Below are 53,644 nucleotides of genomic sequence, written 5' to 3' on the forward strand. Positions count from 1 at the left end.
ATTCGTGAGGTTCAGCCGCTCGGCCGCAGCGGTGAAACCGCCCGCGTCGGCGACACACACGAATGGAACGATGCCCTTCAGATGTTCGGTCGGGAAGCTGGCCATTGTTGAATCCAATTCCATTAAACCCCGAAATACTACCCAAGATGCGAATCCAGGTCTGAAGTACGCTTGTATCACTAACGAACGTGGAGTCACGATGAATCACCGAGCACTGATCGTCGGTGCCAGCGGCATTGTCGGGCGAGCCCTACGACCGACGCGTTCTTCGATCTTTTCGAGCGGCTGAAGGCAGAACGACTCATTCCGAGATAAGGCAAATTGAACAACTGCGGTTCGGGTCGATGGGACAGACCGACAGGTTCGAGACTTGCGCCCCTATGGTTTTCGACAGGAGGCGACGTGGAGACGATTCTGCTGGTTGACGACGATGCACGCATTCTCGAACTCCTGCGGACAGTGCTGGAAGCGAGGGGATATCGTGTCCTCGTCGCGTCTGACGGAGAGGCTGCTGTCAGCGTCACATCGGCAGAACATCCAGATCTCATTGTTACGGACTGGATGATGCCAGTGCTCGACGGCGTCGCCTTATGCCGACGTCTTAAGTCACATGCGGCCACCGCACACATTCCAATTGTGATGCTTACGGCCGGGACGCCCGGTCCGCAAATAGAGCCCCTTTGGAATGCGCTGCTTAGTAAGCCTGTACCCATCGCACGCCTGCTCGGCGTGATCGGTGATCTTTTGAACCTCTCACGAGACAGCCAGCGGTGATCCGTTTGCATGTGCTGACCGCTTCTGACCGACAGCGGCGCGGGTGATCACTGCGACTGGCGAACTCCGAGCGGCCCCCTGCACCCCGCTCGACAACCAGAGTCGCCAAAGCGACTGTTCGCCACGTGAGCATGCATCAAGCGACGACCGCAAATCCTCGTGAATCCCACGCCAACAAATTGGACTCCGAGTCCGCGTCTTGACGTGTACAGCAGCGCTGAGCCGCCGGGATCGGATCTGGCCCTGGCGCGCCCTTGGCAGTCGCATAAGTCAAAAATGCTCACAGCGCACGAATTGCCTACGAAACGACTGCAACGGCGGCGCTTATAGACGAATTCCACTTGCGGTTGGCGGGCATACTGGAAGCTCCATCGAACAAATCGGAAGCGGCCATGGCTACTTTAAGTATGCAAGCGGTCCGTGGGTCGTAAGACCATCCACGTTGTCTTGATGGGTGATATCGCGACGGTCAATATTTTCGTCACGGATAACGACGATGGCTCTCACCAATCACAGATCATGAAGGTTCGTCAGTACCTCAATGCTGGCATGACTAATGAGAGTGTTGCCCGTCATGTACTCAATGTTGTCGTGGCTGCGATTGAACGGCGCAATCAGCACTGGGCACACTGAATTTCGGCTTGTCCGTCCCGTCGGACCCGATAAGACCGCCCGCACATTGACGTCAGAGGGTCGCCAGCAATCGCAATTGGTGCTCGGTTTCAGTTCCCTTAACCAGCGCATAGCACCGTGTCTGCCGTCGCTCGACGACTGAAAGCCCTTCGGCATCGGAGAAGGCGTTCCATACGGTGCCGTCAATACTCGCAAATTCTCCGTGAGTTCGCGCAAAGGCACGCAACAGCGGACTTGCTGCACGGCGAAGAACTATACGGTCCGCATTTAGCACATAGGTTGACCAGCGACCGCAGAGGATCAGGTAATAGGGTATCGAGAGGTGATCAACTTTCATGAGCAGAGCTGTTTCGTCCATTGTTATCGCTCTGAGGTCTACCAGACCTCTTGGCCGCTGCCGCTATTGAGTCGTCGAGTGGTGCGCGACCACGACGCGATGGTGAAGCTAGCCGGATCGTGGCACTTCTCAATGGCGGACACTTCTGCTCGCCGCACCCACACGGCAGCCCCACTCTCGACAACCAAACAGGGGGAGCAAGTGCTCTTCGATACGACACAATTCCGAATCGACCCGACGCCCCGCAGGGCTGATGGAGAGTACATCGCACATGCGAGGATTACCATGAGGCTTCTGGACGGAGGTGAGAGAGAGGTGCATGCCAGTGGCGATCTGACCGGTTTCGATAGGCGCGATGACGCGATTGCGTACGCGACGCAATGGGCGGAGAGATGGCTGGCCGCTCAGGGTTGCTCGCCTGTGGTCTAAACTCCAAGCATCGTGGATGCGCTACCACCTAGGGTGCTTCATTTCTTCGGCTTCCATTGCTGCGAGCCGTTCTTCAGTTGCGGATACAGATTCCATGGCTTCGTCGATCGACGACAATGCATATTCACAGGCCAGTTTCGTCTCTTCAACGGTAGACTCTGGCCCCTCTTCGTCGCTCGGCGGAGGGGAAAGCATGTCTTTCAACATCATCCTCAGTTCTGACGTGTCCCATGGCTCGCCCCTTTTCTCCTTCTTCGCTATATAGTGACGGATTTCCGCGTCTTGCTCGGGCGAGAGTGGAAGGTGTCGAAAGGGGTTACTTGGGTTAGCGTCAATCATGATGTTGCTCCAAAGTTCGGATGCGCCCCCCTTGGACTGCTCCCTGCGGCGCAAGTACACCCGGAAAAATGAGGGCGAAGGAGCAGGCTCCTGTTTTCGGAAGCGCGAATCGCGAATCGTGAATGCGTTCAAGCCGGGCCAAAAGCTCGTCCACTTCGAGTGCGCGAACTTTACTTCGCCCGGATTGTGCGCACAGCAAGCGACGAAATGCGCGACGCAACACGACGGTAGGTGAAGGGCGAGCAGTCAAAACAGCAAACGGGCGCTCGAACGAACCCATAATACGCGCATCGCTGATCGGGTGTCGATCTTATTTCGACCGCCACCAAACAGATGACAAAGCGCCTCGTCACACCGCCCCTACAGCACACAATATGCCATCGTGCCCGCGTTAACCGAGATGCTTTCGACGTGGATGGTTGACCAGATAAAGCCCACGCCGACTGCAGCCCGCGCGCTGAACATGCCGATCACTGTCGCCAACAAATTCCGAGCACACACTGCTTGACCTTTGGCAACTGACAATCCATCCGGTCAAGTCAAGTGTCGGATCGAGGCCGCCAACAGTCTCTCGCAGTCCCCTACAGGTGGCCAAGGCGAACTTCAAGCAATCCCTTTCGGGCCGCTGGTAAACTCGGGCAGCCAGTGCAACTTTTACCGCAACGCTTCTGGACGGAGGCGAGAGAGAGGTGCACGCTAGCGGCGATCTGGCCGTTCGGAGCGAACGCGTCGCAGATCAGGCAGCAGAGCTATCGTCGTTTGGCGGACCAAGCAGCACGTCGATCGCTGCCTGCCCCGCCACCTCCGCGATGAGGTATGCCCAGCGTCGGGTAAAAGGGCCGTTGCGCAAACGGATACGGCTACCTCGTTCGCCAATGAGGACGAGGTTCTGGCTACCTTTTATCTGAAAACTTACGTCGTATAGGTCCTCTGCCGAGGACGTCAGTTCAACATGAATCTCGAAACCCCGATATGGGATTGTCCGGTACATGATGCGCTCCGTCTATTGACGAACCAACGCGCCTCTTGTCGGGGCTGTGCGAAGGGTGATGTCGATTCATTGTACACGTGATGCCGGCGATATCACCGACTTGTACGTCAGCGGCACAGCGCGAGGCCATGGCTGGGACGCAAATCAGCAAGTCTCGCTAATTGAATTCTGGAGGGCGCATTGAGCCTACTTATCCCCGAACTTTTGCTCGTCGATGAGCATGTGACAGTAGGCGTCAGAGGCAGCGAGGAACAAGCCCTCGGAGATGAACGTGCCCGGCACGTCCATATTCGAAATCACAGCTTCGGTTGTGCCGTTCCAATGACGTCGTCGAATATCAATCGTGCCGCGCCACTCTCCTGCCGGACAGGAATTTGCAGAGACGCGATAGAAATAGCTGCGATACAGCTTGAATCCGTCTAGGTCCATTGCCTACTCCCGATCATTCGGTAATCAATCGTAGCACGTCGCGAAGACTTGGATTGCAGGAAGCGAGAAGTCACACATCGAAGAAGGTCTTCGACGACAAGCCGGGCGTCGGCTGCATAATCTACTTGCCGAAGGTAATCTCGCAGCATCAGGTTCCGGAGGCACGTGAGATTGTTCCTGCTCCGGAGACCAGCAAGGATCAGACCGGCACGATCATCGTCAGTACCACCGATGCTCCCTTCTCGATGAAAAAAGCCCGAACACATCGGGACAGCGAATCGCATCGAGATTCGGCTCGTAGATCAAGACCTCCTTCCCACGTTCGCGAATTTGTAAGCGCAATGCCGGTGCGATGCCATGCGACGGCATCATCGGTTAGAACAGTTCTGCGAGCTGCACTGCGTCGTCCCAACTGAAAGTGATCAGCTCGTTTCGCTCGAGGCCCCTCCCGCCGCCGACCGTGTATTGAATCGGCACGGTCTCGATGTGAAAACCGTCGAACACTCGCCGAATATCGGGATGGTCATTAAGGCTCACGATCGCGCCCCTTTGATCGACCGCAGGCGTTGCGCCATCCGCTCGCACCCGCCGAATGGAAACGCCACGCCATACCCTTACGTCTCGTAATACGGCGGGTCCAAGCAGAACAGCGTATGTGGGCGGTCGTATCGATCGATGCACGCAGCCCAATCCAGCCGCTCGATGAACGCGTTCGCAAGGCGCAGATGCGCCGCTGACAGTTTCCCCTCGATGCGCAGGAGATTCCGGTCGGGCGGCGTTGTCGTCGCCGTGCCGAACGTCTGCCCTTCGAGCTTCGCTCCAAAGCAACTTTTCTGCAGGTAGTAGAACCGCGCGGCACGCTGGATATCGGTGAGCGTTTCGGGAACGGTCTGCTTCAGCCACTCGAAGACCTGCCGGCTCGTCAACGCCCATTTGAACTGCCGCACGAATTCCTCGAGGTGGTGCTGGACGACGCGGTAGAGGTTGATCAGCTCACCATTGATGTCGTTGATCACCTCGACTTTGGCTGGCGGCCGGAGGAAATACAGCGCTGCCCCGCCGGCGAACACCTCGACGTAACAGTCGTGCGCCGGGAAGCGCGGGATGAGATGGTCCGCAAGGCGACGCTTGCCGCCGATCCACGGAATAATCGGATTTGCCATTGTGAAAGCCGTTTTTAAACTTGGTGTAGAATCCGGCCCGCCTACCGGTAGGTAGCAGGGCCTTGGCCGATTCACTGGCATGCTCAGTGGAAAGGCGACCGGGGCGCGTGTTGCCGCACGCACCTCGGTCGCCCTGTTTCTTTCGAGACCCTTCGGCCTCAGGCCGCTCTATCGCGGCTGGTCGGATTGCGCGTTGCCCGTCAACGCGTCGTAACTGCGCTCGCACTGCTGGCCGGCGATACCGCGCTCGTCAGCGATTCGCGCCAGCTCTCCCGCTGCTTCGTCAGCCCGGCCGAACAGGTCGGCAAGCAGATCAAGGGCGCCGTCGGTTGCCGGGCTTCCTGCCGCAGCGCCGGCACGCCGGGCGTCGGCGACGAGCGAGGCGACTTGCCTGCGCAGGCCGTCAGCAGCGCCATCGGCAGCAGCAGCATCGCGGCGTGCATGATCACGTTCTTTCGCAGCATGGGTTGCGATCTCCTGTTGAGCCGCCAGCTGGCGGCGAACCTCGTTACGTTCGTTCGTCAGGGATTCGATCTGATGCGCCTGATCCGCGACCTTCGCGGACTGGTCGGCATCACGATGCCCCTTGAAATATCCGCACGCCGCACCGGCGACGACGCCGGCAACGACAAGCAGCCAGATGCGCGGGTCGATCCACGTCATGCGGCCACCTCCCCGCCGGCCGCGCGATACGCGGCCAGCAAATGCTCGATCTTGTTTTCATGCTGGCCGTATCCGGCCCCCGGCAGACTGGCCCATACGTTCGAGACCTTCGCGACGGCCTCGCGGAACCGGCCGGCGTCGATCAGCGGCAATGCGCCGTGCTCGCGCAGCTGCTGCAGTGCGTACCGGTCCTGCGAGACCGGCCCGAAGTCCGGTAGCTTCATCTGCGCCTGATAGATCCGCCACCAGCGCGCGAGAATCTGATAGCGGCCGGCGGCTGTCGACGGCACTGGAATCTGCCGGTTGAGCACATTCGGATGCGCCGCGTAGCTTGCGAACAGCAGCGGCCGCGACGGCGTCGAGCCGACGAGCACGTTGTAGCCATCGTCCGACTTCCCCAACAGATCCGAGCCGATCTCGCTCACGGCGATCATGTCGAGAAACGCGACGCGGTTGCGGCCGCCGGCAGCGGTAACGGTGATACGCGCCATCGTCACTTCTCCCCGAACAGTCGCTTCGCGTTCCGACGCAGCAGCACTTCGAGGTACTGCGATCCGATGATGCCGAGTGCGCTGCCGAGACCGAGCAGCGCGATCGGTGGCAGATCCGGGATCTGCAACAGCGCCAAGCCGGCGACCATCGACGTCGCCGAGCCCAACACCGCCCTGCCAGCAACAAGCCGGAACGTGAGCTGATCGCTGCCGACCAGCACCTTCGCGATACCAATCAGTCCGCCCATGATGATCAGCTCCAGAATGGTTTTCTCGTGGTCCTGCATTCCACCCCCGCAATAAAAGAAAAAGCCGCCCGAGTTGCCTCGAGGCGGCTGCCAGAAATCGACGCACGCGTGTGTTACTTCGGCGGCGACGGTACAACCAGATCGATCTTCTTCGTCGGCTTCTTGCGATGGCCGACCTTCGCCTTGCCCTTGTTGCCGGCGTTCAGCTCCACCGACGTCTCCCAACCATTGCCGGCATACCGGTGTCGTACGGAATCGACCAGAAAGTCGCCGTCCGCCTCCTGCTTGAAACCCGACAGCTTTACGGTCTTCTCGGCCGATATGTCCGTACGCCCCTTCATTCGCAGGACGCTGCGCGCGGTGTGCCGGTTCAGCTTCTCAAGGCGCGACTTCGCGGCGGTCTTCGCGGCCTCCGGACTGGCGAACGCATGGCGCTCGGTATGAACCGCGGCGGCGCCGGGCGGAGCGTCGGGATTCGGGATCGTCAGGTCGATCTTCTTCCCCGTTTTCTTGTCGTGCACCTTCGTCCGTACAGCAACGAAGCTCGCACGATCAGGAAACGAGATCTCGTAGTCCGTCAGATCGTCCGGTGTCAGGGTGATAGACGGCAACGGCTTGCCGCTGGCGCTCTTGCCGCCGCCGATCGGCGCGACGATCAGCTTGCCCGCCTTCACCGTCGCCGTCGCGCCGTACTGCCGCGCCATACGCGTAATGAAATGCAGGTCGCTCTCGCCGAACTGATCGGCACGCGGCACGGCCGCGTCGACCGAACATGCCGCGGCCCATTTGTTGCGCCGCGCGACGTCGCCGACGATGTCGGCCAGCTTCACGTTCGTCCAGCTGCCGTTGCGCTGCGTCTTCGACGTCGCGCGCAGGTTAGCCGGTCTACCGCGGATGATCAGCGTCGCCGGCGGCCCACGCAGCACGATCTCGTCCACTGCATACTCGCCGAGCATCGTCAGCCCTTGCCCTTCCCATCCGAGCGAGATCTTCAACGTCGCGCCCTTCGGCGGGAACCGCACCTTGCCGTCACGGTCGTCCAGCTCGATCTCGCACTCATCCGCCTCAAGGCCCGGCTTGTCGGTCGTCTGAATCTGCAGTACGCGGTCCTGAATCACGCGCGTGATGTCGTCGCCGTTCGCGACGACCTGAAAAATTGCCCGCATCGTCCCTCCGTCACGACCAAAGCTGGATCGGTTCGTCGCGCGGCGTGTCGAGATCCGGCATCGTGATCAACACGCCGGACCGAAACGGCTGTGGCTCGCGCGCGAGACCGGGATTGGCTTCGTACACGGCCTCGACGGTGCCCTTCAACGTCCCGTAGTGGGCGTAGCAGAGCGTGTCGAGGATGTCCCCGTCAGAGGTTCGCAAAATCTTCGCCATAGCGGCCGAACTCCAGACTGTAGGTTTGCTTGCGCGGCGCACCGTCGGACATCAGCGCCTCCTGCTCTTCATCGACGCTGTGCAGATACCAGCGCCCGAGCACGTCGCCCGTGCCGGCCGTCAGCTGCACCGGCTTCAACTTCGCGCCGATCGCGCGCAGCGCCTCCAGCTGGCGGAAGCCGGCACCGAGCGACGGGAACACGACGCCCGACAGCGTGATCGTGTCGCCGCCCTGACTCACCGGCTGCTGCGCTTCCTCGCGATTCAAGCGCTCCTGCGACGCAATCTTGAAGCGCGTCGAGCGCCGCAGCTTGTCGTATGCCGCCGTCGACAGACCGAAGTGGAACGCGTCCCCGTCATCGGTCGACAACGTCAGCAGATGAGGGGTAGACGACGTCGCGCTGTCGAACAGGCCGGAGAAGATGGAACTGAGCCCCGTCGTCTGCGCGAACGACTGCAACGCGCCCATCGTCTGCTCGCCGACCAGCGCGGTGAACTGCGTTTTCGCTTCACCCAACGCGCCCATGACGGACTGCGCAGCCGACTGGATCAACGGATGATTGACGCCGCCGACCATCTTCAGCACGCCACTGACGGCCGCACCGGTTGCCGAGAAACTGCGCATCACCGTACCGATCTGCGGACTGAGGTCGCCGGCGACGGACAGCAGACTCGTCGCACCGCGCAGCAGGTCCGCGGCCGACGTGAGGTTGCCAGTCGCGAGCTTCGTCAACGTGTCGACGGTGTTCTGGCTCGCACTGCGATTCCGATCGAACACGCGCACCACGTGCCGAACGCGTTCCGACGCAATGCTGGCCTGCGTCGCGGCCTGCGTCACACTGGAAATGAAGTCCATCTACCACCCCTTACAAATGCGGTGCATCGAACATCGCCGACCGATTGCTCTTGTCGAGCGTCTCGGTCATCGTCCGCTGAATCAGCGGGTTGATGCGGGCCAGCAGCTTGTCCGCGATCTCTGCATCCGAACTGCCCTCGACCTTGATGTGGAACACCGGAGCGAATGAGTTTTGTTGCTCGACCTTGAAGGGACGCGACTGCGGCGAATCCGCGGCCGCAGCGACCTTTGCAGCGGCCTTCACTGCGTCACTGTCGTCCGCCTTCGGCCCAGTCGCCCATCGCGCTATCGCGCCAAGTAACTTTCCGCCGGCGAACGTACCGACTGCACCGCCAAGCACACCGCCGATCGCGGCACCGATCGGGCCGCCGAGCATGCCGATACCCGCACCGAGCTTCGCTCCAACGACGCCACCGGCGAGCGAGCCGCCGATGCTGGCGTACCCTTCCGCCTTCCTCGCGATCGGCTGGTCGCTGCGTGCGACCGCGTATGCGTCCTTCGCCGCAAACGCGATCTTCAGGACGCTGCCGGCGATCGCGAGCTTCCCCGCGTACGGTGCAATGCGGCCGGCGACCGTACGAAACGCGCCGATGACGCGCCCGAGTCGACCGCTCGACGCGCGACCAGCTGTCGAGCCGCCGCCGGCAAGGTCGCCGAGCAGATCGCCCGCTGCGCCGGCGATGCCGCCACCGAGACCGCCGCCCGGCAGGTTCACGACGAATACGCGTTGCACGCCCCCGGCGGCACCGCTCAACGCGTCGAGCGCCTTGCCGAGCCGCCCGCCGGCAGTGCCGCCACCAGGTGCACCACCACCGCCACGTCGAGCCATCCAGCCGCCGCGCAGAATGTCGAACACGCCGCGCCCCATGTTCCACGCAGCACGTGCGCCACGAACGGCAATCGCCGTGCCGATGACGCCGACGACCGCTGCGGTCGCTCCGGGGGACGCGTCGGACGCGTGCTGCACCGTTTCGCCCGCGCGCTTCGCGACCTTGCCGGCGAGATCCGTCACCGGCCGCAGCGCATCGCCGATACTGCGCATCGCGTCGTCCCACTGCTGGACGACCTCGCTCCAGATCTGCTTCGACGTTGCCCGCCGATCGGCCAGATCCTTGTCGATCTCGCCGCTCGCGTCCGCCGCGTTGCGCTTGAGCTTCTGATACAGATCGGCGTTCTGCATGTACGCGGTGAGCGCCGCCTTGACCTGCATGTCGTTGAACAGGTCGCCGGTCTTCATCGTGTCCTCGAAGGCCCGCATCTGCGCCTGACGCTTGGCGGGATCCAGCTCGCTGTTGAGCTGCTTCGCCACCGCTGCCAGCTGCGCCGCCTTCTTCGGATCGACACGCTCGATGTAGGCCCGTGCGAGAACGAACGACGCCTCCAGCGGCGACCATCCCTTGTTGATCGCCTCCTTCATCTTCGCTTCGTAGTCGACGCCGGCCTTCTTGTAGTTGCGCTCGGTCTCGCCCGATCCGATCTTCGAAAACCAGTTCTTCAGGTTGTTCGCTGCCTCGTCTGCGTTGCCGGCCGTCTTCATCTGGACCTGCAGCATTGCGCCGAGCTGCGTCACCGAATCCTGCCCCGTGATGCCGAGCTTCTTCATTTCGGCCAACAGCACCGGGAACCACCGCGCCATGTCGACGGATTCGAACGAGCCCTCCTTGCCGAGATACGCGATCGCCTCCAGCGCCTTCATCATCGCCTTGGGATCCTTGATGTCAGCGTTCTGCTGCAGCGCCTGAATCATCTGCGCAGTCTCGATGCTGGACGCCCCCTGACCTACCGAGAATTTCGCGACGGCCGGGCCGAAGTTCAGCGCCCGGTCGACGTCCATCCCGGCCGCAACCATCTGGTTGACCGCATCAGCCAGCTCGTTGCGCCCCATACCGTTCGACAATGCGTCACGGCGGATGCGCTCGGACATCGCTCGCTCCTGCTCCGTGCGGGCGATGCCGGCCTTGATCGCGATGTCGCGGATAATTGCCTGATACTGCGCCGACACCGTGGTCGGCACCGCGACAGCCGCACCGAGCTTCACGGCGTCGCGGGCCGCGTCACGCATGCCGTCGCGACCGGCAGCCAGACGTTCATGCCCGGCCGCTTTGAGTTCAAGCCCGCGCACCGTACGCCCGAGTCTCGCGTACGCCCGATCGAGGCGATCGACCTCGAAGCCGGCGTCACGCAGCGCACGAACGTTGCTGTCCAGCTTGCGCCGGATTCCGTCCGCGGCGCTATCGCCCGCCAAATGCAGCCGGCGAAACTCCTCCTGCAGCTTGATCGTCTCGCCAATCTGCCGCTGCCACATGCCGCGCTCGCTCGCAGCTTTGCGCAGCCCGACGATCTTCGAGTTCGTGTCGGCGAACGCCTTGCCGAGCGTTGCCGACACGGCACCGCCGATGACGATGCCAAGTGCAATATCACGTGCCATGTCAGTCCTCGCTCAATCAGTCAGCCACCACAACACGTCGTCGATCGTCATGTCGTCAACCGACTGCGGCTGCACCCCGTACTCCTTCATCAGCCGGCGAGCCAGCGCCTTCACTGTTTCGATTGGCAGCCGGACGAACGGATCGAAAGGATTCATACGCACGCTGCATTGCGTCGTAATCGACCATGTCCATTCCTTCGATGTCGTCGGGTGCGACGTCGGCCAGCGTCGCGAACAGCACGATCTCGCGCAGCTCGTCGTCGCCCTGCGCCTGCTTGCTCGCCGCGCGCATGTCGCGAACCTTCGGGCGGCGCATCACCAGCTCGTCACGCACGACGCCGTCGAACGCCACGGGATACTTCAGTTTGATCTTCACGGTTTCCACTCAGCACCTCGGAAATGACAAAGGGGCGGTCAACGGACCGCCCCTCGGGTTATCGAAAAGTTGCTTTGGCCGGCCGCGGCGCTCACATGCCGAGCGCCTTGCGCACGTCGGCGAGCTGATCGACGCCGTCGATGATGCGGATCATGTTGAGCACGTCGATCTCGCAGATCACTGCGCCGTCGATCTCGGCCTTGTAGTACGACAGGTCGACCGTGTACTTCAGCTCCGACGTCGAGCCCGGCTTCCAGCTGCCGGGATCGTATTCGGACAGCATGCCGCGCATGATGAGCGCGACCGACTTCACCTTGCCCCGCGTGTCGCGAAACGCACCGCGAAAGGTGGCGTTGAACGCGCTGTTGTCGGCCAGCCCGAAGAACTTCAGCACGTCACGCTCGACGCTACCCATGGTGAACGCCGCCTGCAGCCCCTCCATGCCTTGGTCGACCTTGACCGGCGCGTCCATGCCGCCTGCGCGGTAGTCCTCCGTCTTGATCTTCAGCTTCGGCGGGCTGAGTTCGGGCGCGCGCCCGGCGAAGCCGCGCCCATCGACGTACAACGCCATGTTGTTCAGAGTTTCCGGGACCATGCGTCACCTCTTACGATTGCGTGTCGAGAACTTCCGTCAGCCACTCGTTCGTGACCTCGAAGCGGAAGATCGGGTTTTCTGCCGGCGGAACGTCCGTGAACCGGATGTTCCAGTACACCTTGCCCTGCTCGAGCTGCGACGCGGAATTGAGCTTCGGATCCGGGTACACCTCGAAGTTGATCACCGCGCCCTGATTGCGCAGATCGCGCATGAACGCCCGCAGCCCTTCGGTGACGTCCTGCACGTACGTTGCCGTAATGCCGCGATCGACCGCCCACTTATGGCCGGCCTGCACGGCGTCCATCACGATGTCGAGCGTGCGCACGCGAGTCACGAACGACCACTTCGGATCGGCCGACAACGTCCGGTTGCCCCACAGGCGATACCCGCCGTCGCGGATGATCGTCGTGATGAACGCGTTGTTCAGCAGATTCGCGCGGCAGGTCTCGTCGCCGTCGAGAAATTCGATCGGCCGCTTCGTGCCGCTGATGCCGACGATTTCCTTGTTCGAGGGCGATGCCCAGAAGCCGATCGCCGCGTCGGTCTGGCAGAACAGGCCCGCCGCATACGCCGATGCCGGCGCGTCGACGTCCGCGTTCTTCGCCGTGTCCCAGTACCGCACGCCGGGATCGACCAGATACAGACGCTTGCTGCCGAAGTTCTTCGCGTACTGGATCGCATCCTCGTCGGTCTTGTTCGGCCCGTCGATGATCGCGATCGCGCGCAGCTTGGCGGCAAGCTCATCGGCCGCTGTCGCGACCGGCTGCTTGGCGGTATGGCCGGGCGCGATCAGCAGCCGCGGCTTCAGGTCGAACAGCGATTTGCCATCGAGCAGCGCCTGCATGCCGGTGCGCGCACCGCCCGCGGACACGCCACCGATAATCGCGGACGTCAGTTCAGCATCGGTCTGATCGGCCGGAACGCCGACAGCCACCATGACCGTCTTGCTCTGCTTGTAGATGCCCTGAATCGCGCGCGTGATCGGGCTGGTCTCACCGAACGCAGCGACGGCGTCGTACTCGCTGGTGATGCGCACGGGCACGTTGGGCGCGACGAGGTCCGGGCCAGGCGTGTAGGTGTCCACGATGCCGACGACCGACGTCGACGGGACTGCGATCGTGCGCGGCCCGGTATCGACCAGCACGGTCGTGACGCCGTGATAGAAAGAAGTAGCAGCCATTCAGGTCTCCGAGAAAGCTACAAATAGAAAAGCCGCTCATGTGAGCGGCCTGCAATTCGAACGTGCGTCATCGCACTCTTAAATGCGGATCCAGCGTCAGTCGGTCAGCTCGGCGTTCCGGCTGTCGACCGGCACTTGCTTCGGCGGCTGCGCGGCTGCAAGGCGTGCAGCGGCGTCCGCCTCCAGTCGCTTTCTCGCGGCGTCAGCTTCCGCCTCGGCCTGCGCAACGACTTGCGCCTCGTCCGGCTCATCGGGCCAAACGACACCGTCCGGAAACGTCGGCGAATCGACAAGCCGCACCAACGCCATTTGATAAGCCGCCCACGCCTTGAAGACAGCTTCTTCAGCGAGCGTCATCATGCCGGCGGCAAACGCGTCGGCCTTGCCGAAGTTCTTCCGCACAGCAATTGCGCGTCGTCTCTCGAATTCCGCCATCGCCACGTCGCGAGCGCGAGCTGCGACGATCGACGGGTCCACCTCCCATGATTTTGTCGCCTCGCTCCAAACGTGCTCATCGGATGGCCGCGGTACATCAGTCAAGCCGGCATCGTCCGGCGTAATTCCAATGACCAGTATCTCGGCCACCTCGCCGTTGTCCTTTCGATAGAGACGCAATGTTCGATAGTCAGGCACCAGTGACCACGAACCATCGCGAAAGACCGGCCACGTGAGGCGCGGCCGCTCAGGCAATTGCATGGACGTGGTAAATGCTGGCTCCAGCCACCGACCGGGATTGAGAGGATCAGGATCAGCCAAAAAACTGTTCAGATATTGACCGGTTTGGCTGTCATATTGATGCAAGAGCATTTCGTACTCCGTTTAATACGCGCGAATCATTGCAAGCAGCGCGATGTTGCGCGGACGTGCTTCGTTTCCGCCGTCACCGTTGATCGTGATGGAATGGACGTGGTCGCCGACTGCACCGATTCCGACGTTGTGCGCGTGATTGCCCGCCCCGTCGGTGTCAAATACGTGCACGTGGTCACCAACGACAGTTGTCCACGGCTGGACCGGCGCATCGACTGAAAACGTGCTGCCGACGCCGCCCCGGTCGGTATCCGCTGTCCACTCGGGAGTCCTGTAGTCCAGCTGGTGACTGTGCGCGCCTCCGCCCGCGGTCGTGCCGTGGTGACCATGCCATCCTTGCGTATCGGTCCACGCAGAATGACCGTGTGCTCCCGCCGCACCGGACGATGCGCCGTGCGCGTGATAGGCGTTCTGCCCGCCTTGCCATGTCCCGATCGCGCGCGACGCGTCCGCCCCGCGGCCATCGTCCCAGCAACGCAAGAATTCCCCACGCAATTCGGGCAAACGGAATGTCGTCGCGCCATCCCCATGGGAAAAGCAGCCGTTGTTGCCGGCGCCCCATGCAGCATCAGTAACGAGCGCGCCGCTTGCCTGCGCGTACGCCCAAAGCTTGGGATAGTCGGCCCGTTTGATCAGCGCCCCGTTGCACTTCAGGTACCCTGCCCGCGCCTGCGTACGAGGTTCGAATACGATCTGTCCGATGACTGCGCTATCGAACACGAAGTTCCCGAGGTCGGTCGCGTCCACCATGCACCTCAGCCCGGAACCATCAAGATTCCAGCCGATCTTGACCTTATTCGCGCCTTGATTCGTGCCGCCTCCCTGCTGAACCGGCGTAAAGCCGAGCGCTGGCTGATAGTTCTGCCCTCTGACCCATGCCGCGTTCACCACGACCGAACCGCTATCGCCCATAGGTGGTGTCGGCGTCGTCGGCGTGCCGACGAACGGCGGTGAGTCCAGCGCCGCTTTCGATGCCAGCGCACTCGCGACCTTCGATGCGAAATTCGGATCGTTGTCTAGCGCCTTCGCGAGCTTGCTCAACGTATCGAGCGTGCCCGGCGCCTGCGCTACCAAAGCGGCGACCTTTTCTGCCAATTCGCCGTGTGTCGCATATTGCGGATGCGGATCGGTCGCTTCAACATGCTCGTCAAAGCTGCTTTGGCTGGCCTCGATCGCTTTTTTCAGATATCGAGTGCGGTTCGCAAGTTGCTTTGCCTGCAAGTTGTCGATACCGTCCGGTCCACCCATTACAGGATCCGACGTTTCGAGTTGGTAGATTCCATTCTCCCATCGCTCGATCTCAACCAGATCTGTCATGTCGTGATACTCCCTCTAGTGTATTGCCCGTCCCGGACTGCAATGCCGTTATGACGGATCGCAACGGCTGCATAATCGAGCGCGGCAAGCTTGCTGCGGGCAGGCGCGTAACGCTCAATCGCCCGCCACAACTTGTCGGCCTGATCGCGGGTGACTGGCCTCCCCAACTTCACGATGTACTCTGCCCACGCGCTCGTCCTACCGCGCAATTGCTCACCGTTACGTACGAACGCCCCATCGCGACGCCCGCCTCTGCGCCCTTCGATGATCGTGACCTCGCCGAACCCAAGGCGGCGAATTACCTCACGCACCGCCCAAGGTGTGCCCTTCTTTCGATGCAACGCCAACGAGCCCTTCACCAGCGCTCGCCGGGCATCCTCCGATTCGGCGAGTTCCCAACCATCGACAGCCAGTGCCCATGCGAGCCACGGTAACCACGCTACTGGACAGCGATCAGCGTCCCATAGCGTGCGCAGCACTTCCGGCTGGACGGTCGGGCGCATCACGCGCGCGAGTGCCGCCTCGAGCGGCGTTTGATTCGACGGCAGCAGCGGCTCAGGCGTCATCGATCTTCACCTCCAAATTGATGGCCGTGCAATGCGCAAACTCTCGCGAACCACATAAGACATCGTCGGCCGGCGAACGCAGTTCTATGCGGGTGACGCCACTGTCGGGCGCGTGGAGCGCCCCTTCGATAGCAGACCGGGGCATACCAACCCGAAGCTTTCTCGAATTCGCCACCACGCTCTCCAACATCTTTCGGCGGGCATCCAGCACAATGTTCGGATCCGGCCCGCCGCCGACATATACGATCGCATCGATGGCGTATTCGATCTTCGCCGCCGCACTGATCAGAACCGTATCGTTGAGCGGGCGAACGGTCTCGGGCGCTACTTTGTCGCGCACCAGATCAAGCAATGCCTGATCCGGTACGCCATCGCCTCGTGCGGACATGATCGTGAGCCGCACGGTACCCGGTTCCGGTCGGTCTACAGTCACATCCAGCACGTCGGCAGACGCGTCCATCGCGAATGCCCGGTACGCGCCGAATGGCCCTGCAACCGTCGCACGCTCCATCGACATCTGAGCGCGCAACTTCAACCGATCGTCCGATTCCATGCGCCGCTCGACTGGCGGATTAGCTTCCGGATCACCGGGATCGATCACCGCTCGCTCCGTGTCCAACAGAACCGCCAGATGCTCCAGATCGGCGCCCGTAGAAAACGCGAGCATGACTGCGCGCGCAGCGTCATTGACTCGCGCCGCAGCACGGATCTCGTCATACGCTGCCAGCTCGATCAGCTTGACGACCGGATCCGACTTCAGCGCCGCAGTCCAGTCGGGATAGATCGATTTGAAATACTCCAGCTTCATTCGGAACGCGGCCTCGAAGTCGAGTACCTCGACAAGATCCGGCGGGTCCAATGAAGCGAGATCGATAATCGTCATGTTGGCACCTCGATTTCCACAGCCGTGCCGTCGTATTCACCACGAATCGCGAATGTTGGTTTGCCGTCGATGACCGACAGCACCTTGACCTGAGCGAGTTTGATTCGTGGTTCCCATCGGCCGATCGCCCGTGCCGCTTCGGCCTGTGCGGCAGATATCCATCCGCGTGTGATCGGAAGATCGACCATCAGCGGGATGTCCGACCCGTACTCGGGCAATTCCCGTCGCGTTCCCTTGCGCGTGCCGAGGATGTCGCCGAGACTCTGCTTCAAGTGCGCGATGCCGGTGATCGGCGCACCGGTCCATCGGTCCATGCCGACGAGTGCACCGGACCGGCTCATCCGCGCTCCTCGACCCGCTTGAAGTCGGGATGCGCATCGAGGTATTCGATCTGGGCGGCGGATCTTGCGATCGCCTCGCCAGACAGGACACGCAGCACGTCGCCGTTCGGGAAGACGATCACGCGGCTACGGAACCGCGTATCGAGAAACTTTGCGACGGCCGGCGTAGCAGCCGGCGGGTTGTCTTTTGCCATGATCGGCCTCTCAAAAACAAAACCCCGCCGAAGCGGGGCAAAGTTGCTTTTCACATGTGTTCGCCAAGAAATTCGGCGCATTCCGCTCATTTGGACAACTGCTCTACCGTCTCCAAATGCACGCCATCAAGCGGCAGTTGCATCGTACGGCCTTGGTAGTACAAGGCAATGCGCGTGGCGGACTGCGCAACCTCGTAACCTCGACCGATCTCTTTTCCATCTCGCGTTGCCACGTAGCATTTCGCCCTCGACCGAAGGCAACCTTTATCGAAGTCCGCTTTGTGTTGCTTCGCGATGTGCTCACCGATTGCAGCGCCTATACCAGAAGGGATCGAAATAAACGGCGGCAGAAAGATGCAAAACCAGACGAAGCCGATCGCCAGAAGAAGGACCACAATGATTGTGCTTAGACACTTTCTGAGTGTCGGTGCACGGCGGACGACTTCAAGTGCGGCTCCCGATTTCTCCGTGATACGCGGCATCAGAATCGATATTAATTTCCGGGCGCCATACACTAATCCGATGTACACAATTACTGCGACGGCGCACAACAGTAGTCGTTTCCATGTACTGGCCAGCCATTCTTGCAACGCAATAGAAGCATTCAATGCGCCCCACACTGCGAGCACCAAGTGCTTTGCGCGGTCTATTTGGAAGCCGCTATCGTCAACTGAAAACACTTCGAGGTACGCGCCGTAATAGGCATCCCCAAGCGAGTAGGCGATTCCTAACCACATCAGGCCGATCACCGACACGATGACAGCCCACGACCAGTCGAATATGTGCTTCTTCTCAGGTTGCTGCTGTACCACTCCGCTCATTCACTATCTCCAGACAGAATTAAGCACGTTCCTGCGGACCGAGATTCCGCGGCAACCGAACATACACAATGCGGCTAGCCACCAATACCTGTCAGGAACGACAGGAGCACGGTATCAGACCGGCACGGACACCAGTTCGCCGTCCCCCTGCTCTCTATGCTTATGCGCAAGGAAGGACTTGCCCGCGATCTCGACGTCGCCGGAATAATGCGCCTCGCCCTCCACGCGAACTGCCGGACCACCATCGCCGCCGCCCTTGCCCTGCATGCCACCGTTGAAAGTGAGCAGTTTCTCGGTCGTCGTGTTGCCAGTGAAGGTCGAGTCCGGCACGTCACCGAGGAATTGCTTCGTGCGCAACGTGACGCCATCCGCGCGCAGCTCCAGCTCGGTGCCACCGATGCGAAACACGATGCGCCCGCCTGCCGGCACGTCGACGCGGTATTCGTGCTTCTCATGGTCGTAGACTTCCGACGCGCCATCCGGGTAGTCCCATGCCGTCTCGGACGGACTGGACCGTGCCGAACCGCCATGCTGATCGGAGTAATAGCCCGGAGCGGCGTACGCGCCGGCCAGCTCCCCGGACGGTGCAAACATCGACGCCTGCTCGCCGACGGACGGCGGACGCCAGAAGCGAACGATGCCGGCCGCGGCGGTCTTCCACGGCATCCAGTCGCTCACCCAATCGCCGATACGTACGCGGCACAGCGGGGGCTGATACGAGACCTGCTCGACCGTCCCGTGCTGCACCATGCAAGCCATGCGGCGGTCGATCTCGCCCAGCTCGTAATCGCTCATGGCGCACCACCTCCATCGTCGGCCGGATTCCAGTACTGGCCTTCGTTGCCGCTGCCCGTGTCCGGATCGACGCCCCACAGAATCGCGGGGCCGTCCGGAATGTCGCCCATATCCATGCCAAGGCCGAATTCGTGCGTCCATTCGACCAGCCACACGCAATACGTGTCGAGCTGCGGCCGGAACGGATCCTCGGCGACCTGCACGACCTTGCCCGGCGTAATGGGCAGCTCCCACGTGTTCCCATGCACGACCATCGCAACGCGCGCTGCCACCTCGCGCACGTCGAGCTCCGCGCCTTCGGCGATTGGATCGAACACGACGCGGGCCTGCATGCGCGCGATCAGCGGCACGTCGCCCGTCCCGTCGTCGTGGCCGGGCTCGAATTCGCTCAGTTCGATGGCAATCAGCGGCGTGTCGATCTTCTGACCGAGACGCGGGTACGCCTCGATTCGTTTCATCGCGGGCAGCTTCTCGCGCATGCCGCGCTCGATCGCATCGTGTAGCACTTTCAGGTTCTCAAGCACGGCGCATCACCTTCTGCAGTTCGTAGTTCACTTCCTGACGGAGAATCACCATCAGCCGGGCCTCGCATGCCTTGGCCGCACGTCGGAACGCGGGGTCGCCCGACTGCTGCCACGAAACCGTGATCAGCCGGTACGGCATCCGCTCCTTGCCGACACGCTCGTATATCGGGCCATCCGGCTTTCGCTTCGTTTGCCGCCACGCACCTACGAACGACTGGCGGCCGACACGCATGCCCTTGCGCGTTTTCGTTGCCTTTCCGAGCCGATGCGCTTCGATCGGGTTCAAACCGAGCCACACCTTGCCGGTATCGGCCGAGCGGAGAAAGAAGTAGAGGCGGCTACGGATCACCTTCTGCGGGATCTTCGTCGCCGCCCCGACTTCCTTGGCGGTCTGGCTCTTGATCCAGCCCGCCGTCTTGCGCAACGTCCGTCGCCACGCACCCTGCATCGCGGACGGCGACAACCCTTGCAGCACGGCCATCGCCTCTTTGATATCGATTTCGATCTTCAGATCGTCCATATCGCCTACTGGAGAATGAGGACCGTCCAGCCGGTGCCGTCCGGATGCGCCTCAAGCACGCGGTAACGCTCGCCGCTTGCGATCAGGATGCTGCCCTGACGGACCGTAGTGGCATCGCGGTCGCGCAGATGAAACACCGGTGCGACGAGCTGCGTGCGCTGGCTGCCGAGATCCGGCCCGAGCCACGGCGACGCAAACATCCCTTCGACGGGCCGGCCATCGATCGTGATATCCGCATCGCCGAGATCGCGCAGCACCGCAGCGTCGACGTCCGAGATCAGATCCCGGAATGCCACGTCACGCCTTCAGCTTGATCAGCGCCTTCGGGCGCGTGCACAGATGGATCGGGTTCGATTGCGCCTCGATCTCGACGCCCTTGCCGAAGTCCATCAGCTCCTGCTTCGCGTAGTACGGAAGACCCGTCGTGTTCACCGCTTCGACATAGTCGGCCGGCGCGAAGCGCGTGATGAACAACTCGGGCACGCCTTCCGGCACTGCGTACGCTTCGTCGTCCGCAACGTAGCCGACGTCGCCGACGCGGCCGCGATACCGCTCGAAGGTGCAGCCGCCGAAGTCGAACGCGTCGCGCGCATCGCCACGCAGCTGCGCGGCCATCACCGACGCGAGATACGTTTCCTTCACCGACTTCGCGACGATCAGCTTGTTCCAGAACTCGCGCCCGCACAGCACCCGCACACCCGTGTACGTCATCGCACCGAGCGCGTCCTCGATCGCGTCCTGCACCTCGACGCACTTCTGACGAATCTCGGTCGTCGCAGTGGACAGCTCGAACGGAATCACCGTTTGCTCGATGCCGAAGTACTTCAGCAGGTCGATCAGGACCGTCTTGCCGTCAGCGTCCAGCACCGCGCCCTTGATTGCGCCGATGCGGTGGAATTCGTGCGTCGCATCGAGCTGCCGACGCATCTTGGCGAGTCGGCGATTCACGACGGTTTGCAGTGCCTCCAGCTCCGTTTCGGAACCGAACGCACGCAGGTTCGCGATTTCGTCGGCCATGATCACTGCACGCTGCGGCAGGTGCACCGTATTGAACGGGATCATGCTGCGCTTGCTACCCGCGACAACAGCAGCCGGTGCACCGCGCTGGCCGGCCGCGACGAGCGACAGCGTGTCGCCGTCGCGCTCGATCTGCACCGTCGTCGTCGTGATGCCGTCCTCTTCGAACAGGCGGAGCGTACCGATACGGCCCGGCACATACGGTTGCTCGTTGATCGCAGCACTCAGGGACGACAGCGAGAAGGCGTCGTCTTGAAACAGGGCGATGTCCGCCATACAACCTCCAACATGAAGTGGATACAAAAAAGGCCACGCGTAGTGCGTGGCCCTGAATGGCGCTTACGACGGTCAGCGGACGATCACGTGCCGCTCGGCGAGATCGCTGCGGCCGGCAACGTCGAGCCCCGTCAGCAGCGCACCGGCGACCTCGGCGAGCCGCACGATGCCCGTCGCCGGGCGCGGCGCGTCGGAGGCCGGCAGCGGCGCATAGAGCACTGCCGCCGCGACTTCCGAGCCGTCGTTCGCCGCGTTGTCATACGGCGCATACTCACCGGTGCTCGTCACGCCGAGCACCTGTCCGGCCGGCAGCGCCGGCCCTGCCTTGACCACGATGCGCTCGCGCGAAATTTGCCCGTTGCCTTCCGACACGAGAAATTCGGCCGTCAGCACGCCTTGTTGCTTCACGTTCGACATGAGTTTTCCCTCCTCGGGTAACGTCAAAATTACTTGCCGCTCTTGCGAGCCGCGTAGATGGACGCCGCTCGCGGCGCGTTCGCGACCACGGTCGACTCGGCCGGTGCGACCGGTTGAGCGCGATGATTGATCCGCGTCTGCGACGCGGTCACACGCTCGAACAGCCGTGCGCGAACCTGATCGGGCGACAGGCCGTCCGCCACGAAGCCCGCTGTCAGCTCGGTCAGATTCGCCGCGAGACAGATGCCTGCAATGTCCTGCGCGTTGCGGATCGCCGCATCGACCGTCGCGCGATCGCGCAGTCCGGTCGCCAGTACGATGCCTTCGGCGCAGTGCTCGATGCGCGCGTCACGGCACGCGGCATACACGTGCGACGCAAGCGCCGTTACGTCCGGCGCCGCCTGCGGTGCCGGCGCCAGGGTCGGCTGCGGCTCAGGAACGGGCGGCGCTTCAGCATCATCGGTAAGCAGCGCACGGATCGGATCCGGCACGGCCGCGAACCGCGCGACGTGTCGCGCAGCGCCCGCATACGCCGCGATACGGATCGGCTCGGCGATCGTGTCGCAGAACCCCTGCTCCTGCGCCTGCGCGGCGGTGAGCCACGTTTCCGCGTCCATGATGGCCCGCACTTCGTCCTCGGTCCGGCCGCTGCGCTCGACGTAAGCCGCGAGCATGTTGTCCGACGTGCTGTCGAGCAGGTCCGCGAGCTTGCGCAGGTCCGCGGCCTCGCCGGCTGCGACCGTGTGCGGGTTGTGAATCATCAGCATCGCGTTCGACGGCATCACGATCTCGTCGCACGCCATCAGAATCAGCGATGCCGCCGATGCAGCGACGCCGTCGACGCGGCCCGTCACCTTGCCGGCGTGCCGACGCAGCGCGTTGTAGATCGTGAATGCGTCGAACACGTCGCCGCCCATCGAATTCACGGCCACGACGATCGACGTCGCCGTTGCGGCGACCTCATCGAGCTTCGACGCGAACAGTTCTGCGTCCGTACCCCAGAAGCCGATATCGCCGTAGATCCGGATCTCGGCCACCTGCTCGCCGGCCGCGTTCGCCTGCGCCCGGATGTCCCACCAACGCTTCTTTCCCTTCATTCGCCATCCCCATTTGAAAAACCGCCTCCACCGTCGACCGGTTCGAGCGTGTCGTACCGAAGGCCGAGCCGCAGCTCGCGCGCAAGATCGGCCGCGTTCTCGTCGTCCACCTGCTCGGGGTCGTCGCCGCGCGCGAGCACCGCGCCCGAACGGCTCGCCAGTCCGGCCCGGATCTCCATTCGCTTCGCCGTGACGTCCTGCACGGGATGGATGTACGGCCAGCCCTGCGGCACCCATCGAACCCGCAGGTAGTCGCGCCGGTTTCGGTAGTAGTCCGGCATCGGCATCGCACCCGACAACGCGCAAGCATCGACCCACCAGCGCCAGACCTTCCGGCAGAACTGGTGAATGAACACGTTCCATTGCAGCTGCTCGATCGAGCGGCGGAACTCGTTCAGGATCACGCGCAGCACGCGGTCGCTCACGTCGCGCAGGTCGCCGGTCAGCACTTCGTACGGCATGCCGACCGACGCCGCTGCGGCCATCAGTTGCTGGCGCATGAACGGGCCGTAGTCGGCACCCGCACCCGGCGGCGCAGCGAACTTCACGTCCTCGCCGGGCGCAAGCTCCTGCATGCTGCCCGGCTCGAGCGAAACGACGGGCGAGAACCCGTCGACGTCGTACTGCATGGCGCCGCCGGTCACCGGATCGCCCGGCATGCCCGGCTCGGTCGGCGGCTTCGTGATGAAGCCGGCAAAGAGGTTGCTGACCTCCTGTCGAAACAGCACCGCGTCATCGAAGTTGTCGAGTGACTTCAGCCGAAGCAGCACGGTCGACAGCTCCGGAACGCCGCGCACCTGACCGGGCCGAAGCGCGAGAAAGACGTGCGCAATCTCATCGGCCGGCACGCGCACGGTCTGCATGTTCGCGATCGATGCGCGCCCGTACTCGCCGGGATGACGCCGCAGCAGGTGATACGCGACACGTCGGCCGTCTGCGTCGAACTCGACGCCGTTGATGATCTCGCCACCGGGAACCAGCTCGTTTTTCTCCATCGGCAGCAGATCGCCTTCGAGTAGCTGGATCTGTATCGGCACCGCGAGCCCGTCGCGCGGGCTGCGCATCCGGCGACGTACCAGCACCTCGCCGTCGCTGAAAAACGACCGTGCGGCCAGCGTCTGGATGCCCGCGATGTCGAACACGTCGTCGGCGTCGATCTCGTGCCCGCTGTCCTCCCAAAGTTGCTTTTGCATCTTGCGCACTGCATCGTTCGGATGCTGCGGATGCGCTTGAATGCCCGTGCCGATCGTGTTCGAAACGAGTCGCGCGATCGCCGTCTTGGCCCACGGGTCGTTTCGGATCGCGTCGCGCGCGCGAGAACGCATGAGCGACAGGTTTTGCACGGCAGCCGTGTTCGGCCCCGCCCCTGATACTCGCCACGACTTCGCCCGCGCCCCTACGGTGCTCGCCGATTCGTATGCCGCCGCCTTCAACCGCGTCGGCACCACGAAGCCACGCCGGGCGAGCGTGGGATACGTGCGACTCATCGCACCCCCTTGCCCGCGTGCCGCAGCCGGAAGATCGTTGAGCGCCCTGCAGCGCCGCTCAGATCGCGAATGATCTCGGTGCGCGCTTCGCGCAGCTCGGCGATCGAGCGATATTTCACTCGTCGATCCGCGTACTGGACTTCCAGCTCGCCTTTAGCGATCGCCGACTGGATACGCTCCAGATCCTGCTTTGTGTATGCCATGAACACCTCCTAGCGTCGCGACAGGTAGCTCGACCGCCCGACTCGACGCCCCTGAATGCGCGAAACCCCGCTCGGTGGCGGGGTTTCGGTGGGTTTTGCAGCTTGCGGCGCGAGCCGCGGGTTCTCGACGGCAACCGGTTCGGCCGGCGGATCGGGCAACGGCTCAACCGGTAGCACCGAAGGCAACGTTTCCAACACGGGAACCGCGTCGAACAACGAAACCTGAGAGACACGGTGCTGTTCCAGTTGCCAGTGCTCCTCCTTCATCAGATGAACCTTGACGCTGCGAGCCGCATGGAGCGCGTAGCCTTCGCAGTCCAGCGCCTCGTTTCTCGCACCGGCCTTCTTTTGCCACACGCGCTTGCCGCCGCGCGGCCCCGGCACCTTCACCTCGGCCGTGAGCTGCGACAGGTAGTCGCCGCGTACGTCGCGATACCAGTGCATGCGGCCCGGCCCGTCGCCTTCGAGCTTCAGCCGGTTTTCCAGAATCAGATCCTTCGCGCGGCTCACGCCGACCATGTACGGGCGCAGACCGTACTTCGCGGCCTTGCTGTTGTTCCGGGTCGAATCGATCGATGCCTTCGGCACGCTGAAGATCTCCGCGTCCGGGTTGCTGCTGCCCTTGACCGCCATCACGTGATGCCCGGCCTGTTGCGCCGCGCGCACGTACTTGTAGACGGCGTCCGACGTGGAGCCGTCCGACGAGTCGATCGACGTCGCGCGCACGCGCAGCAGCCAGCCGTTTTCATGCCGGTAGCCGTGCGTCAGAAGCGTCGTGAGCGCACCCCATACGCCGCCGACGAGCGGATCCTGCTGTTGCTCGAGCACGTTGCCGTGGATCTCGCCCCACGCGACGAGCCAGCTTTCCTCGCCGCGCCCCCATGCGCGAAGGATGATCGCCAGACGGTCGTGCTGCACGTCGACGCCGAGCGTCAGCAGCAGGCCGCCGGCCGGCACTGTCAGTTCGTCGTACGGCAGCGCCCGTTCGGCGAGCACATCGAGCTCGGGCAGGTCGCTCTTGTACTTGTACGGCCGGCCCTGCGAGTTGTTCACGAACGAGCGCATTTTCGTGTCGTCGCCCTCGCGCAGCGCCTTCTCGGCCGTCAGCCACTTCTTGACCAGTTCGGCCATGTTGGAGCCGGGAAACGGCGACACCAGCTCGTTGATACGAAAGCCGGCGACACCGTGAAACGGCGCAGTGGCGACCCACCGCCCGCGGCGTACCGCACGAATGCGTGCCGCGTCGTCCCACAACGAACCACAATGCGGACAGGTATAGCGGGCCGACTCCGGCCGAGCGCGGCCGTACACCTCGTGCACGACATCCGCGTCCTCGCTCCACGTGACGTTTTCCCATGCAAGTTCGTGCTCTTCGTCGCAGTCGGGACACGGCACCAGATACACGCGCTGATCGGACGCCGCGTATGCCTGCTGGATCCGCGACAGGCCGTCGACAGTCGGCGTACCGCCCAAGATCATCTTGCGGCGCCGGGCCGAATAGCTCTTGTTCCGCTCCTCGAGCAGCGTGATCGAGTCGCCCTGCTCGCGCACGTTCGTGTTCGCGTCGTCCGGCTCTTCGACGGCCACGACCGGGGCCGGCGTCGACTTCACTTCGTCCGGCGCATTCGACGTGATGAACTTCAGGAAGCCACGGGCGAACGTCTTGTGATCCCACAGGTTGTTTTTATCCCGCGCCGAATGCACCGGCAGTTTGGCCGAAAGCCGAGGCGTCACCTCGACCATCGGTTCGAACTTTTCGAGGTTGAACTTCTTCGCCGTCTTCTCTTTCGGGAACATCACGATCATCGGACACGGATCGACGTCGATCCGCTTGCCGATGTAGTTCAGCAGGACGCCGTCCGTCCACGCGACCTGCGCCGATTTCATGCACACAACCTTCCGCACGTTCGGATCGTCCAGCGCGTCGTGCATGCCAAACACCCACGGCGTGATGGCCGGGTTATAGCGCCCCGGCGTAGCGGTCGCTTTCGCGCTCATCCTCCGATGCTTGCGCGCCCATTCGGTCGTCCCGATCCGCTCCGGTGGACGCAGCATCTTCGCGATCCGGCGAATCACTGCGTGCACCGTCTGGGTCGTATTCAGAAAGCTGCTCAAGGCATCCATAGATATGCTCGTTCAACCATTCGACGTCGACGTGGACGCCGTATAGCGCGTGCAGCTCCTGCACCAGCTTGTCGGCGAGCGACAGCAGTTCCGTTTGAAAAGCGCCGACCATCAGGCCGTATGCCTGTTCCAGCTGCGCCGCGTTGACGAGCTGCCCTTTCTTCTCGGCCAGCGTCAGCAATTTGATCTCGCGGTCGACGCGCTCCGTCATCGCGCGCTCGGCGACGAGATCGATGCCGGTCTCGCTCGCGCGGCCGGCAGCGACTTCGCGCAAGTGCCGGATATACGCGACGCGAATCTCGTCCATCGACGCGGTCTTGTAATCGAGCCGAGCCTTGTCGACAAACCGTGAAACGGCCGACTGATCAAGATCAAGATGCTCGGCGATCTGCTGTTGAGTCGGCATGAATATGACCCCCTAGGGAGACTCGCCAGTAGAGAAAAAACGCGGGTGCGAGCCCCCGCGTATGGCGATGCCCAGCGGGTCCCCGCCTGCTCAAAAAGTAGGCAGACCCGCACCGATCGCGACATCGGCGGTCCCACCGTCGCCTGCTCGGTCCATCGCCCACACGATACGGTCGAGCGCGTCGTCGAACACGAAGCACCGCGCGGTAACGCGCCCCATGCTTCGATCTTCATCCCACGTCGACCAGACCTCGCTCGGCCCGGCGCTCGTCGACTCGATTCGCATTTCAGCGCCCCAATACAAAAAGCCCTGAGAGCGTTCGCACTCAGGGCTTCATATCTCTGTACAGCCGGTCACTGAGTACGCTGGCCGCGGCGTGTCACAATTGCACGCTCGGGGCCAAACAAACCAACACCGGAGCAATAATGGATAAGCCGGAAATTGAACAACTTCAGGCCGAGGTACAGCGACTTCGTGCCGAGGTACAGCTATTGATCAAAGGCACGCAGCTTCGCGACGCAACTGCAGCTGCCAACACCTCGATCCTGCAAGCCCTCGCTAATTTGACGATGTTGTCGCCGAATACTTGGGAGCCGCTGGCCGCAGCGCTCCGCTCAGCGTACGAGATACGACGCGACCAGCCCGGCGTCACCGCCCTCTATCGAGAGCAGTTCCAAGCAGCATTTAAGGCAACGCTGCCCGATCATTTAAAGCCGCTCGTGCTGAAAGACTAACCATTTCGGTCACCGCCACTTCGTTCAATGCGTCTGCTACCAGCCCCGAGCAGACGCGTGTCTGGATCGCGCAGGAAATTCGATCAGCGAATCCACTGCATGTGCTCAGCGCTGCGGATAACGCCTGTAGCGTATCCCCTCCGGCAGCGCCACTCGCCTTCGATCGTGGTACGCGGTCACGGCTCTCGATAAGCTCGTCGCCGATCCCATACAAGCGTCGCGCAAGATCCGCGTCGTGGACAGCAACAACCAAGCCTTCCGAGCGCAGCCACGACTCGAAGTCGCACCATTCACGCCACTTGCCGTACAGCCGGCCGTTATAAGCAACAACCACGCCCTCTGGCGCTTCAGTCAACAGAACCGGTCGAGCGACAAATCTCTGGCGCGCATCGCCCTGCCGCTCGTCATCCGCATCCATATGCCACGCAATCACGTCACCACAATAGTGCGCGTGACGCCGGCCGTCAGCCTGAATAATTCCCCACGCCATATAGCCTCGTTGCGCGGCGACAAATCGATCGTTTCTCATCAGACACCTCAACAGGCACGCATGCCCCAAAAGCAAAAGCCCTGAGGGCTTTCGCACTCAGGGCTTTGGAATTCGTTTCGTGAGGGCGAACGCCCCCACACGACCTAACGGGCTCCGCTATGTGTTCTTATGTCCCGAGAGGTTTGCACGACTAACGCGCGGTGCCAGCGAACATCCAGTGATGCGGTAAAGGATGTGCGAAGTTTACGCGATCCGCTCTTGGAATGGAAGACGTTTCATTCTCGCAATTGCCGGCGCATTGTGTCGTACACCGATCCATTCACGCTATCGAGCAGCGCGAGCATGTCGTGAAAGCGACGCGTCCAGTGTCGTCGGTAGTCGACAAGCGGGATACCGAGCGCGTGCGCGCGTGCCGCCTCATCGATCGGACGCTTGCCTGACCCGGAGCAATCGGGGCAGATATACCGACCGCCCCGGCGCACCACGCCGCGCCCCTCGCACTGCACGCACTGATCATTGACCCATTCATCGAGCAACCGCAGCGCAAATCGCTCGACGATGTCGGCCCTCGCACGCTCTACCTCGTGTCCCGAGCGCTGCTCGCGACGATCGTCTCGATTCAAACCGGTGAAGCGGTTGCGCTTGAACCGGCCAGACGTGCGAATCATTTGCGCCAACAGCAGCGTTGCTCGACGCACGGTCTCGCGCCTGACCTCCTGCCCCGCCTTGATCCGAACGAGCAGCCGACCGAGATCGTTCGCAAAGGCGAGTGCGCCCAAAGTAACTTTCGGATCGGCAATCGGGTCGGTGAACTGACCACGAACGCTCATCGCGACACCCGCTCGCTCCATCAAATCGATCATTCTCTTCTCCTTACCGTCCTAACGTCCCAATGTCCCAATGAAAAAGCCTTGCAGGGGCGCGCGCCCGCGCGACATGCGTCGCCTACGTCGCGCACGTCGCATGCACACACGCGCGCACGGAGCGGGCTTTGGGACGTCGGGACATTGGGACGTCCACAGCGCGCCAAGGCTGGCGCAGCAGCGCGCCGAACACACCGACTCCGCGCGCCACAACATCAAAGCGGACTGTCGTCATCGCCTGCGGCCACTGTTTCAGGGATGCGCTCCGGTTCGTGCTCGTCGCGCACATAGAACCACCCACGCGACCCGGTCGATTCGCGCTTGCGAACCCAACCGAGCGACTTCAATGCCTTGCCGATGCGTCGCTGCTCGGGCAACGTCCACTTAGACGAATCGAGCTTCAGCACGTCGCGCAGAATCTCCTCCATCGTCGTGCGATGCGCGAACTCCAGCTGCTTGCCAATCACATCCTCGTACACGTCACCTTCGTAGCGCTCGGCCTGCTCGACTTCGAACAGCGGTCGCTCGGCCTCAGTGACGTGCCATACGACGCCCGAGCGATACAGGTGTACGGCTTCAGCCCACAGCTGATCGCGCACACGCGCGATCCCGTCGATGTCGACCAGCCCGCCGCATCGCAGCGGCCAGTAACGCCGGTTGCCCGACTCATCCTTCAGGTACGCATCGAAGTTGACCGAGCCGGCGAACACACACTGACGATGGACGTCCGTCGCGCGCTTGCCGTAGAAGTTTCGGAAGCGGTCCGTTTCGGTCGCGAAGAAGCTCTTTGCGGCCGACGAGTCGGTCTTGTTCAGCGAATCGAGTTCAGCCAGCTCGATGATCCATTTGCCAGCCATGACGGCGTACGTGTCTTTGTTGCCGATCTGGATCGGCGTATCGGTGAACCACTGCTTGCCGGCGAGAACCTTCAGGGCCGTCGATTTGCGCCAACCCTGCCGGCCTTCGAGGATCAGCACGTTGTCGACCTTGCAGCCCGGCTCCATGACACGCGCGACGGCCGCGATCATCCATTTCATGAACGCCAGCTGGACGTACTCGCTATCCTCGACGTGGAGGTACGTCGCGGGCATCTGACGCACGCGCTCCACACCATCCCACACGAGACCATTCAGGTACTCGCGCACGTCATGGAAATGCGTCGAATCGGCGACCAACAGCACTGCGCTCATGACGATGTCCGGTCGCACCGATATGCCGTATTTCTGCGACAACCAGAGCGTGCAGCGGTAGTCGTCCATGTCCGTCCACTCGCCGGTGGCCCCCTGCGGAAACGGCGGCGCTTTACGCTTTACGACGCGGCCCGCGAAGTCGTCGTGCGCAATGACGCCCTGCCATGCCTTGTGGTTCGACAGAATGAGGTGCACGTTCCCCAATGTAGGCAGCAGCGTGCCCTTTTCCGAGCGGGCAAGATCCCGCTCCCACGTATATGCGCCGTTCTCCGTTTCACGACCGTCCCATTCGCTCTGTTCGGCGGCAGCGGACGTCGCGGCCGACGCAGGCGCTGCGGGCGCATCCATAACGACCGGCCGGATCTCATCGCTCGCTGGCGCGAGAACGGACAGGATCGCGGACTGGATCTGTCGAGCAACGGCGCCGGTGCCCTCCTCGACGTGCAGGTCGTTGAAGTCGGTCAGCTTACGCTCGCCTCGATTCGCAAACACGGGATGGACTACGGTGACACCGTCGACGGCCGCTGCCGCTTCATGCGCACGTTTCAGGCCCGTGTTCTCGAACCGTTTGCGACGCTGCGGCAGGACGTCGTTGCCATACGTCACCTCGACGTACTCGATGCCATTCTCGTCAGCCCGCTTGTGCGCGGCGATCATGTACCACGTGTTCTTCGCTTCGATCCGAATAGGCGGCGCATCGAACGTCAACATGCCCTCGAACCCGAATTCTTCGGCGAGCCATTCGCGCATGCGCTGCTCGACCTTCCAGTCGTCATCTGCGCAAACGAGAATGTGAACGTCCGGATACGCCGCGCGCAGATGCTGCACGGCGGGCAGAATGCCGCCAGCATCGAAGCATACGGACAGCGCGAAAGCTTCACGCGTCGCCATGCGGATTGAGCGGCCAGTCGCGTAGCCTTCGGCGACCAACACCATCTTGTCGTCCGGACCGACGTCGCCTAACAGATAGGCTGCACCCTTCTTTTGCATGCCTTTGTTGAACCGCTTCGCGCCGTCCGGCGTGATCTTCTGCAGACCAACGAGACGCGCGCCATCGGCGTACTGGTACATCGGCACCAGCATCGTGCCGTCATCATCGAAGCGAACGCCTTCTGCCGTGATCTGCTTGCGCTCGAGGTATGCGGACGTACCACTCTCGGCCGCACGCTCCCACTGATCACGCGCCCGATTGGCAGCGAGCTTCGCCTGCCGCGCCTCCCGCTCGGCCTGCGCGCGCTCGGCGGCTTCCTGACGTCGACGCGTTTCCGCCAGCACCTCGCCGCTCAAAGGCGCACCGTCCCATCGGAAGCGTTCCGTACCGGGATCGTCACCCGAGAAGTGACCGTAAGTGCCGGCGTATCCGATCACGGCGCCCTTGCTGATTACCTCGCGCAGCTGGTACCAGTACTTTTTTCGCGGACCATAGCGATGATGCTTGCCATCCGCGATCGGGTGGCCAGCCGGCAATTCCGGATGCCCCGCTGCCGCGAGCTGCGCCCGGATCTGGTCTAGCGACGACATTCAGCGATTCTCCTTTCCAGTTCACGTTGATGGAGGGTCGAGCGCCATGCCTTACGGCCGGCGCTATACACATCGGTCCCGATCGTCTTGCGTTGCGGCATTGAATGCCGGCGGCGCAGGCCGCTGCTGACGCTCTGCAAAGTCACTTTGCTCCCCCGCTGCATCGGGCTCCGCAACTGCGCCTCAGCGCGTCACGACGCTTAGCTTTGATATCGAGAAGAAATTCGGCAACGCCCACCGCGACTTCGGAACTGGAGTGTCCAGCGAGATACGCTTCCGCAGCCGATCGCGCCTCGTTCTGGCCGATCTCGCCGGTAAACAGAGCCGTGCTGATATCAACGAGTGACATGCCATCACACCGCCCGAGCTCGCGGACGACGCTCTGAACCTCAGCACTACACGAATGGTGAGGACACTCCATCCTCAACGCGTCCTCGCCCCAGACGTGGACGAGGCCGAACACGTCGCGGAAAGCAGCGAGCGCTTCTGTGCGGTCCATTGTTGCGAATTGGCGACCGACACCGTTGGCCTCTAACGCCCCAAACCAACCTTTCCAGTATCCTTCTGCGACGAAAAGGAAGGTCTTTCGACTAAACCCATGATTGGAGTCGCTCATCGTGTCCTCGAACATTGAAAAATTTGACCTGCTGGTGGCCAAGCTACTGGCGAATCTCTACGAACAATTTCCCGTGGCGACAGGCGTTGTCGCCGCCGACTACGGGATCAACGCAGAGCGTTCCTTTCGTTTCGACGGCACCCCCGATCCCGACATCGAGCGTGAACTTGACTTCTTCTGCAACACACTTCGATGGCTCCAACGCGCCGGCTACATCGACTACGCGCAAGAGACAAACGGCGGTACGTTCGGTGGTGTCGTGCTCACCGCGAAGGCGCTGGAGATTCTCAAGGCCATCCCGGAATCCCTGCGGGCGGTCACGCCCCTTGGCGACTACCTCGTCGAAAGCGCGCGGAGCGGCGCAACTGACGCGCTTAAACAAGGAGTGACAGCCGCACTTTCCGCCGGTGCTGTAATGGCATGGAATGCGCTGATCAAATGACAGGGCGATTCGGTACGTCATCCGCACTTTCCTCTATTTGCCGCGAAGTCGACGCCATTCAGCGGACATACGCTCATCGAATGCGGACAGATCGGCCGCGCAAATCTGGCCGACGATCTGATCGCGGAACGCGTGGCGTTCCGGCTTGGTGGGAAGTGCGCCGCAGAAACGGGCCGCCGCCGCGATGAACACGTCAACGCGACTGACTCGCTCCGCCTCCGCAAGAAACACGGCGACGCGATCGGGAAATGTCGCCATCAGATCGCCAAGAAATCGGCCAGCGTCGTCAGGCGCAATGGCAAAGCGATGAGCAAGGCTTGCGGTCGCGCACGCGAGCTGCTGCGAGTAGCTGCAGCACAGTTCGACCTGCTCGCGCGCGACACGGCAGCACCCCATGCCGGGTTTGAATCGCTCCATGTCAGCGGCGGCGGCGCTTCGCAAGGTTGCGGGCGGCATGGATGAGGCGCTGGAACAGGCGCTGTCCCTTTCGGCCCGTCGCGATGATCTCTTCGGCCTTGCGATCATCGATCCGCTGATCTTCGAGCGCGCGCGTCACGTCGTCTGCGACGCGGCCGACGTGCGCCTGCAGATGCAGCGCCGTCGAAACCAGCCGCATTGCGCCCGGCTCCAGCGCCTCATCGGCACCGTGCTCGTCCACGTGCTCTGCGACCAATCCGAAACGGGCGTTCAGTGCATGGAGCGCATCGAGTGCGTGCGCCTTGGCCTCGGTCTTTTCCTGCATCCACTCGATCAGCAACTCGAACATTTCCATCGACAAGCGGCTATCGCCGACGCCGCGCAAGCGCAGGCGCAACGACTCTGTCGTGACGTTTTTGCCGCGTCGCACGGTGAGATAGTTGGCGGCGTCGGCAACGCCGCCGGGCGTGTTGCGAACGGACGTGTACAAGACGTCCAGCCATTCAGTGCTGTCGTATCGGCAGGTCATTTTGACGCGAACTCCAAATTGATCGGGCATTGAATCTGGCGTACGCCCTCTCCACCAACGAATCTGGCCGCGACGGAGTGATACAGTCGAGTTCCGCAAAACAAACGAACGAGGAAGCCTATGGGATTGTTGGAAGACATCATGAAGACTCTCGAACGTGTACCGGGCTGGAAACGCATTTCGGGAGCGCCGGCAGAGATCGACGCGCTCAAGGCGCGTGTTGCGGCACTCGAAGCGAAGCTCGCACCGGGCGGGCAGATGTGTCCGTTATGCAACGAGCCAGCAATGAAAGTCACTGCGTCGATTCCTCACCCGGAGTTTGACTTTGCGGGCGTGAAGCTCGACACGCTTCGTTGCTCCGCTTGTGGGCACGAAGAGACACGGCAGAGGGAACCGCGCTAGCTGCCGCCCGCCCGAGCACTTCGGCGATAGCGGACAGAACGTCCGAACCTGCATCCGCGTTATCCGTCATCCCCGCGATAACACGGATGCCCATAGGGTCGCCGCCGTCGGCAGCTTCCATCGTGATATACACGACTCCACGAACCCAGTTCATCTTGCCTCCTGTGTAGCGGTTATCAAGGCGACCGTGAAACACACAGTCTCTGTCCGGACCAAGCTCCGGTAATTCAGTAGCGGAATCTCTTCCGTGCGCGCGCACGCGTGCGCCATCGATGTATCGGCAGGTCATATGAGGCGTTTGGGATGGAGATGCTTTCATCCTGTCGGGGCGGTACGCTGGCGATTACGATTCAGCCAAGATCCATGCATCCCGTAGACTCGACTGCTACTCGAGTCCCGGCATCGGGCGTATTACGACTCTTCGGCTTTTGAATCGAGAGCCTCGAACAAGTCAGGGCGCGCCAGTCGCAAAAACAGCAGACGCGCGCGCGGGATGCCGTTTCTTCGCCATTCGGAGACAGACGGCATTCGCACTTGGCACAGTTGGGCAGTAGCGGCCGTTCCCCCAAATGCATCGATTACGGCGCACGCGTACGGGTCTAGGGGTGATGGTGTTTTCATACCGCTATGTTAGGTGCTCCTTACATCAAATGCAAGGCATTCCTTATTCGCATTGAGTTAGGCTTTCCTAATGACGACACTAGCCGAACGCTTGGAACAGGCAATGAAGATGCCGCCCGAAAAGAAGGCGGCCGACTTGGCACGCGCGTGCCGCGTCCGTGCCCCGTCAGTCAGCGACTGGCTGAGCGGCAAGACCAAAAAGATGGAGGGCGCCAATTTGCTGCTCGCGGCCGAATTCTTGAATGTCGACCCGTGGTGGCTCGCGACAGGCGAAGGACAGATGGAGCGTCGAGCGAACGCACCAGCTCCGCAGAAGCAGGAGAAGCTGGGCGCTCACGCTCAGGCCCTTGTCGATGCGCTTACCGAAGCAGATAAGGTCGGGCTTCCGTCAAGCGCTTTTGTTGCGCTACTGCAAACCCTCAAGGTGTTTGAAGACCTGCGCGGACAGCAGCCGGATGACCTTCTCGACCTGAATGGTCCTGACCCGGAAGAGGCGTGAGGTTCCAATCGAACACAGCGGCCGTGCGGTATTCGCCGACGCGGCCCGTGCGTATCCCGCGCCCCCTGATCGGGCCGCTAAGAAGCTCCACGTCCCAATCGTAATCGGCAGTGCTGTGCGGGCCCACAACCCGCACTAGCATTCCAATGCGTGACTCGTTTTGGCAACGGCTTACGATCGCCAAATCCCCCGGTCTGCAGCGCATTTCTCCTTTCGACATAGCCCCGTAGCTTTCTCCCCTCGGCAATTCTTCTGCTCGAATACTGTATAAACATACAGTATTTCGTCCGACTTATTCAAGACCTTTCAGGAACATTAGTCGTCACCGATTAGGCGGTCCTGTCATATTTTCGCGATCGAAGTTAGGAATTCCTATTGCAAAGAGTCGAAGGAATGCCCAACATTCGACTCCACTGCTGCAGTTCGCAGCGTTCGGAGAAGCTATGAAAATGTTCGATCCCCAGTCCACTGCCCGGCGCAATTGGCTTCGGGACGAGCAAGCAGCGCGCATCGCGCCGTCTGAGTCGGCACGCCAAAGCAACTTTGAGAAGTCGAAGGTCTTCCGCTGGACCGTCGTGGCGTGCCTGATATTCGTCGTCGTCAATGTGTTTCAGGACGATCCGGCCGTCGTGCCGACTACCGCGTATCAAGTCACCGTCTAATCCGCCCCGACACGCCGGGGCGGCCCGCCCCGGCGTCATGGAGACCCGCCATGTCGCGCATCAAATTCACAGCCGAACCGCCTTTTGACGTCGTGCGTCGTGACACCCTGTCCCTTCGGAGCGTAGTGCGCTACGACCGAGACGCGAAGCGCCCGACGACCCCGATCCTCGTCGGCAAATACATCGTTGCCCGTCGCCCCCTCGCAGACAGCGTCCACACGCTCTACATGATCCTCGACGGGACGGAGATAGCCGGAACTCAAATCTCGTATCCAAGCGAAGATGACTGCGCCTCGGCCATCACACGGCTGCGCGACACGAAACGCGCACTGGAGGCAGCAGCAGCGGCCGTGATCACCCGAGCGAAAAAGCCGCGGAAGCCGCGTGCGCTCACCATTCGGGAGGCCGCATGATGACGAGCACGGTCGATTCCACGCAGTGCGTGAACCCGTTCGTCGACATGACGTCCGCACAACGCGCAGACCTCACCATTCGCATCCTCGACGTGTTCAAGCGATTGAATCGCGCGATGACATCCGAGGAAGTCTGCAAGACGTACTTCCCCGACATGGCCGGTGTTGCAGCTCAGCACATCGACAAGCTTGCTCGCGGGGGACTGCTGCGCCGACAGCCGCGGCCGCACGATCTGCGCTTCGTGTACTGGCTTGCAGGATCCGATGCAGCGCCGCCTCTGCCGATTCCCTGCAAGCAGGCCGACGGCACGTACACCACCGGCGCGGACGACTCATTCCGACCGCGGCGAGCGGCGCATGCGGAGGTCGTCGCCGGGTCGATGCACACCCGCCCCGCGTTCCACCCGATCGTCACGCGCGACGGTCGCAACCACGTGTCCGTGTCGTTCCCGCACCTGTATCCGCTCGAGATCACGCCGGACACGCTGCAGGATTCCGCCGCGCACGCGTTGCGCTATCTCCGACTGTTCCGCCAGAGCATCGACCTTGAAGTCGCGCGCCTCGAATTCCTGATTCAACGTCGGAGGTGCGCATGATGGACGACCGTACGCAGCAACTCGACCTGACCGCCCCGATCCCGACCGGGAACATCAAAGCCGCCGCTGCCGCAGCCGGCGCGACGTCGGCGGACCTCTGGATGGTGCCGTACGAACAACTCCACTACGACCCGGCGGACAACATTCGCCCGGTCGATCCCGAATGGGTCGAGCACCTGACCGCGCTGATCCTCGCCAACGGATTCGACAAGGGCTCCCCGCTGCATTGCTACGCGCGAAAGGTCGACGGTAAAGACCTGCTGTTCGTGTACAAGGGCCAGCATCGCTACCTCGCGGCCGGCAAGGCAATCGAGGCCGGCGCAAACCTACACAAGATCCCTGTCGTAGTACGCGACGCGAAGACGGTCAATCGCGCCGAAATGATCATCGACGGCATCGTCAGCAACGAAGGCAAGCGGTCATCGCCGCTCGATCTGGCCGCGGCTATCGCGGAATTGCGTGACGTTCATGGCATGACCGTCGCGACGATCTGCAAGCGGCTCAACATCACAGATCAAACCGTCCGTGATGTCGCGCTGCTCGAACATGCGCCAGCGGAACTGCACCAGATGGTCCGCGACGGGACGGTCTCGGGCACGCTCGCGATCGAACAGATCCGCGACCACGGGGCAGACAAGGCGCTCGACCGGCTCCAGAAAGGCGTGGCAAAAGCTGCTGCGGCCGGCAAGACCCGCGTGACAAAGAAGCATCTCGACATGGCTCCTGCGTCCTCTACGTCTCGCGACGCAGGTGTAGCTGCGTCGACCGCAGCAGAACCCGCCGCGCGCTCGAACGCGCCCCGCAAAGTCGCTGACGGGCAGGCCAAGCAACTTTTGCAGGCGCTGCAAGCGGTCCTGCACGACGATGGATTCGGCAAGCTCTCACCTTCAACCATCGAAGCCGTCCACACAGCGCTGATGCCCGTCGCCGATTTGCTGGACGTTCGACCGATCGCCACGACGTCGGCCGCCGCGAAACGCGGGCTGCACCCCGCGACCGCATGGCCGTTTCCGACAGGAGTCGCCAATTGACCTCGCGCCCGGCCCTTTCTACCCCTCGTCCGCTGCCGCGAAAGCGGGAACACGCGAAAAAGCGCACGGCTATCGCACTGGCGAGCCTCAACGGCACTTCGTTGCAGTCGAACAACGATGGGCTGACGCCCGAAACAGCGATCCAGAAAAACGAAGCCTTGGCGGATACCCGCCAAGGCAAGCTCGCGCGGCTCGACGCGATTCGCATCGAGATCCGCGCGTTGATCACTGAGATCTCGCACGCGGCCGACGTCGAGCTACTGGACCTGATGGCCAACGAGGTCGGCTCCTTCGCCCGCCATAAAGCGGCGCAGGAAGCCCGCACTTGGGCGGCGACTGCCAGCATCACCCTCGAGACCGGGCTCATGCAGCTCGATCACGCAATACCTACCAGCTCAAAGCACGGAGGCCAATGATGGGTTCTCTAGTCAACCTTCCGGGCGTCGCCGCCGGCCGTATCGACAACGTACCCTTCTTCCAGTCTCCCGCTCATGCAATGCGCCTGCTTCGGCAACATCGCGCCTGTACCGACGCAGGCGATCACGGAGCAGTGTCGATTTGGCGGGCAGATGACGGTACGTGGAACTGCCTGTTCAGTCGACGTCACGTCGACATCGAGCATTCGACCTTCGCCTTCAAGAAGCACGTACGCGCATGGCTCGAAACGTGGCATCCCAAGATCAACGGAGACCAACGATGACTTCAAACATGATCCGCGTCGTCGCCTGTACGCGCCGCGACGGTTTCGACGTGATGTCGATCGCACTGGAACTCAACGTCGCGCGAGGGCAGTAACGCATGACCGTCGCAATGAAGCCGATCTATCTGGATATTGAATCGGTCTCCGCAGCTATCTCGCTTTCGCCCGCCGTCATTCATAAACTGGTTCGCCAAGACCAGTTTCCGAAGCCGCGGGCGCTCTCGGGTCGTCGCGTTGGATGGCTTACTCGGGAAATCGAAGAATGGGCCGAAGCTCGCACGCCCTCGGAGTTTCTGCCCCCGCCGAACTGTGGAACTGGCCGACGCAAGGCTAATGCGCATGCGCCCGAGTAAGTTGTATAGGCCGAGACCTCCCCGGTCAGTCAACGTCAGGTTAGGTCTCGGCCAATACGACCGCTCGTCGTCGATGGCGGTGATCGACCCGTTGCGGCCCATCGGGAATATCGTGCGACCATCTCGAATCACACATTAAACGGACAGTCTGACGGACTTTCTTGCGTCCGCATGGCCTCATTGATGAGCGGGTCAGCAACTTTTGGAGGTGCCAGCGCCACGCGTACGCAAGAACAAATCTGTTATCGCCTTGACGCGTAGGAGCGGCGCAGTATCTTAAGCTTTCCTCTGATCGAGTCCACCCACGGACGGAACGTTTCATCGAGGTACGCCGCCTCGCCAGCAAGGCCCATCAGTTTTTCAGTAAGCGCGATGCGTTCGACAGGATCTGTCGCGCCGTCTATGGCTGTCTCGATGCGCCGCCCCTTGAGGCGTCGCTCGTGGGGAACGCTGACCGAGCCATCTTCAACTACCACGCCAGTGACGATTCCTGCCTGGCCTGCGCAATAGAAGCGAGTCTTGTGCTCCTTGATGCGATGACCGTGTCGATGAGCAATGCGCGCAATCTCGCTTGCAAAACCACGTCGAACGTTCACACCCGAAAACGTAATGTCGTCGACGTAACATGTGAACGTGAACTTGTTCTTGACTGCTACTGCAGCCATCTCATCGAACATTGCGCGGTTGCAATGGAAAGACAAGAGAGGACTTGCAGGGCTACCCGTCGCGAGCACGCCGCGCCACGTCAGCAATTTCGCCATGAGCCTTGAAACGTCTGGCGCGCACTTCAAGTCATTGCGGAAGAAATCGAACACTCGAGATTCGCGTGTCGAAGGGTAAAAATCCGCGATATCCATCGTAAGGATAGATACGCCGCGCTCCGCATGCTCGAGCGCATTTGTTCGATACGAAACCCCCTTTACTGCCGAATGAAGATATGCGGGTACGCGAACAAATTTGAGCAACTTGGCGACTCTCTCGTGGACTTTCTTCAGTGCCGTCTTGGGCTCCTGAATGTCTCGTCGTCTCCGATGATGTCGTGCAAATGGATCGACATCTTCTTTCTGGAAGAGCTTGTAATTGTCAGTGCGTCGAGACAGTTCCAGGAGTTTGTCTAAGCTGACACCCAAGACTTTCGAGAGGCGCGCAGGCGACCCGACGCGAAACAGGTGGCTTTGATCAATGTCATAGCGCTCACTTCGACTTCTTCTTGCTAGAAGCTTCGCCGATGCGTTTACGGGCATTCTTATTCTCCACCCATTGAAGCAACGAAATCACTTGACTAGCAGCCATCTTGCGTAGCTTGTCCGTCGGTTTCGGATCGTCTAGATTTTCCGCAAAAAACATCAACGATGAAACGGGGATGCCGAACTCCGCTGAGTATTTCTGTAGCAGCTCCAAAGTAGGCTGCTTCTTGCCTGATTCGATTTCTGAGACGTACGAATTGGATACGCCGAGCTCCGTGCACAGTTGAGATTGCGAAAGGTCGTGGTACACACGGACCAGTCGAAGAGCCTCGCCTAACATGGCAGTACTCCCATAAGAGCGAGTGAAAATAAGGGGGTAAGCCCTTTACGAATGTCCTCCCAGCTTAAGCAGGTAGGCAATCAGCTTGTCTACCGCATTAAACAGGTGGTACAGCACCGTGCAGAGCCGAAGAATCACTCGGATTAGCACGATCCACTTAGAGAGCTTCGAATCGGACGGACACTGCTCTGCAGCTTGTTTCAGTTTTTGCATTTACACCTCCAAAGAATGACCTTCACTACTACGTTATGAGCACCATGCGCACAACAGTGACGGCCTCTCGCACATCTTTGGACAGCAAAAACGCGGAGTGAACAGTGCCTTGTCCCCCACCTACCTCACCGGGTTCCGTTCTCGCGGAACCCGCCTATCCCGACGCGTCCAGAAGGACATGAACGGGCAAACATTAGAGAGTTTCCTCCCCACGGGGCTCGCACCCCAACAACACGAGATAAAGTCTCCGCTAGCTGCTGTCAGGAACTATACGGCTCCTTCTCGCAAGAGTCAAATATTTTTCGCTGTCAGAGAAATTTGTTCGGGAGGATTGTCAACGTGCTGGTGGCAGCGGCATCCCGCTTATGTCTGTAGTGCCGTGCAGCATCCATTCCCATGTTACTTCTGAGGAGAGCCGGATACCCGCAGCCTTGAACGTCCGCTTCGAGAAGCACGACGATCCTCGAATCTGAGTTGAACGGCCGAAACTGGCTGAACTGAGTCAGCCGATCTGACGCTGGCTGTTGGATCTAGTCCGACCTTTTAGAAGTAAGCTCTTCAAGCTTCGCATCCAGCTTCGTCAACCACTGGCGGCGCTCGGCGTCGTACCTGTGACGGTTGTAAACGCCGCCGACTCCGGGCAGCATATGCCCGATGATCGCCTCACCGACCTCGTATGGACAGCCGAGCGCCGCCAGCATGGTACGCGCTGTCCGACGCAGGTCGTGAGGTGCCCAATGCGTAACGGGTAGCCGCGGCCGAGACTGCTCCGGCCGCGTTTCGCTGTAGGGCATATGGAAATGAACCGCCTGCCCAAACACCTTTTGCTGCATCGGTCCGCCCCTTTCCGCCGGAAATAACCATCCCTTGCCATAACGCGCGAGCCGGCGGCGCACGATCGCTTCTACTCGGCCGATCAACGGCACTCGCAGGTCGGTAGCGTTCGCATGCCGTGCGTTCTTCGTCTTTGCCTTGGGAATCGTCCACCACAGGCCGTCTGGCTCGTCGCTAATCTCCGCGCCCTCCATCGACGCAATCTCTGCGCCGCGCGTTCCGGTCCAGAGGTAAAGAGTCAAAGCGTCCTCAACGTTGCGGCTGAAGTTCGGCAACCAGTTTATTAACGTCCCAACCTCACTCTCATTCAGAAACCGCTTTACGGTCCCGACGGGCTGCCCCTGAATACGCTTGCCGTTGCTCCTCAGCCTACCGCGCATGATTTGACGCCACCAGTTCGGCGTCGACTCTGGAATCTTGCCGGCGTCTAACGCGTAGTCCCATGCCGCCCCCAGCTCGAGCCGGAGCTTCGACGCTTGCACCGGAATGTGCCGAAAGGCGTCGATTTTGGCGAACGCACGCTCGCGCGTCACCTCGGCAACCGGCAGGTCGGCGATGTCTTCGATCATGGTTCGAAACATGCGGGCGACCTCAGTCGCTCCCTTGATGCCTCGATTTACGTCTATGTGGCCTTTCAGATATGCCGCACATATTTCGCGCACGGTCGGCGAATCCCCTTGCTGTACCATTACGCCGACAGAACCGTGTGCTTGCCGCTTCTTCAGCGCCGGATCGTTGCCTGCGTTGCGCTCGTCCCTCAAGCGCTCCCACTCAACGGCCGCCGCGGCGATCGACAGCGCGGGCCATTCGCCGATCTTGATTTGTCGCATACGTCCGTCGACGGGCGACTTGTAACGGTAAATCCAGCTACGGCGCGACGCAGTCGCCTGCAGCCGAAGACCCGGACATCCGTCAATATTCAGGTGTGCACCGGGCAAAAGTTGCTTTGCCGTACGGGCGTCAAACCGCATTCATACCTCAGCGTAGGTTTCCGCCATACGCCGGGGTAGCCCGGCGTATGCTCGTGTTGTGACAGAGGCAAAAAGCTACGCTGACAACAGAAATTTCGCAAGATGTCGCGACATGGGGAAATTCGATAGCGGATACCCCAAAACGGACGGAATGCCTTGATGGATAAGGACGTGCAGGAAATTACGGAAGTGAAACAGCAGCTTACGGAAGCCGCAATAAGCAATCATACGCCGATGATGCAGCAGTACCTACGCATCAAGGCCGAGCATCCCGACACGCTCGTCTTCTACCGGATGGGCGATTTCTACGAGCTGTTCTTCGAGGACGCCGAGAAGGCCGCGCGCCTGCTCGACCTGACCCTCACGCAGCGCGGCGCATCGGCAGGCAATCCGATCAAGATGGCCGGCGTGCCGCACCATGCGGTCGAGCAATATCTGGCGAAGCTCGTGAAGATGGGCGAGTCGGTTGCGATCTGCGAACAGATCGGCGATCCCGCGACGTCGAAGGGCCCGGTCGAACGCAAGGTCGTGCGTGTCGTCACACCGGGCACGCTGACGGACGCGGCGCTGCTGTCCGACAAGAACGACGTATACCTGCTCGCGATGTGTACCGGGCACAACAAGCGCGGCGTGGCGGTCAACATCGGCCTCGCATGGCTGAACCTCGCGAGCGGCGCGCTGCGGCTCGCGGAAATCGAACCGGACCAGCTCGGCGCGGCGCTTGAGCGGATCCGGCCGGCCGAAATCCTGACGGCCGACGGCGCGACCGACGCGATTCCGGCCGGCGCAGGCGCGATCAAGCGCGTGCCTACATGGCACTTCGATATTGCTTCGGGTACGCAGCGTCTGTGCGAGCAGTTGGACGTCGCGAGCCTCGATGGATTCGGTGCGCATTCGCTGACAAGCGCGTGCGGCGCGGCTGGCGCGCTGCTGCTGTATGCGGCCGCGACGCAAGGCCAGCAACTGCGTCACGTGCGCAGCCTGAAAGTCGAAAACGAAAGCGAATACATCGGCCTCGATCCCGCGACGCGCCGCAATCTCGAACTGACCGAAACGCTGCGCGGCACCGAGTCGCCGACGCTCTATTCGCTGCTCGATACCTGCTGCACGACGATGGGCAGCCGCCTGCTGCGCCACTGGCTACATCATCCGCCGCGCGCGTCCGTCGCCGCGCAGTCGCGCCAGCAGGCGATCGGCGCGCTGCTCGATGCGCCGGCGGACGCCAGTCTCGACGCGCTGCGCAGTGCCCTGCGCCAGATTGCCGACGTCGAACGGATCACCGGGCGTCTCGCGCTGCTCTCGGCGCGGCCGCGCGACCTGTCGAGCCTGCGCGATACGTTCGCCGCACTGCCGGCGCTGCGCGAGCGCATCAAGCCGATCGTCGCGAACGCCGATGCGCTTGCGCGCCTGGACGCGGCGCTCGCCCCGCCCGCCGAATGCCTTGACCTGCTGACGACCGCGATCGCACCCGAGCCTGCCGCGATGGTGCGCGACGGCGGCGTGATCGCGCGCGGCTACGATGCCGAGCTCGACGAGCTGCGCGATATCTCCGAGAACTGCGGACAGTTCCTGATCGATCTCGAAGCACGCGAGCGCGCACGCACCGGCATTGCGAACCTGCGCGTCGAATACAACAAGGTGCACGGCTTCTATATCGAAGTCACGCGCGGCCAGACCGACAAGGTGCCCGACGACTACCGGCGCCGCCAGACGCTGAAGAATGCGGAACGCTACATCACGCCCGAACTGAAGACGTTCGAGGACAAGGCCCTGTCCGCGCAGGAGCGCGCACTGTCGCGTGAGCGCGCACTGTACGACTCGGTGCTGCAGGCGCTGCTGCCGTTCATTCCGGAATGTCAGCGCGTCGCCTCGGCGCTTGCGGAACTGGATCTGCTCGCCGCGTTCGCCGAGCGCGCACGCGCGCTCGACTGGGTCGCGCCGACGTTCACCGACGAAGTCGGCATCGAGATCGAACAGGGCCGGCATCCGGTCGTCGAAGCGCAGGTGGAGCAGTTCATCGCGAATGACTGCCGGTTCGGCGCCGAGCGCAAGCTGCTGCTGATCACGGGCCCGAACATGGGCGGTAAGTCGACGTTCATGCGGCAGACGGCGTTGATCGCGCTGATGGCCTACGTCGGCAGCTACGTGCCGGCGAAGTCCGCGCGCTTCGGCCCGATCGACCGGATCTTCACGCGCATCGGCGCAGCCGACGATCTGGCAGGCGGCCGCTCGACGTTCATGGTCGAGATGACCGAGGCCGCCGCGATTCTCAACGACGCAACGCCGCAGAGCCTCGTGCTGATGGACGAGATCGGCCGCGGCACGTCGACGTTCGACGGTCTCGCACTCGCCTGGGCGATTGCGCGCCACCTGCTCGCACACAACGGCTGCTATACGCTGTTCGCGACGCACTACTTCGAACTCACGCAACTGCCGCTCGAATTCCCGCAGGCGGCCAACGTGCATCTGTCGGCCGTCGAGCACGGGCACGGGATCGTGTTCCTGCACGCGGTCAACGAAGGGCCGGCAAATCAGAGCTACGGGCTGCAGGTCGCGCAGCTCGCCGGCGTGCCGGCGCCGGTGATCCGCGCGGCACGCAAGCATCTGGCGCACCTCGAACAGCAGTCGGCGGCACAGCAAACGCCGCAGCTCGACCTGTTCAGCGCGCAGCCGGCGCCCGGCGATCTCGAGTGTGCGGATGCGCCCGTCGTCCCCGACGCACCGCATCCGGCGCTCGAGAAGCTGCGCGAAATCGATCCGGACGATCTGAAGCCGCGCGAAGCGCTCGACCTGCTGTACGAGCTGCGCGCACTCGTGCGGGACCACGATGGCGACGCACGCGCGTGAGCGCGTGATGCCCCGCCTGCCGGCGTGCGCGATGGCTGCGCTCGCCGCAGCGGCAATCGTGCTGTCGCCGGCCCGCGCGCATGGCGCGCCGGCCGCGCGCGCGGCCGCACCCTACTCGTTCGCGGTCGTATCGGGCGTCATGAGCACGCCCGCCGACGAGCCCGCCGCGCAACGCATGCTCGAATCGATCGCACGCGAACGCAATCTCGCGTTCGTCGTCTATGCGGGCAACCTGAAGGGACCGAAAGAAGCGTGTCGCGACGCGATCTATACGCAGCGCAGTGCGATCCTCGACGCGTCGCGCGTGCCGCTCGTATTCGTCCCCGGCCACGACGACTGGGTGACCTGCGGGACACCGACGGGCGGGCATTACGATCCGGTCGAGCGACTGGACTTCCTGCGGCAGACGCTGCTCGCCGAATCCGCGCTGCCCGATCGCAACGCATTGCCGATCACGCGCGAAAGCGAAGTCGCGCGGTTCCGTCCATATCGCGAAAACGCGCGCTGGATGCAAGGAGACGTCGTCTACGTCGCGCTGAATGCGCCCGCGCCGAACAACCACTTTCTGACGGCCGGCGGCCGCAACGGCGAATTCGAGGATCGCGTGATCGCCAACGCGTTCTGGGTCGACCATGCGGCCGAATACGCGAAGCGGCGCGATGCGCGCGCGATGGTGGTGATTTTCGAGGGCGATCCGCAGTTCGATCGCTATGAACGCGCGGAACGCTTTGCGTGGCTGCGCTTCAACCGGCCGCGCGTGCGCGACGGATTCCGCGAGCTGAAACGCACGTTGGTCAAGGCAGCGGCGACATTCCGCGGGCCGATCCTCGTCATTCATGCGAGCGCGGAACCGCTCGCGAACGGCTTTCTGATCGACCGTCCGCTGCGCGCAGACGATGGCGAACCGGTGGGAAATGTCACGCGCGTCGCGATCGGCCCGCGTCAGCCGGCGAATCAGTGGGTCAAGGTGAGCGTGTCGCCGGCGCGGCAGACGCCGTTCGGCGTGAGCTTGCAGACGGTGCCGAAGAATGTGCCGGTGCCGCCCTCGCTGCCGCTCGTCCCGCACGACGACGTGCCGTTGCCGCAAATGCCGGAGATCCCGGCGTTGCCGGCGCTGCCGGACTCGTCGTCGGTCGCGCCGCCGCTGCAGGGCGACGGCACGGCGCCCGGCAGCGCATCATGGCCGGCGCCGCCGCAGGCGACGCCAGGCGAACCGGCGAGCTCAGTGCAGCGTGCGCCCTGACGGCGACGCGTCGTTCGGACGATCGTCTTCGTCGTCTTCGTCCTCGTCGACGATCTCGAGCCCTTCCGCGCCGTGCACGTGCTCGTGTTCGATCTCTTCCTCGGTCGCTTCACGCACGTCCTTCACGGTCAGCGCGAAACGCAGCGCCATGCCGGCGAGCGGATGGTTGCCGTCGAGCACGACCTTGTCTTCGGCGATGTCGGTGACCGTGTAGATCAGCGAGTCGACTTCCTCGTCGCCGTCTTCCGGCGTGCCTTCGAACTGCATGCCCACTTCGAGCGGCTCGGGAAAACGGTCGCGCGGCTCGATCTTCACGAGTTCGGGATCGTAGTCGCCGAACGCGTCCTGCGGCTCGAGCTGGATCTGCGTCTGGTAGCCGGGCTCCTGGCCATCGAGCTGTTCCTCGATCTTGGGGAACGTGCCATCATAGCCGCCGTGCAGATAGACCATCGGCTCGTCGCTTTCCTCGATCAGATTGCCTTGCGCATCCGACAGCTTGTAAGCGATAGACACGACAGTGTTTTTTGCGATTTTCATCCAATTCTCCCAAATACAAGTCTCATTATACGATGCGCAACCGGTCTCAAGCCGAACCGCGGAACGCCGCTGCCGCGCCGCTCGGCGCGCCGCCCCCCGATCTTCCCACTCCGCTGTTCGGCGGTCTCACCCCGGCGCAATTCATGCGCCGCTACTGGCAGAAAAAGCCGCTGCTGATCCGCCAGGCGATGCCCGGCGTAGAGCCGCCCGTCACGCGCGACGCACTGTTCGACCTAGCTGCAGACTATGACGCCGAATCGCGACTGATCACCCATTTTCGTAACAAGTGGCAACTGGCGCACGGTCCGTTCGAGCCGGGCTCGCTGCCGGCCGTGACGCGCGATGCCTGGACGCTGCTCGTGCAGGGGCTCGACCTGCACGTCGACGCGGCGCGCGCGCTCCTCGACCGGTTCCGCTTCATCCCCGACGCGCGTCTCGACGACCTAATGATCTCCTACGCGACGAACGGCGGCGGTGTCGGCCCGCACTTCGATTCGTATGATGTATTCCTGCTGCAGGTCGAGGGCCGGCGCCGCTGGCGCATCGGCGCGCAGCAGGACCTGTCGCTGCAGCCCGGCGTGCCGCTGAAGATTCTCGCGAACTTCGAGCCGACCGACGAATGGGTGCTGGAGCCGGGCGACATGCTCTATCTGCCGCCGCATATCGCGCACGACGGCGTCGCCGAAGGCGAATGCATGACCTGCTCGATCGGCTTTCGCGCGCCGTCCGCCGGCGAACTGGGCGCGCAGTTCCTGTATTACCTGGCGGAGCGCGGCGGCCTTCGCGACAGCGGCGCCGACGACCTCTACCGCGACCCGAAGCAGCCTGCGGTCGCCGCGCCGGCCGAACTGCCGCCGGCGATGGTCGCGCGCGTCGCCGAGATCGTCGATGCGATTCGCTGGCGCAAGCGCGACGTCGCGGAATTTCTGGGCTGCTACCTGAGCGAACCGAAGTCGAACGTGGTGTTCGAGCCGCCGGCACGGCCATTGCCCGAAGCCGCATTCGTTGCGCAGGCATCACGCCGCGGCATCCGTCTCGACAGACGCGCTGCATTGTTGTATAACGCGCGCTCGTACTTCATCAACGGCGAGGAAGGACCGCTCGAGGAGGCCGGAGAATGGCTGCCCGAGCTGGCAAATCAGCGCCAGATGGAGGCGAAACGGTTTGTAACACTATCCCGGGTTCCCTCCATGACAGCCCTGCTGCACGAGTGGTATCGTGCGGGCTGGATACGGGTCGGAAACCGGAATGAGTGGTAGCCGAACTGTTCGCCCATATGAATCAAATTTTGTATGGGAAAGACAACGTATTGACCCCGCATTTGTCGACGGTCGATAGGAAAGTGCATATAATTTCCGCCCAAGCCGTAGGGAAGATTCACGCTCTAGAAGTGCGTCTCCACCAGCGGCCCAGGTCGGTGTTGGAGCACATTACCGGTATTGTTTCGCGCTGTTGCTTACCTTTAACCATAAAAGGACGTGATCATGAAGAAATCCCTCCTCGTAGCTTCCCTGTTGGCTGCTGTTGCACTGGCTGCTTGCAACAAGAGCGCTGACCAAAGCGCTTCGTCGGCTGCTAGCGACGCTGCTGCTGCCGCTTCGTCGGCTGCTTCGGCAGTTGCCGGTGCTGCGAGCGATGCAGCTGCTGCTGCTTCGTCGGCGAGCGCTGCTGCGAGCGATGCAGCTGCTGCTGTGGCGTCGGCTGCTTCGGCAGAGACGGCTGCTCCGGCTTCGGGCGCAAGCCAGTAAGCGTCAGCATCAGCTGAAAAAAAACCGGCCCGAGGGCCGGTTTTTTTGTGTCCGTCGTTTTTGCAATCGCGCTCGGACCACGTGCTGCGGCGCCCCGCCCTGCTCCTGCGCAGGTTCAGCCGAGCATGAGCCAGTCGAAGCCGGCCTCCTGCGTCGCGACGATCACGTCGTCGCCGTCCGTGCCCAGCACGTCGGCCAGCGCCGCGCGCGCCAGTTCCGGCCGGTTGTTCTGCTGACTAAGGTGAGCCGCGACGAGATGCTGCAGACGGCTGCGTTCCAGCGACGCCAGAATGCCCGCTGCCGCGTCGTTGCTCAAGTGCCCGTGCGTGCCGCCGATTCGCGCCTTCAGCGACTGCGGATAGCGGCTCGCGGCGAGCATCGCCGTGTCGTGATTGGATTCGAGCACCAGCGCGTCGCAGCCGCTCAGCACGGCCGTGATGTGCGGCGTCGCCATGCCGACATCGGTCAACACGCCGAGCCGTCGGCAACCGTCCATGAACACGAATTGAAGCGGTTCGCGCGCGTCGTGCGGCACCGTATAGGGCATCACGGCCAGATCGCCGATCGTGGCCGTTTCGTCGCCCCACAGCACGCGCAGATCGACGTCGGCTTCGTCCGCCCCCGCCGCGCGCGCGGTGCCCCAGCTCATGTAGAGCGGCAGCGATGCGCGCCGCGCGAGCGTCAGCGCGCTGCCGACATGGTCGCTGTGTTCGTGGGTGACGAGGATCGCGTCGAGATCGTCGACGCAGAGATTCAGGCGGCCGAGCCGGCGCTCGACCTCTTTTGCGGAAAAGCCGCAGTCGAGCAGCACGCGCGTGGTCGTCGTGCCGCTCGTGGCCTCGACGACCAGCGCGTTGCCTTCGCTGCCGCTTCCCAGGCTGGCGAATCGCACGCGCTCAGTTCAACTGCGCGTGGAGCAGCGAAATGATTCGCTTCGCATCCGACGAGTTGTCGACCTGGCCGTTCGCATCGACGACCGCGACCCGCGTGCCGCCGTTGCCCTGCGCGCGCACGTTGACCAGGAACTCCCTGCCCGGCTTCGCGGCCGACGGCCCACCGTAGAACAGCTTGCCGAACAGTCCGTCGCGCTTGAGCTCTTCCATCGAGTTCGCGTAACGGACCGTGTACATGCCCTTCTCGCGGTCGCGGTTGTCGACCGTGAAGTTCGTCCGGTCGAGCGCGAGACCGACGCGCAGCCACGCACGATCGAACGATTCGGCCAGTTGCAGCGTCGCCGCGCCGTCGCTCGTGTCGGCCACTTGCGCGGGCGCGGTGGCCGGACGCGCATCGGTCAGCAACTGCTTCGCCTGCGCGTCGGTCAGCCCGAACTTCTGCATCAGCTTCGTCAGGAACACCGCTTCGAGCACGGGGTTGCGCGGACGCTCTTCCCAGCGCGACGACGTGCCGCCCTGCGGCCCGACCATCATTTCCTCCATCGCGCTGTGCGTGATCGAGATGTCGGTGTTGCCGCCCGAGGTACGGCTCACCAGCGTGCGGAAGCGGTCGCGCGTGCCCGACGAGTACGCGAAGTCGATCACCTTGCCGATCGTGCGGCGGAACCAGTCGTCGGGAATGTTCGCGCGGTTCTCGGCCCAGTCGGTGACCATGATGCCGGTCGACGGCGCGTCGGTCTTCAGCGAGAAGCCGTTCTCCTGCCAGAACTCCTTCAGGATCGGCCACAGTTGCTCCGGCGTGCGGCCGTCGACGACGAGCCAGCGGCGGTCGCCGTCGCGCTCGATGTGCATGCCGAGCGGATCCTGCGCGTTCGGAATGCCGTCCGTCGCGTTGCCCGCCGCGGTCGTGGCGCGCGGCGGCAGCGTGCCGAGCCCGGCGTTGGTCGGCGGCGCGACGAACTGCTGTGTGGTCGGCACCGGCTTCAGGTCGCTCGGCACCGCGAGCGGCGGCGCCGAACCCGTGTTCTTGTAGTTGACCCGGTCGGGAGCCAGGTAGTCGTTCAGCGTATCGCAGCCGGCGAGCGCGCCCAGCGCAAGCGCCATCACCGACATCTGGATGGCGCGAGAGGAAATGGCGAAACGTTTCATGAAATCCTTCGTCTTGCTAGAACGCTCGTCAGGAGCGGCGCCGGACGGAGCCGGCCGGTGCGGGTTGATCAGGGGTCGAGCCGGCGGCCGCAGGACGCGGCCGCCTCCGTGTCAGGCGAGAACGCCCGCCTCGACGAGTGCCGAACGCACGGCATCGTGGCAGCGCTCGTCGAGCGCCGTGAGCGGCAGACGGATGCCGCCCTGCATCTTGCCCATCGCATGCAGCGCCCACTTCACCGGAATCGGGTTCGCCTCGATGAACAGATTCTTGTGCAGCGACAGCAGCTTCATGTGCAGCTCGCGCGCAGTTTGCACGTCGCCGGCCAGCGCGGCGCGGCACAGCGCGCTCATCGCGCGCGGCGCGACGTTCGCCGTCACCGAGATGTTGCCGTGGCCGCCGAGCAGCATCAGCGCGATCGCGGTCGGATCGTCGCCGCTGTAGATCGCGAAATGCTTCGGCGCGGCCTTGATCAGCTGCGCCGCACGATCGATGTTGCCGGTCGCTTCCTTCACGCCGACGATCCCCGGCACCTGCGCGAGGCGCAGCATCGTTTCGTTCGACATGTCGGCCACCGTCCGGCCCGGCACGTTGTAGAGAATCACCGGCAGATCGACCGCTTCCGCGATCGTGCGGAAATGCCGGTACATCCCTTCCTGCGTCGGCTTGTTGTAGTACGGCACGACCTGCAGCGTCGCATCGGCGCCGACCGCCTTCGCGTGCTTAGTCAGCTCGATCGCTTCGGCGGTCGAATTGCCGCCCGCGCCCGCGATGATCGGAATGCGTTTGGCCGCGTGCTCGACGGCCGTGCGGATCATCAGGATGTGCTCTTCGACGTTGAGCGTCGCGGATTCGCCGCTCGTGCCGACCACGACCAGCGCATCGGTGCCTTCTTCGATATGCCAGTCGATCAGTTTGCGAAATGCCGGCAGGTCGAGACTGCCGTCTTCGAGCATCGGGGTGACGATCGCGGGGATGCTGCCGCGGATTTGAATGCCGTCTTGGGTGCCGTTAGCCATGAAACGCGATTGATTGTGTACCGGTAAACGTTGAGATTGTAGCGGATTAGCCGGGCAGTCCGTAACGTGGAATTCCCGCCCCCGCCTTCGGGGTCGCGTCCTCGCGCACCGCGCAGATGCGCTGAACGAACGCTTCGCGCGGCGCCGCGACGAAACCGTCTTCGTACGCGACCACCCGTAGATGGCCGCGCACGGCGTCCAGCAGCTCGCCCGGCGCAAGCAGGAACGCAGGGTTGGACGGTTTGCCGACCGTTTCGTTTCCGCGCGCGAACGTTTCGTAGATCAAAACGCCGCCCGGCTCGAGCGCTTCGAGCAGATGGGGCCAGAGCGGACGATGCAGATAATGCGTGACGACGACGGCCGCGAACCGCGCATCGGCCGGCAACGGCCATGGCGCGCCTTCGAGATCGGCATCGCGCGCATCGACGCCGGGAATTGCGCCCAAGACGGAGAGCGCCGCCGGATCGCGGTCGAGCGCGACGACCGGATGCCCGCGCGACGCAAACCAGCGCGCATGGCGGCCGCCACCCGCCGCGACGTCGAGTACCGCGCCGTGCGCGCGCACGAGCGCCGACCAGCGCACGACCCAGCGCGACGGCTCGGTGTGGGCGACATGACCGCCCGCGGCGGCGAGGATCGGTTCATGCATGCGATCAGGTGTACGACAGACCCATCGCGTCGCGCACGTCGCGCATCGTTTCGGTCGCGTGCTTGCGCGCCTTGTCGCAGCCGTCCGCGACGATGGCGCGCAGCAGCGACGGATCGTCCATGTATTTCTGCGCGCGCTCGAGCATCGGCTGCTGCTCGCGCAGGATGCCTTCGATCACGGGCTGCTTGCAGTCGAGACAGCCGATGCCGGCCGAACGGCAGCCCTTCTGCACCCACTCGTGCGTCGCTTCGTCGGTATAGACCTGGTGCAGCTGCCACACCGGGCACTTGTCGGGATCGCCCGGATCGCTGCGGCGCACGCGCGCCGGATCGGTCGGCATCGTGCGGACCTTCTTCGTGATCGTCTCGGCGTCTTCGCGCAGGCCGATCGTGTTGCCGTACGACTTCGACATCTTCTGCCCGTCGAGGCCCGGCATCCGCGACGCTTCGGTCAGCAGTGCCTGCGGCTCGACAAGGATGATCTTGCGCGCACCTTCCAGATAGCCGAACAGGCGCTCGCGATCGCTCATCGACAGGCTCTGCGATTCCTGCAGCATCGCCCGCGCCTGTTCGAGCGCCTCGTCGTCGCCTTCCTGCTGATACGCGTTGCGCAGCTCGTGGTAGAGCTTGGCGCGCTTGCCGCCGAGCTTCTTCGCGGCTTCGAGCGCCTTCTCCTCGAAGCCCGGCTCGCGGCCGTACAGATAGTTGAAGCGGCGTGCGATCTCGCGTGTCATCTCGACGTGCGGCACCTGGTCCTCGCCGACCGGCACGAGCGAGCCGCGGTACAGCAGGATGTCGGCGGCCATCAGCACCGGGTAGCCGAGGAAG

The 53,644-nt window shown here is 62.7% G+C and carries 66 protein-coding genes and 3 pseudogenes (1 of these 69 cut by a window edge); 20 read left to right on the forward strand and 49 right to left on the reverse strand.

Annotation, left to right across the window (positions count from 1 at the left end; translation table 11 throughout):
• On the reverse strand, positions 1-105 hold a 105-nt coding region (locus HMPREF3115_RS32555; RefSeq protein ID WP_141751697.1), incomplete at its 3' end, for a helix-turn-helix domain-containing protein.
• A 297-nt stretch (positions 106-402) separates the two neighbouring features.
• Here HMPREF3115_RS32555 and HMPREF3115_RS29585 point away from each other — a divergent pair.
• The gene (locus tag HMPREF3115_RS29585) at positions 403-774 is read left to right on the forward strand and encodes a response regulator (protein WP_157788588.1); all 372 of its coding nucleotides are present in this window, start codon (positions 403-405) and stop codon (positions 772-774) included.
• 420 nt (positions 775-1,194) lie between these two features.
• Positions 1,195-1,407, forward strand: a complete 213-nt coding sequence (locus tag HMPREF3115_RS29590; RefSeq protein ID WP_233620175.1) for a hypothetical protein — start codon at positions 1,195-1,197, stop codon at positions 1,405-1,407.
• Positions 1,408-1,459: 52 nt separating this feature from the next.
• Here the strand turns inward: HMPREF3115_RS29590 and HMPREF3115_RS29595 are convergent, their stop codons facing one another.
• On the reverse strand, positions 1,460-1,744 hold the full coding sequence (locus HMPREF3115_RS29595; protein ID WP_080594106.1) for a hypothetical protein: 285 nt from the start codon (positions 1,742-1,744) through the stop codon (positions 1,460-1,462).
• Positions 1,745-1,945: 201 nt separating this feature from the next.
• Between HMPREF3115_RS29595 and HMPREF3115_RS32560 the strand changes: the two genes are divergently transcribed.
• A complete protein-coding gene (locus HMPREF3115_RS32560) occupies positions 1,946-2,173 on the forward strand; it encodes a hypothetical protein (protein WP_043281027.1) in 228 nt (75 codons plus the stop codon).
• Positions 2,174-2,194: 21 nt separating this feature from the next.
• On the opposite strand, the gene HMPREF3115_RS18480 is transcribed toward HMPREF3115_RS32560, so the two are convergent.
• The 3 genes from HMPREF3115_RS18480 to HMPREF3115_RS18485 form a co-directional block, all read right to left on the reverse strand.
• Entirely contained in the window at positions 2,195-2,512 is a 318-nt protein-coding gene (locus tag HMPREF3115_RS18480; protein ID WP_070555599.1) for a hypothetical protein, read from the reverse strand.
• A 736-nt stretch (positions 2,513-3,248) separates the two neighbouring features.
• Positions 3,249-3,503 (reverse strand): hypothetical protein, encoded by a 255-nt coding sequence (locus HMPREF3115_RS29600; RefSeq protein WP_080594100.1) that lies wholly within the window; start codon positions 3,501-3,503, stop codon positions 3,249-3,251.
• A gap of 186 nt (positions 3,504-3,689) precedes the next feature.
• A complete protein-coding gene (locus HMPREF3115_RS18485; RefSeq protein ID WP_006414243.1) occupies positions 3,690-3,932 on the reverse strand; it encodes a hypothetical protein in 243 nt (80 codons plus the stop codon).
• A gap of 80 nt (positions 3,933-4,012) precedes the next feature.
• On the opposite strand from HMPREF3115_RS18485, the pseudogene HMPREF3115_RS29605 reads away from it, so the two are divergent.
• Positions 4,013-4,268, forward strand: a pseudogene (locus HMPREF3115_RS29605) (LysR family transcriptional regulator); the annotation flags it as partial.
• Positions 4,269-4,307: 39 nt separating this feature from the next.
• On the opposite strand, the pseudogene HMPREF3115_RS18495 reads toward HMPREF3115_RS29605, so the two are convergent.
• The 29 genes and pseudogenes from HMPREF3115_RS18495 to HMPREF3115_RS31645 form a co-directional block, all read right to left on the reverse strand.
• Positions 4,308-5,095, reverse strand: a pseudogene (locus HMPREF3115_RS18495) (DNA adenine methylase).
• Between the two features lie 168 nt (positions 5,096-5,263).
• Positions 5,264-5,758, reverse strand: coding sequence for a DUF2514 family protein (locus HMPREF3115_RS29610; RefSeq protein WP_043281015.1), 495 nt, complete (start codon positions 5,756-5,758; stop codon positions 5,264-5,266).
• Positions 5,755-6,249, reverse strand: coding sequence for a glycoside hydrolase family 24 protein (locus tag HMPREF3115_RS18505; RefSeq protein WP_006414239.1), 495 nt, complete (start codon positions 6,247-6,249; stop codon positions 5,755-5,757). Before HMPREF3115_RS18505 ends, HMPREF3115_RS29610 begins: the two co-directional genes overlap by 4 nt.
• 2 nt (positions 6,250-6,251) lie before the next feature.
• A complete protein-coding gene (locus HMPREF3115_RS18510) occupies positions 6,252-6,536 on the reverse strand; it encodes a phage holin family protein (protein WP_006410008.1) in 285 nt (94 codons plus the stop codon).
• Positions 6,537-6,610: 74 nt separating this feature from the next.
• Positions 6,611-7,663, reverse strand: a complete 1,053-nt coding sequence (locus HMPREF3115_RS18515; protein ID WP_006414247.1) for a phage late control D family protein — start codon at positions 7,661-7,663, stop codon at positions 6,611-6,613.
• Positions 7,664-7,673: 10 nt separating this feature from the next.
• Positions 7,674-7,880, reverse strand: coding sequence for a tail protein X (locus tag HMPREF3115_RS18520; RefSeq protein WP_006411293.1), 207 nt, complete (start codon positions 7,878-7,880; stop codon positions 7,674-7,676).
• The gene (locus HMPREF3115_RS18525) at positions 7,855-8,736 is read right to left on the reverse strand and encodes a phage tail protein (RefSeq protein ID WP_006414248.1); all 882 of its coding nucleotides are present in this window, start codon (positions 8,734-8,736) and stop codon (positions 7,855-7,857) included. The genes HMPREF3115_RS18520 and HMPREF3115_RS18525 overlap by 26 nt, the downstream gene beginning before the upstream one ends.
• Positions 8,737-8,746: 10 nt before the next feature.
• On the reverse strand, positions 8,747-11,164 hold the full coding sequence (locus HMPREF3115_RS18530; protein ID WP_006414280.1) for a phage tail tape measure protein: 2,418 nt from the start codon (positions 11,162-11,164) through the stop codon (positions 8,747-8,749).
• 55 nt (positions 11,165-11,219) lie between these two features.
• The gene (locus HMPREF3115_RS18535; RefSeq protein WP_006411973.1) at positions 11,220-11,549 is read right to left on the reverse strand and encodes a phage tail assembly protein; all 330 of its coding nucleotides are present in this window, start codon (positions 11,547-11,549) and stop codon (positions 11,220-11,222) included.
• An 82-nt stretch (positions 11,550-11,631) separates the two neighbouring features.
• Complete coding sequence (locus HMPREF3115_RS18540) at positions 11,632-12,135, reverse strand: phage major tail tube protein (protein WP_006414236.1); 504 nt, start codon at positions 12,133-12,135, stop codon at positions 11,632-11,634.
• A 10-nt stretch (positions 12,136-12,145) separates the two neighbouring features.
• Positions 12,146-13,315 carry a phage tail sheath subtilisin-like domain-containing protein gene (locus HMPREF3115_RS18545; protein WP_006414292.1) on the reverse strand — a complete coding sequence of 390 codons (1,170 nt, stop codon included), beginning with the start codon at positions 13,313-13,315 and terminating at the stop codon, positions 12,146-12,148.
• Between the two features lie 96 nt (positions 13,316-13,411).
• Positions 13,412-14,122 carry a tail fiber assembly protein gene (locus HMPREF3115_RS18550; protein WP_226823092.1) on the reverse strand — a complete coding sequence of 237 codons (711 nt, stop codon included), beginning with the start codon at positions 14,120-14,122 and terminating at the stop codon, positions 13,412-13,414.
• A 12-nt stretch (positions 14,123-14,134) separates the two neighbouring features.
• The gene (locus HMPREF3115_RS18555; RefSeq protein WP_006414255.1) at positions 14,135-15,439 is read right to left on the reverse strand and encodes a phage tail protein; all 1,305 of its coding nucleotides are present in this window, start codon (positions 15,437-15,439) and stop codon (positions 14,135-14,137) included.
• Entirely contained in the window at positions 15,436-16,005 is a 570-nt protein-coding gene (locus tag HMPREF3115_RS18560) for a phage tail protein I (protein WP_035947786.1), read from the reverse strand. Before HMPREF3115_RS18560 ends, HMPREF3115_RS18555 begins: the two co-directional genes overlap by 4 nt.
• On the reverse strand, positions 15,995-16,888 hold the full coding sequence (locus HMPREF3115_RS18565) for a baseplate assembly protein (protein ID WP_006411287.1): 894 nt from the start codon (positions 16,886-16,888) through the stop codon (positions 15,995-15,997). Before HMPREF3115_RS18565 ends, HMPREF3115_RS18560 begins: the two co-directional genes overlap by 11 nt.
• Entirely contained in the window at positions 16,885-17,229 is a 345-nt protein-coding gene (locus tag HMPREF3115_RS18570) for a GPW/gp25 family protein (protein ID WP_006411279.1), read from the reverse strand. Before HMPREF3115_RS18570 ends, HMPREF3115_RS18565 begins: the two co-directional genes overlap by 4 nt.
• Positions 17,226-17,423: a hypothetical protein gene (locus HMPREF3115_RS18575; protein ID WP_006411284.1), complete on the reverse strand. Its 198-nt coding sequence runs from the start codon at positions 17,421-17,423 to the stop codon at positions 17,226-17,228. The genes HMPREF3115_RS18570 and HMPREF3115_RS18575 overlap by 4 nt, the downstream gene beginning before the upstream one ends.
• 86 nt (positions 17,424-17,509) lie before the next feature.
• Positions 17,510-18,244: a hypothetical protein gene (locus HMPREF3115_RS18580; protein WP_233632948.1), complete on the reverse strand. Its 735-nt coding sequence runs from the start codon at positions 18,242-18,244 to the stop codon at positions 17,510-17,512.
• A 114-nt stretch (positions 18,245-18,358) separates the two neighbouring features.
• Positions 18,359-19,039 (reverse strand): phage baseplate assembly protein V, encoded by a 681-nt coding sequence (locus HMPREF3115_RS18585; RefSeq protein ID WP_006411288.1) that lies wholly within the window; start codon positions 19,037-19,039, stop codon positions 18,359-18,361.
• Positions 19,036-19,563, reverse strand: a complete 528-nt coding sequence (locus tag HMPREF3115_RS18590; protein WP_006414286.1) for a hypothetical protein — start codon at positions 19,561-19,563, stop codon at positions 19,036-19,038. The genes HMPREF3115_RS18585 and HMPREF3115_RS18590 overlap by 4 nt, the downstream gene beginning before the upstream one ends.
• Positions 19,556-20,083, reverse strand: coding sequence for a phage tail protein (locus HMPREF3115_RS18595; RefSeq protein ID WP_006414272.1), 528 nt, complete (start codon positions 20,081-20,083; stop codon positions 19,556-19,558). The genes HMPREF3115_RS18590 and HMPREF3115_RS18595 overlap by 8 nt, the downstream gene beginning before the upstream one ends.
• A 5-nt stretch (positions 20,084-20,088) precedes the next feature.
• Positions 20,089-20,379: a head-tail joining protein gene (locus tag HMPREF3115_RS18600; protein WP_006411281.1), complete on the reverse strand. Its 291-nt coding sequence runs from the start codon at positions 20,377-20,379 to the stop codon at positions 20,089-20,091.
• 1 nt (position 20,380) lies between these two features.
• Entirely contained in the window at positions 20,381-21,376 is a 996-nt protein-coding gene (locus HMPREF3115_RS18605; protein ID WP_006414277.1) for a major capsid protein, read from the reverse strand.
• Between the two features lie 72 nt (positions 21,377-21,448).
• Entirely contained in the window at positions 21,449-21,793 is a 345-nt protein-coding gene (locus HMPREF3115_RS18610; protein ID WP_006411289.1) for a head decoration protein, read from the reverse strand.
• Positions 21,794-21,822: 29 nt separating this feature from the next.
• Positions 21,823-22,890 carry a head maturation protease, ClpP-related gene (locus tag HMPREF3115_RS18615; protein ID WP_006414241.1) on the reverse strand — a complete coding sequence of 356 codons (1,068 nt, stop codon included), beginning with the start codon at positions 22,888-22,890 and terminating at the stop codon, positions 21,823-21,825.
• Complete coding sequence (locus HMPREF3115_RS18620) at positions 22,887-24,377, reverse strand: phage portal protein (protein ID WP_006414278.1); 1,491 nt, start codon at positions 24,375-24,377, stop codon at positions 22,887-22,889. The genes HMPREF3115_RS18615 and HMPREF3115_RS18620 overlap by 4 nt, the downstream gene beginning before the upstream one ends.
• On the reverse strand, positions 24,374-24,580 hold the full coding sequence (locus HMPREF3115_RS18625; protein WP_006412163.1) for a phage head-tail joining protein: 207 nt from the start codon (positions 24,578-24,580) through the stop codon (positions 24,374-24,376). Before HMPREF3115_RS18625 ends, HMPREF3115_RS18620 begins: the two co-directional genes overlap by 4 nt.
• Before the next feature lie 9 nt (positions 24,581-24,589).
• Positions 24,590-26,635, reverse strand: coding sequence for a phage terminase large subunit family protein (locus HMPREF3115_RS18630; RefSeq protein WP_371089501.1), 2,046 nt, complete (start codon positions 26,633-26,635; stop codon positions 24,590-24,592).
• A complete protein-coding gene (locus HMPREF3115_RS31645) occupies positions 26,541-27,110 on the reverse strand; it encodes a hypothetical protein (RefSeq protein ID WP_006409013.1) in 570 nt (189 codons plus the stop codon). The genes HMPREF3115_RS18630 and HMPREF3115_RS31645 overlap by 95 nt, the downstream gene beginning before the upstream one ends.
• 425 nt (positions 27,111-27,535) lie before the next feature.
• Between HMPREF3115_RS31645 and HMPREF3115_RS18645 the strand changes: the two genes are divergently transcribed.
• Both HMPREF3115_RS18645 and HMPREF3115_RS31010 read left to right on the forward strand, forming a co-directional pair.
• On the forward strand, positions 27,536-27,844 hold the full coding sequence (locus HMPREF3115_RS18645; RefSeq protein WP_043281022.1) for a hypothetical protein: 309 nt from the start codon (positions 27,536-27,538) through the stop codon (positions 27,842-27,844).
• Between the two features lie 235 nt (positions 27,845-28,079).
• Positions 28,080-28,418: a hypothetical protein gene (locus HMPREF3115_RS31010; protein ID WP_141751698.1), complete on the forward strand. Its 339-nt coding sequence runs from the start codon at positions 28,080-28,082 to the stop codon at positions 28,416-28,418.
• Between the two features lie 191 nt (positions 28,419-28,609).
• Here HMPREF3115_RS31010 and HMPREF3115_RS18650 read toward each other — a convergent pair whose 3' ends face one another.
• The 3 genes from HMPREF3115_RS18650 to HMPREF3115_RS18660 all read right to left on the reverse strand — a co-directional run bounded on the left by HMPREF3115_RS18650 (position 28,610) and on the right by HMPREF3115_RS18660 (position 32,524).
• Positions 28,610-29,197, reverse strand: a complete 588-nt coding sequence (locus tag HMPREF3115_RS18650; protein WP_006414260.1) for a hypothetical protein — start codon at positions 29,195-29,197, stop codon at positions 28,610-28,612.
• Between the two features lie 215 nt (positions 29,198-29,412).
• Positions 29,413-31,908: a virulence-associated E family protein gene (locus tag HMPREF3115_RS18655; RefSeq protein ID WP_006414288.1), complete on the reverse strand. Its 2,496-nt coding sequence runs from the start codon at positions 31,906-31,908 to the stop codon at positions 29,413-29,415.
• A 142-nt stretch (positions 31,909-32,050) separates the two neighbouring features.
• Positions 32,051-32,524, reverse strand: a complete 474-nt coding sequence (locus HMPREF3115_RS18660; RefSeq protein WP_125902534.1) for a hypothetical protein — start codon at positions 32,522-32,524, stop codon at positions 32,051-32,053.
• Between the two features lies 1 nt (position 32,525).
• Between HMPREF3115_RS18660 and HMPREF3115_RS18665 the strand changes: the two genes are divergently transcribed.
• The gene (locus HMPREF3115_RS18665) at positions 32,526-32,966 is read left to right on the forward strand and encodes a hypothetical protein (RefSeq protein ID WP_043281031.1); all 441 of its coding nucleotides are present in this window, start codon (positions 32,526-32,528) and stop codon (positions 32,964-32,966) included.
• 33 nt (positions 32,967-32,999) lie between these two features.
• On the opposite strand, the gene HMPREF3115_RS18670 is transcribed toward HMPREF3115_RS18665, so the two are convergent.
• Both HMPREF3115_RS18670 and HMPREF3115_RS18675 read right to left on the reverse strand, forming a co-directional pair.
• The gene (locus tag HMPREF3115_RS18670) at positions 33,000-33,383 is read right to left on the reverse strand and encodes a hypothetical protein (protein ID WP_043281032.1); all 384 of its coding nucleotides are present in this window, start codon (positions 33,381-33,383) and stop codon (positions 33,000-33,002) included.
• A gap of 1 nt (position 33,384) precedes the next feature.
• A complete protein-coding gene (locus HMPREF3115_RS18675; protein ID WP_043281023.1) occupies positions 33,385-33,912 on the reverse strand; it encodes a phage regulatory CII family protein in 528 nt (175 codons plus the stop codon).
• A gap of 141 nt (positions 33,913-34,053) precedes the next feature.
• Here HMPREF3115_RS18675 and HMPREF3115_RS29615 point away from each other — a divergent pair, with 141 nt between their 5' ends.
• The 9 genes and pseudogenes from HMPREF3115_RS29615 (at position 34,054) to HMPREF3115_RS29630 (ending at position 39,189) form a co-directional block, all read left to right on the forward strand.
• Positions 34,054-34,314 carry a coiled-coil domain-containing protein gene (locus tag HMPREF3115_RS29615; RefSeq protein WP_196775705.1) on the forward strand — a complete coding sequence of 87 codons (261 nt, stop codon included), beginning with the start codon at positions 34,054-34,056 and terminating at the stop codon, positions 34,312-34,314.
• A gap of 724 nt (positions 34,315-35,038) precedes the next feature.
• Positions 35,039-35,434 carry a helix-turn-helix domain-containing protein gene (locus tag HMPREF3115_RS18680; RefSeq protein WP_233620176.1) on the forward strand — a complete coding sequence of 132 codons (396 nt, stop codon included), beginning with the start codon at positions 35,039-35,041 and terminating at the stop codon, positions 35,432-35,434.
• Positions 35,435-35,877: 443 nt separating this feature from the next.
• Positions 35,878-36,096, forward strand: a complete 219-nt coding sequence (locus HMPREF3115_RS18685) for a hypothetical protein (protein WP_070555582.1) — start codon at positions 35,878-35,880, stop codon at positions 36,094-36,096.
• A 50-nt stretch (positions 36,097-36,146) separates the two neighbouring features.
• Positions 36,147-36,509 carry a hypothetical protein gene (locus HMPREF3115_RS18690; protein ID WP_043281024.1) on the forward strand — a complete coding sequence of 121 codons (363 nt, stop codon included), beginning with the start codon at positions 36,147-36,149 and terminating at the stop codon, positions 36,507-36,509.
• Positions 36,506-37,105, forward strand: a complete 600-nt coding sequence (locus HMPREF3115_RS18695) for a hypothetical protein (RefSeq protein ID WP_006414275.1) — start codon at positions 36,506-36,508, stop codon at positions 37,103-37,105. Before HMPREF3115_RS18690 ends, HMPREF3115_RS18695 begins: the two co-directional genes overlap by 4 nt.
• Positions 37,105-38,055: pseudogene (locus HMPREF3115_RS18700) on the forward strand (ParB/RepB/Spo0J family partition protein); the annotation flags it as partial. The gene HMPREF3115_RS18695 and the pseudogene HMPREF3115_RS18700, both read left to right, overlap by 1 nt.
• 77 nt (positions 38,056-38,132) lie before the next feature.
• Entirely contained in the window at positions 38,133-38,552 is a 420-nt protein-coding gene (locus HMPREF3115_RS18705) for a hypothetical protein (protein WP_233620177.1), read from the forward strand.
• Complete coding sequence (locus HMPREF3115_RS29625) at positions 38,552-38,836, forward strand: hypothetical protein (protein WP_141751699.1); 285 nt, start codon at positions 38,552-38,554, stop codon at positions 38,834-38,836. Before HMPREF3115_RS18705 ends, HMPREF3115_RS29625 begins: the two co-directional genes overlap by 1 nt.
• Positions 38,837-38,946: 110 nt before the next feature.
• Positions 38,947-39,189, forward strand: coding sequence for a helix-turn-helix transcriptional regulator (locus HMPREF3115_RS29630; RefSeq protein ID WP_080594108.1), 243 nt, complete (start codon positions 38,947-38,949; stop codon positions 39,187-39,189).
• A 242-nt stretch (positions 39,190-39,431) separates the two neighbouring features.
• Here HMPREF3115_RS29630 and HMPREF3115_RS29635 read toward each other — a convergent pair whose 3' ends face one another.
• The 3 genes from HMPREF3115_RS29635 to HMPREF3115_RS18725 form a co-directional block, all read right to left on the reverse strand.
• The gene (locus HMPREF3115_RS29635; RefSeq protein WP_080594104.1) at positions 39,432-40,433 is read right to left on the reverse strand and encodes a reverse transcriptase family protein; all 1,002 of its coding nucleotides are present in this window, start codon (positions 40,431-40,433) and stop codon (positions 39,432-39,434) included.
• Positions 40,384-40,716: a helix-turn-helix domain-containing protein gene (locus HMPREF3115_RS18720; RefSeq protein WP_043281026.1), complete on the reverse strand. Its 333-nt coding sequence runs from the start codon at positions 40,714-40,716 to the stop codon at positions 40,384-40,386. Before HMPREF3115_RS18720 ends, HMPREF3115_RS29635 begins: the two co-directional genes overlap by 50 nt.
• Positions 40,717-41,459: 743 nt before the next feature.
• Positions 41,460-42,734 carry a tyrosine-type recombinase/integrase gene (locus HMPREF3115_RS18725; protein ID WP_006414289.1) on the reverse strand — a complete coding sequence of 425 codons (1,275 nt, stop codon included), beginning with the start codon at positions 42,732-42,734 and terminating at the stop codon, positions 41,460-41,462.
• A gap of 159 nt (positions 42,735-42,893) precedes the next feature.
• On the opposite strand from HMPREF3115_RS18725, the gene mutS reads away from it, so the two are divergent.
• Both mutS and HMPREF3115_RS18735 read left to right on the forward strand, forming a co-directional pair.
• Positions 42,894-45,581: a DNA mismatch repair protein MutS gene (mutS, locus tag HMPREF3115_RS18730; protein WP_006412174.1), complete on the forward strand. Its 2,688-nt coding sequence runs from the start codon at positions 42,894-42,896 to the stop codon at positions 45,579-45,581.
• Between the two features lie 7 nt (positions 45,582-45,588).
• Complete coding sequence (locus HMPREF3115_RS18735) at positions 45,589-46,824, forward strand: hypothetical protein (protein WP_175765415.1); 1,236 nt, start codon at positions 45,589-45,591, stop codon at positions 46,822-46,824.
• On the opposite strand, the gene HMPREF3115_RS18740 is transcribed toward HMPREF3115_RS18735, so the two are convergent.
• On the reverse strand, positions 46,804-47,361 hold the full coding sequence (locus tag HMPREF3115_RS18740; protein ID WP_006401918.1) for an FKBP-type peptidyl-prolyl cis-trans isomerase: 558 nt from the start codon (positions 47,359-47,361) through the stop codon (positions 46,804-46,806). The genes HMPREF3115_RS18735 and HMPREF3115_RS18740 overlap by 21 nt on opposite strands.
• Before the next feature lie 32 nt (positions 47,362-47,393).
• Between HMPREF3115_RS18740 and HMPREF3115_RS18745 the strand changes: the two genes are divergently transcribed.
• The gene (locus HMPREF3115_RS18745) at positions 47,394-48,620 is read left to right on the forward strand and encodes a cupin domain-containing protein (RefSeq protein WP_070555585.1); all 1,227 of its coding nucleotides are present in this window, start codon (positions 47,394-47,396) and stop codon (positions 48,618-48,620) included.
• Between the two features lie 50 nt (positions 48,621-48,670).
• The gene (locus HMPREF3115_RS33080) at positions 48,671-48,916 is read left to right on the forward strand and encodes a hypothetical protein (RefSeq protein ID WP_011657350.1); all 246 of its coding nucleotides are present in this window, start codon (positions 48,671-48,673) and stop codon (positions 48,914-48,916) included.
• A gap of 20 nt (positions 48,917-48,936) precedes the next feature.
• On the opposite strand, the gene HMPREF3115_RS31650 is transcribed toward HMPREF3115_RS33080, so the two are convergent.
• The 6 genes from HMPREF3115_RS31650 to HMPREF3115_RS18770 form a co-directional block, all read right to left on the reverse strand.
• Positions 48,937-49,119 (reverse strand): hypothetical protein, encoded by a 183-nt coding sequence (locus tag HMPREF3115_RS31650; protein WP_006412183.1) that lies wholly within the window; start codon positions 49,117-49,119, stop codon positions 48,937-48,939.
• A gap of 105 nt (positions 49,120-49,224) precedes the next feature.
• Complete coding sequence (locus HMPREF3115_RS18750; RefSeq protein ID WP_070555587.1) at positions 49,225-50,001, reverse strand: MBL fold metallo-hydrolase; 777 nt, start codon at positions 49,999-50,001, stop codon at positions 49,225-49,227.
• 4 nt (positions 50,002-50,005) lie between these two features.
• Entirely contained in the window at positions 50,006-51,151 is a 1,146-nt protein-coding gene (gene bamC / locus HMPREF3115_RS18755; RefSeq protein ID WP_070555590.1) for an outer membrane protein assembly factor BamC, read from the reverse strand.
• Positions 51,152-51,262: 111 nt separating this feature from the next.
• Entirely contained in the window at positions 51,263-52,168 is a 906-nt protein-coding gene (gene dapA / locus HMPREF3115_RS18760; protein ID WP_006401923.1) for a 4-hydroxy-tetrahydrodipicolinate synthase, read from the reverse strand.
• A 46-nt stretch (positions 52,169-52,214) separates the two neighbouring features.
• Entirely contained in the window at positions 52,215-52,817 is a 603-nt protein-coding gene (locus HMPREF3115_RS18765; RefSeq protein WP_070555592.1) for a class I SAM-dependent methyltransferase, read from the reverse strand.
• A gap of 4 nt (positions 52,818-52,821) precedes the next feature.
• On the reverse strand, positions 52,822-53,644 hold the 3' portion of the coding sequence (locus HMPREF3115_RS18770; RefSeq protein WP_006401925.1) for a tryptophan--tRNA ligase. The gene runs 380 nt beyond the window's last position; only the last 823 of its 1,203 coding nucleotides appear in the window; the start codon falls outside the window, past its right edge; it ends in the stop codon at positions 52,822-52,824.

Origin of the sequence: Burkholderia sp. HMSC10F09 (assembly GCF_001806955.1) — a bacterium.
GTDB lineage: Bacteria > Pseudomonadota > Gammaproteobacteria > Burkholderiales > Burkholderiaceae > Burkholderia > Burkholderia multivorans.

Bases quoted from the DNA above. Each gene is read 5' to 3' on its own strand.
- HMPREF3115_RS29595 (WP_080594106.1), bottom strand. From the start codon at position 1,744: ATGAAAGTTGATCACCTCTCGATACCCTATTACCTGATCCTCTGCGGT.
- HMPREF3115_RS18655 (WP_006414288.1), bottom strand. From the start codon at position 31,908: ATGTCGTCGCTAGACCAGATCCGGGCGCAGCTCGCGGCAGCGGGGCAT.
- mutS (WP_006412174.1), top strand. From the start codon at position 42,894: ATGGATAAGGACGTGCAGGAAATTACGGAAGTGAAACAGCAGCTTACG.
- HMPREF3115_RS29610 (WP_043281015.1), bottom strand. From the start codon at position 5,758: ATGACGTGGATCGACCCGCGCATCTGGCTGCTTGTCGTTGCCGGCGTC.
- HMPREF3115_RS29615 (WP_196775705.1), top strand. From the start codon at position 34,054: ATGAAGACTCTCGAACGTGTACCGGGCTGGAAACGCATTTCGGGAGCG.
- HMPREF3115_RS18485 (WP_006414243.1), bottom strand. From the start codon at position 3,932: ATGGACCTAGACGGATTCAAGCTGTATCGCAGCTATTTCTATCGCGTC.
- HMPREF3115_RS18685 (WP_070555582.1), top strand. From the start codon at position 35,878: ATGAAAATGTTCGATCCCCAGTCCACTGCCCGGCGCAATTGGCTTCGG.
- HMPREF3115_RS18515 (WP_006414247.1), bottom strand. From the start codon at position 7,663: ATGCGGGCAATTTTTCAGGTCGTCGCGAACGGCGACGACATCACGCGC.
- HMPREF3115_RS18505 (WP_006414239.1), bottom strand. From the start codon at position 6,249: ATGGCGCGTATCACCGTTACCGCTGCCGGCGGCCGCAACCGCGTCGCG.
- HMPREF3115_RS18510 (WP_006410008.1), bottom strand. From the start codon at position 6,536: ATGCAGGACCACGAGAAAACCATTCTGGAGCTGATCATCATGGGCGGA.
- HMPREF3115_RS18630 (WP_371089501.1), bottom strand. From the start codon at position 26,635: ATGCTGCGTCCACCGGAGCGGATCGGGACGACCGAATGGGCGCGCAAG.
- HMPREF3115_RS18720 (WP_043281026.1), bottom strand. From the start codon at position 40,716: ATGTTAGGCGAGGCTCTTCGACTGGTCCGTGTGTACCACGACCTTTCG.
- HMPREF3115_RS18660 (WP_125902534.1), bottom strand. From the start codon at position 32,524: ATGAGCGACTCCAATCATGGGTTTAGTCGAAAGACCTTCCTTTTCGTC.
- HMPREF3115_RS29635 (WP_080594104.1), bottom strand. From the start codon at position 40,433: ATGCCCGTAAACGCATCGGCGAAGCTTCTAGCAAGAAGAAGTCGAAGT.
- HMPREF3115_RS18520 (WP_006411293.1), bottom strand. From the start codon at position 7,880: ATGGCGAAGATTTTGCGAACCTCTGACGGGGACATCCTCGACACGCTC.
- HMPREF3115_RS18595 (WP_006414272.1), bottom strand. From the start codon at position 20,083: ATGGACGATCTGAAGATCGAAATCGATATCAAAGAGGCGATGGCCGTG.
- HMPREF3115_RS18530 (WP_006414280.1), bottom strand. From the start codon at position 11,164: ATGGCACGTGATATTGCACTTGGCATCGTCATCGGCGGTGCCGTGTCG.
- HMPREF3115_RS18695 (WP_006414275.1), top strand. From the start codon at position 36,506: ATGATGACGAGCACGGTCGATTCCACGCAGTGCGTGAACCCGTTCGTC.
- HMPREF3115_RS29630 (WP_080594108.1), top strand. From the start codon at position 38,947: ATGAAGCCGATCTATCTGGATATTGAATCGGTCTCCGCAGCTATCTCG.
- HMPREF3115_RS18545 (WP_006414292.1), bottom strand. From the start codon at position 13,315: ATGGCTGCTACTTCTTTCTATCACGGCGTCACGACCGTGCTGGTCGAT.
- HMPREF3115_RS18565 (WP_006411287.1), bottom strand. From the start codon at position 16,888: ATGACGATTATCGATCTCGCTTCATTGGACCCGCCGGATCTTGTCGAG.
- HMPREF3115_RS18620 (WP_006414278.1), bottom strand. From the start codon at position 24,377: ATGAGTCGCACGTATCCCACGCTCGCCCGGCGTGGCTTCGTGGTGCCG.
- HMPREF3115_RS18740 (WP_006401918.1), bottom strand. From the start codon at position 47,361: ATGAAAATCGCAAAAAACACTGTCGTGTCTATCGCTTACAAGCTGTCG.
- HMPREF3115_RS18605 (WP_006414277.1), bottom strand. From the start codon at position 21,376: ATGGCGGACATCGCCCTGTTTCAAGACGACGCCTTCTCGCTGTCGTCC.
- HMPREF3115_RS18735 (WP_175765415.1), top strand. From the start codon at position 45,589: ATGCCCCGCCTGCCGGCGTGCGCGATGGCTGCGCTCGCCGCAGCGGCA.
- HMPREF3115_RS18540 (WP_006414236.1), bottom strand. From the start codon at position 12,135: ATGGTCCCGGAAACTCTGAACAACATGGCGTTGTACGTCGATGGGCGC.
- HMPREF3115_RS18690 (WP_043281024.1), top strand. From the start codon at position 36,147: ATGTCGCGCATCAAATTCACAGCCGAACCGCCTTTTGACGTCGTGCGT.
- HMPREF3115_RS18745 (WP_070555585.1), top strand. From the start codon at position 47,394: ATGCGCAACCGGTCTCAAGCCGAACCGCGGAACGCCGCTGCCGCGCCG.
- HMPREF3115_RS18670 (WP_043281032.1), bottom strand. From the start codon at position 33,383: ATGGAGCGATTCAAACCCGGCATGGGGTGCTGCCGTGTCGCGCGCGAG.
- HMPREF3115_RS18725 (WP_006414289.1), bottom strand. From the start codon at position 42,734: ATGCGGTTTGACGCCCGTACGGCAAAGCAACTTTTGCCCGGTGCACAC.
- HMPREF3115_RS18525 (WP_006414248.1), bottom strand. From the start codon at position 8,736: ATGGACTTCATTTCCAGTGTGACGCAGGCCGCGACGCAGGCCAGCATT.
- bamC (WP_070555590.1), bottom strand. From the start codon at position 51,151: ATGAAACGTTTCGCCATTTCCTCTCGCGCCATCCAGATGTCGGTGATG.
- HMPREF3115_RS18675 (WP_043281023.1), bottom strand. From the start codon at position 33,912: ATGACCTGCCGATACGACAGCACTGAATGGCTGGACGTCTTGTACACG.
- HMPREF3115_RS18575 (WP_006411284.1), bottom strand. From the start codon at position 17,423: ATGGCAAAAGACAACCCGCCGGCTGCTACGCCGGCCGTCGCAAAGTTT.
- HMPREF3115_RS18610 (WP_006411289.1), bottom strand. From the start codon at position 21,793: ATGTCGAACGTGAAGCAACAAGGCGTGCTGACGGCCGAATTTCTCGTG.
- HMPREF3115_RS18570 (WP_006411279.1), bottom strand. From the start codon at position 17,229: ATGAGCCGGTCCGGTGCACTCGTCGGCATGGACCGATGGACCGGTGCG.
- HMPREF3115_RS31645 (WP_006409013.1), bottom strand. From the start codon at position 27,110: ATGCCGACTCAACAGCAGATCGCCGAGCATCTTGATCTTGATCAGTCG.
- HMPREF3115_RS18680 (WP_233620176.1), top strand. From the start codon at position 35,039: ATGAAGATGCCGCCCGAAAAGAAGGCGGCCGACTTGGCACGCGCGTGC.
- HMPREF3115_RS18585 (WP_006411288.1), bottom strand. From the start codon at position 19,039: ATGAGCGATTACGAGCTGGGCGAGATCGACCGCCGCATGGCTTGCATG.
- HMPREF3115_RS18645 (WP_043281022.1), top strand. From the start codon at position 27,536: ATGGATAAGCCGGAAATTGAACAACTTCAGGCCGAGGTACAGCGACTT.
- HMPREF3115_RS18560 (WP_035947786.1), bottom strand. From the start codon at position 16,005: ATGACGCCTGAGCCGCTGCTGCCGTCGAATCAAACGCCGCTCGAGGCG.
- HMPREF3115_RS18480 (WP_070555599.1), bottom strand. From the start codon at position 2,512: ATGATTGACGCTAACCCAAGTAACCCCTTTCGACACCTTCCACTCTCG.
- HMPREF3115_RS29625 (WP_141751699.1), top strand. From the start codon at position 38,552: ATGGGTTCTCTAGTCAACCTTCCGGGCGTCGCCGCCGGCCGTATCGAC.
- HMPREF3115_RS18555 (WP_006414255.1), bottom strand. From the start codon at position 15,439: ATGACAGATCTGGTTGAGATCGAGCGATGGGAGAATGGAATCTACCAA.
- HMPREF3115_RS18550 (WP_226823092.1), bottom strand. From the start codon at position 14,122: ATGCTCTTGCATCAATATGACAGCCAAACCGGTCAATATCTGAACAGT.
- HMPREF3115_RS18615 (WP_006414241.1), bottom strand. From the start codon at position 22,890: ATGAAGGGAAAGAAGCGTTGGTGGGACATCCGGGCGCAGGCGAACGCG.
- HMPREF3115_RS18765 (WP_070555592.1), bottom strand. From the start codon at position 52,817: ATGCATGAACCGATCCTCGCCGCCGCGGGCGGTCATGTCGCCCACACC.
- dapA (WP_006401923.1), bottom strand. From the start codon at position 52,168: ATGGCTAACGGCACCCAAGACGGCATTCAAATCCGCGGCAGCATCCCC.
- HMPREF3115_RS29600 (WP_080594100.1), bottom strand. From the start codon at position 3,503: ATGTACCGGACAATCCCATATCGGGGTTTCGAGATTCATGTTGAACTG.
- HMPREF3115_RS18625 (WP_006412163.1), bottom strand. From the start codon at position 24,580: ATGGCATACACAAAGCAGGATCTGGAGCGTATCCAGTCGGCGATCGCT.
- HMPREF3115_RS18580 (WP_233632948.1), bottom strand. From the start codon at position 18,244: ATGAGCGGAGTGGTACAGCAGCAACCTGAGAAGAAGCACATATTCGAC.
- HMPREF3115_RS31650 (WP_006412183.1), bottom strand. From the start codon at position 49,119: ATGCTGACGCTTACTGGCTTGCGCCCGAAGCCGGAGCAGCCGTCTCTG.
- HMPREF3115_RS18650 (WP_006414260.1), bottom strand. From the start codon at position 29,197: ATGATCGATTTGATGGAGCGAGCGGGTGTCGCGATGAGCGTTCGTGGT.